Consider the following 56736-nt stretch of genomic DNA (forward strand, 5'->3'; position numbering starts at 1 on the left):
AGGTCATGTGAAATAAGCAGATAACTCAAACCATATTCTTCTTTAAGCTCCAGCATAAGCCTGAGCAGCTGGTAACGCAAAATAGTATCCAGCCCGCTTAAAGGTTCATCAGCAATTATTATTTCAGGTCTTACCAATATAGTTCTGGCCAGTGACACCCGCTGACGCTGCCCGCCGGATAGTTCTACCGGGTAGCGGCCAGAAAGCGAAGGCGGAATAAAAGTTTTCTCCATAACGGCTGAAACCGATTGCTGCATTTCAGCCTTGTTTAAGTGACGGTTTATCTTTAGAGGTTCTTCCAGAAGCCCTGTAACCCTCATGCGGGGGTCTAAAGTGGCGTCCGAGTCCTGCAGCATTAACTGGACTTCACGGCGGTACTTTTTGAACTCAGGGTCTTCCATCTTTTGCAGATCCTGCCCTTTATATTCAACCACACCGGCAGAAGGGCGAACCAATCCTGCCAAAGCTCTGGCCAGAGTAGTTTTACCGGAGCCGCTTTCACCTACCAGCCCCAGTATTTCACCCTTTTCCAGTGTGATACTCACATCTGAAACAGCCTTGATAGTATGGTCCGGGTGCTTAAGGCGTACCAAAGGGTTATGTCTGACTACAAAATTAACTGACAGGTTTTCAGCTTTTAACACGTTTGCACCCCATTTCGGGTATACAAATGACAAACCACCCTGCCGCTCTCCAGACAAACTTCCTGCGGTATTTCTTTTAAACAAATTGCGGTTGCCTGGGGACAGAACAGGGCAAAGCTGCAACCCTTGTCATCACCTAATAAATCCCGGCTTTCAAAACCTGTCAAAGGCATATTCAAAAAACCTGCGGACTGCTGATATTTCATAAGCATACGGCTATATGGGTGGCGGGGGTTTTCCATCAGACTTTCAGTATCACTGTACTCTACAACCCTGCCGGCATACATTACCGCTAGTTTCGGGCAAAGGGTTTTCAACGCAGGCAGGTCATGGCTGATAACAAGCAAACTGGTTTTACTTGAGGACTTTTTCAGTATATTCAAAGCGGTAGTACGGGTACTTGCGTCAAGGGCGGTAGTGGGTTCATCTGCCACCAGCAAGTCAGGCTCGGCAAGCAGAGCCATAGCAGTCAGCACCCTCTGGCGCATACCCCCGGACAACTGGTGGGGATAGCTTTTCAAGATATGTTCAACCGAATGTATATCCCCCAGTCCCAATTCAGCAAGCAGATGTTTTGCGTTGTCCAGCCCTGTGTCAGGAATTTTCAGGGCGGTTTCAATTTCACTAATCTGCTCACCCACCTTTAAAAGCGGGTTCAGGGCAGTAGACTGGTTTTGGGGAATAAGGGCAATCTGTCTGCCCCTTATATTGTTCAGCTCAGCTTCGGGCAGATTTACCAACTCCCTGCCTTTAAAAAGTATGCTGCCATTCATGATTTTGCCGGGTTGCTGCAGCCCCAGCAAGGTATAGACAAGCACCGTTTTGCCGCAGCCGCTCTCACCCATAATGCCCAGACTGCCACCCGCTTCAAGCTGCAGATCAAGCCCGTTATTAGCCCGCACCAGCCCGGCCGGAGTCTCAAAATATACGTGCAGGTTGGAAACTTCAAGCAGGTTTTTCATCTGTCCAGTATCCTCTGCAGCCGCGGGTCAGTACGGTCTTCAAAGCTCATATTAATAAATGTCAACCCCAGTATACACAGGGTAATGCACAGCCCGGGCGGCAGATACCACCAGTACAGGTTCTGGACAAAACCTCCCCGCGAAAAAGCGTAATGAAGCATCATGCCCCAGCTCTTTTGGGAGGGATCACCCAAACCCAAAAAGCTCATGGAAGCCTCAAGGAGCAAAGCCACCGCCACTGCCAGAATAAACTTGGCCGCCACCAATGGCAATACATTGGGAAGCACATGCCGCCACATCAGGCGGAATTCACTTGCCCCCATAATGCGGGCAGATTCCACATAACCGCTCTGGCGGATAGTAATTACCTGTGAGCGGATTACCCTTGCCGTCCCTGGCCAAAGCGTCAGCGCAATAACCAGAATAATATTCCAGATGCTGGGTCCCAGATATACCGAAAGGAGTATTACCAAAGGCAAAGCCGGTATAACCAGAAATATATCTGCCGTACCCATCAGCACATTATCCAGCCAGCCGCGGCGAAATCCGGCCCAGATACCTACCGCCACCCCCAGCAAAGTAGCCAGAGAGGCAGCGGCAAACCCCACCCAAAGGGACACTCTGGCGGAATAAACCAGCTCGGAAAATATGTCCTGCCCCACATCATTAGTCCCCAGCAGATGCTGGGCAGAAGGGTGCAGAAAAGCCTGCCCGTAAGTCCACGGGTCATACGGGGAAATCAGCGGTGCAAATACGGCCGAAAGCACGAATATGCCCAGCAGCACTGCCCCGGAAAAGAGCAGCTTGTTTGAGCGCAGACTGCTAATGATATTCATCTCAAGCAACCCTCGGGTCAAGACGTCTGTAAAGCAAATCTGCCGTCATATTTGCAAGCAGCACACAGACTGCAATAATCAAAAACGCACCCTGTATAAGAGGATAATCACGCGCCCCTATAGCTTCATAAATAAGTGTCCCCATGCCCGGCCAGGAAAAAACGGTTTCCACCAGCAGAACTCCCGAAAAAAGCATGCCGAACTGTATGGCGGTAACCGTTACCAGCGGGGCAAGTGAATTTCTGAGTATGTGTTTAAAAAGAATCCGCCCGCGGCTAAGCCCCTTGGCTCTGGCCATCAGTATATAATCTTCCCCGCAGATGGAGATAACCGTATTTCTCATAATCAAGAAATCATAAGCAGCCTTAAACAGGGTAACAACCAGCAGCGGCAAAGCCATATGCCAAAACAGGTCTGTAAAATAAGCCAAACCGCTCAGTCCGCCTGAGGTAACCTTGCCCATGGGAAACCAGCCCAGATTAAAACTAAAAAACATAAGCATCAGCATGGCAATCCAGTAATGGGGCATGGCGTAAATCAGCATAAAGCCGCTGGTAAGGCCTATGTCCAGCGGAGTCTTGCGGAAATAACCCGCTACTAGTCCGGCAAAACCGGCCAGCAATGCTCCCAGTATAATAGCCGGCAGGATAAGCACCAGTGTCCACAGCAAATGCCCGCCCACTGCCTCCAGAACCGGCTGCATATACAGGTATGAGTAACCCCAGTCTCCTCCAAACAGTCCGCCCAGATAATCACCAAACTGCTGATATATAGGTTTGTCCAGCCCCAGTTCAACTGAAAGAGCGGCCACATCCTCGGCGGTGTAGTAGGCCTGTTCACCAAGAATATTTTTAACCGGGTCACCCGGCATAACCCTGGGAATCAGAAAATTTAAGGCAATGATAACTAACAGTACGATGCCGTAACGCAGCGCCTTACCCAGAAAACCGGCCGCCGGATGATAATGTCTTTGCATATCTTTATAGAATGTATTATGGCTGACCGGAGTCTAGAAACCCCGGTCAGCCATAATACATTAGGGAGACCGAACACTCAAGAAGGAGAAGCCATTAAAAACTCCTCCGTAGATACTGTCTATCACCCAGCCTGACCAACCCTGCTGGTAGGGGTAAACACTCTCTGTCCAGGCCAGGGCAATACCCGGCAAATATTCGGCGGTAAGTTCCTGTATCCGCAGGTCCAGTATAGCCTGCTGGGCAGGATCAGCCGTAGCCAGTCTGGCATCACAGGCGGCCAGATATTCAGCCACATCCAGATTGTGCAAAACACCCTGACCGGTACGTCTGGAATCAAAGTAGCCCGAACCATGCCCGGCATGCATCAGGGTCCCCCAGGGAGTAGCCCCGAAGAGAACCATATCATAATCAAGGGCATCCTTCACCGAAGCCCAAGCCGAAAGGTCAAGTGCCCTTATTTCTACCCCAAGCCCAATCTCAGACAGGGCATCCCGCAGTATTTCAGCCAGACGCATATTGGTAGACTGATCAGATCTGGCCAGCAGCCTCAGGGAAATGTTCTGGCCGGATGCATCTTCACGAATGCCATCCCCGTCTGTATCCATCAACCCGGCCGCATCCAGCAGGGCATTTGCCTCTGCAGGATTATATGCCAAAGAAGGCAGATTTGCATTGTAGTTGGGGTGGGTGGGGGGAACAAAACCAGTGGTAGGCACACTGCCGTAACCCGCATAAAAGTATTCTATTATCTGCTGGTAGTTTATAGCCGCAGCAATAGCCTTGCGGACATTTATGTCACTGGCAGGGCCGTCTTCAAGGTTAAAACCCAATGCAGACGGAACACCCAGATAGGTGCTGGTCTCAAAATCCACTTTGCCTGACTTTATCAGGGCGGGTATGCTGGTATAGGGAAAAGTACCCGAATAATCCCACCAGGTATCTATATCACCATTAGCCAGTGATAAAACTAAAGCATCCATATTCTGGTAGATATCCACTTCAAGGCGGTCAACAGTTGGCTTGCCCTGAAAATAGTCTTCGTTAGCCTTGAAAATAAACTTGCCGGAAGCAAGGTCAAAACTTTCAAATACAAATGGGCCTGAACCGACTGTCATATCCGGCTGGTTATACTTAAGCGGGTCGTCCACATCCTGCCAGATATGTTTGGGTACAACCGAATAGGTCATAAACTCGGTCAAGAGGTTGCCGTAAGGACGAGACAAACTCAAAGTAACCGTATCCCCCGAAAAGCTTACATCTTCTATAACATCTTTCATCCAGCTGGCTGACGCAATGTAATCACGGTAGTACTCTACTGAAAAGGCCACATCCTCAGCCGTCAGTTTGGTACCGTCATGCCAGTAGGCATTGTCTACAATAGTAAAGACAAATGTCATGGCATCATCCGACACTGTCCATGACTTGGCCAGCCAAGGCTTGACGGACATGTCATCCCCCAGCCTTATCAGGCTGTCATGGGTAGTCAGATTGGTTAGTACCCCGTACCAGTAGTCACTGAAGCGGTTGACAGTCTTGAAAGGTTTGGTAGAACCAACCTTCAGGGTAACAATCTCGGTATTATCGGCATTCGGGGTTATCTGCTCACAGGCGGCAAACAGGCTCAGCGATATCACTGCCGCCAGACCCAGCAGCCACACTTTCTTAAATTTTTTCCAATTCCCAATCACCAGATTACTGTACCTCCTTTTTTATCCAGATAAGGGCATCCCGGTTTTGGCGTTTCAGCCAAACCTGTCCACCCTCAGTAAAAGTTTTACCGCTATCTGAAAGATGCTCTTTCAGCTTCGCAAGCTCATCCGGATTGAGCCCGGGATTGTAAGAAAACATTTCCAGCTGCACTTCCAGCGGTATCTTATAATCACGGCAAAACACCTCTACATCAGGGCTGAAACCCATCTGGTAGAGTATGTTGTAGATATAAATATAATCAGGTGACGCCTGCAGTCCGAAAAGGGTTTTCAAGGCAGGTCGCAGATCGTTGCCTGCAGTGTGTACAAGAAGCACATTTTTAGCAGCAACCGCTATCATTTTCTCCAGTGCCGGACGGATATTTTCCATCTCCAGCGAATATACCGCCATCACGTGATCATGCTTAGTTATTTCCTCTGGCAATAGGGCTTCCCACTCGTCATGCACTATTCTGATATTCGCCAGAGACTCTTTTTGAATTTCTTTTGCAAGCGCACCGGACTGTCTGGGTGAAGGCTCAACCGCAGTTACATTGACCCCGTGAAGAGCCAAAGGAATGGCAAACGAACCGGCACCCGCCCCTATATCCAGCAGACTTTCACCCTGGTGGGTAATATCTAAAATCCTATCAAGCAGTTTACCGGGGTAATCACGGTTGACATACAGGCTCATCCATGTCTGGTATTTCTGCCAGAAATCCTCGCGGCTGTGCCCCTGCCGCTCAAGGTTTGCCCTCAGCCCTCTTTGGGCGGTAGCATCATCCCAAGCTTTAGCCCAATCTATTTCAGAAGCGGGTCTGTTCATATTACCATCCATTATGCGATATTAAGCAATTGCAACTAGTTGCATTAGAATACAATAAACACCGCCTCCCGTCAAGACGCAGACACCCTCTTTAAAACTCAGGAAATAACCCCGCTAAACCCGTCCACCCAAGCAGAAGACTGCAAAGCCGGGAAACCAATGCATAGTGCTATACACATGTTACTTCAGTTATATATGCGTGTTTTTTTAAAGTACTTGCCCTGATATGTTATAATGACCCGCACGTTTTATTTAATGGGAGAAAGAAACAAAAAGCATAATGGTAGAAATGTTCGACAACCTGAATCACAGACTTTATCATCACTTTAGCTGCACTTATCTGGGTATTTTGCGTTATATGCAAAAGCGGATGGCTCACGATACCGAATATACCCTTGAGCAAATGTCTATCCTGAATATGCTCAGAAATCTGGGCAAGGCTGATGTGGATACCATGGCCCGTCTGATTATCAAAGAGCCAAACACCCTGCTGCAAATTATGAACCGCATGGTAGACAAAGGCTATTTGGAAAAACAGAAGATTGGCCGCAAGACTGTTTACCAGATAACCGAAGACCACCGCGCCAGGCATAACCCGGAGTTATTTAATGATTACGCAAAGGATATTTTTGACTGCTTCTCTCAGGAAGAAAAAGACAAATACCTTGAGCTTTCAGATAAGTTGTTCAATTCGGTAAATACCAAACTGACCAACTATTTCGTAGAATACGAATAATCTAAAACCCTGTTTATCAGCCACCGTTATTCCTCCGCTTTTGACAGTTGTTGTCTCCAGCCGGAGGGATGGCGGGAGCGGCAGTCCCTCAAAACCGCTTGATTTCAATTTATTTTATTCTTCTGCTAGAATACTTTATCTGATGTATACCGTCAGTTAACCACTGCCTGTTTTAACCGCAGTTATTACTGGGCAGATAACGCCCGTTTCCCGGTATATTATTCATCAGCATTTAAAAGAGGTGTTTTCTTGAGCGAGATACTGCTGCTGGCGGCAGGCGGAGCTTTGGGTGCAGTCAGCCGTTACGGATTAAATAATCTTTCTATCAAGCTTCTGGGAGAAAGCTTTCCCTACGGAACTCTTATTGTAAACTGCCTGGGCTGTTTTGTATTAGGCTTCCTGATGCAGTGGGGCTTCAGCTCCGGCAACCACAATACCCACCTGAAACTCATGCTTACAGCCGGTTTTCTGGGAGCTTTCACCACTTTTTCCACTTTCAGTTATGAAACTTTAGACTGTTTCAGAACTGGCAACTATGTAAGCGGATTATCCAATATTCTGGCCAACGTAGTGCTGGGTCTGCTGATGGTATTCATAGGAGCATATCTGGGCGGTCTCCTGAAACAAAACAGCGGTACCTAATAAAACAGCCTCCTAAAGGAGGCTGTTTTTGTTTATACCTAATTTACAACCTAAAGACTGGTTAGAGAATACTCGATATTGCGGTCTTTCAGGCTGGATACCAGAGCATACACATCCTCTTCAGTACACACCACTGCCGAAGACAGCCCATGCAAAGCGGCATCTATCACCACTCCGGAAACATCATAAAGGTAATTCGGCTCTATGCCGGCACGGTGAAGCGCCGCCACAGATTCAAGCCCTATCGCCCCCACATGGCCAACCCCTTTGAGTTTGGTTTTTATAAGTGCCAAATCAATATGACGTGAGCCGCCTTTGGCAATACCCGGCACAACCAGCACCGAAACAATCCCATAGCTGAATTCAATCAGACCCTGTATATTGCGTACACCCACATCCTCACCTGCCTTGGCGTCTGCTTCAGCAATTCCGGTGGATTTGGTCTGACAATCAGCGGTGGCAAAAAGCAGGCCGTTTATCATCTTTAACCCTACCTGCTCACCCTTTTTGATATCCTTTTCAGCAATAGCGGGGGATATCACTATCCCGTTTATGACGCTGTCTATCCCGTCAAAATAGGCTTTTACCTCACGGACGTTCTTGAGCACCCAGTTCACCCCTTCGCGGGTTATCTGATAACGGGAACGCCCCAGATAGGTAATCATGCTTTCGCCTTCCAGCTGGCTTATATAATCCGAGACTGCCTGCGGGGTAATAGACAACTCCTGAGCTATAGCCCTTTGCTGAATAGTAGGCCCGTGGGTGGCTATCTCTATAAGTATCTGGAAGCGGGTGGCAAAACTCTTGTTCCGAAGTATCTCTACCATATCAGGTTTATTATAACGGCTAAACCATCAGCTTACAATGTGCATATTTATGGCAAAGCAGTCTTAACCAAGGCAAAAAAGAGTGTTATACTTGCATTCAAATATCCCGTTTAAGGAGGTTTTTATGTCTCCGCGCAAACTGAAAACTGACCCGGTAATAATGGATATGCCCGCCCAAAAGATGGCGGCGGTTCGAGGAAAAGGTGCTCCGGACAAGGTTTTCTCCCAGATATTCCCTGCTCTTTTCGGCTCTGTATACACCATGAAATTTGACCTGCTTAAAAAGGGGCTGGAATCATTCAAAGTGAGCTGTCCGCGTGCCCGCTACCCCAATGCCAACCTATCCCCGAAGGAAGAATGGGTTATTATTGCCGGTATACCGGTACCTGAAAACACAACTTCATTACCCCAAAAAATGCCGGATACTGAAGTAAAGCTGGAAACATGGGAATACGGCACGGTAGCTCAAATACTTCATCTGGGCTCATATGACCAGGAAATGGAAACCGTAGAACGTCTGCACAAGTTTATTGCCGAAAACGGTTATGAAATAGCCGGTCCGCACGAAGAGGAATATCAATCCAAACCGGATGCCAAAGTACTAAAAACCCTTATCCGTTACCAGATTAAGAAAATCAAATAACAGGCCGCACCAAGAAGTCAGCATAAATTCCTTGGTCATATACGGCTTACTTTCTCTTTAGCAGTAAGTAGACTGCAAAGACTCAAAAGCCGTTTCCTGGAGGTGTGGCAGTCAAAGCCCGCTTAAGGTTTTCGGGTATTGCCTCTGGACAGAGACGCAAATATCCCGATAAAGCACAGGGTAGTAAAGAGTATCATGGCAGTACGCATACTAGTCAGCAGACCTTCATAATTTTCAGGGCTGATATTTACCGGCCCCAATATCAGGGAAAACAAGAACATAACCACTGCCAGACTTATCATTTGGCCGGAAAGACGCATAGTAGAGAGCGTGCCGGAAGCCACCCCGTAATGTTTTCTTTCAACCGAACTCATAACCGCGTTGGTATTCGGTGAGGAGAACAGGGCAAAGCCCATCCCCAGCAGTACCAGCGATATGATTATAAATACCAGCGGAGTGTCCATACTCAGAGTTGATAAGAGGGCCAGTCCGATAGTCGTCAAACCCATACCGGCGGTAGCCACAAAACGCGGCTGGATACGGTCTGACAGCCGCCCGGCAAAAGGAGACAGACCAGCCTGAATAATAGGCATAGCCACCAGCACCAGCCCGGCAGACTGGGGGCTGAAACCCCTTATATACTGCAAATACAGACTCATCAAGAAGCCCACCCCGAAAGTAGCACTGTAATTTATAAGGGCCGCCAGATTGGACAAAATAAACGGACGGTTTTTTGTGAACAAACGTACGTCAAAAATAGGACTGGTATAATTCAGCTCCCGCCAGATAAACATACTGAAAGCTATAATCCCAGCCAGTATATACCAGATTGCAGACGGATCAGGTAAAATAGTGGTACCGGCCATAGCAGCTACCACCCCAAGCCCGTATACCAACGAACCCATATAGTCAAATTTTTCGCCTCTGGATTCAGCCATATCCCAACCGCGCATCTTCCAGAAAATAAACCCGATAATCAGCAACCCCAGAGGCACATTTGACCAGAAAATACTCCTCCAGCCGAAGTGTTGGGTAAGAAAGCCCCCCAGAAAAGGCCCGGCAGACAATCCTATATAAACTGCCGCCACATTTATACCCAGCACCCGCCCCCGCATACTGAGGGGAAAAGCCGAAATAAGAATGGGAGCGGAAGTACCGAATATACCGGCACCGCCTATACCCTGAATAATACGGCTGAATATCAGCCAGGCCTCATTGGTGGAAAGCGCTGAAGAAATAGACGCCAGCGTGTAAATAATAATGCCGATAGTCAGTATGCGTTTACGTCCGTATATATCCGCCAGCCGTCCGAAAGGCACCAGACAGACTACCGCCGCCAAAATAAAGGCGGTGGCTATCCAGCTGAGGTGTACAGCATCAATACCGAACTCTTCACCCATGGAAGGCAACGCGATATTGATAGAAGAAGAAATAAAAGGAGTCAGGAACGCACTTAGGGTGGTTACCAACAGTACGGCTTCCTGGCTTATCTGTTTTTTAGGCAAGTTTATTTGAGCCATAATCTGTTTATTATAATCCAAATACCCCTTGCAGAAAAATCAAACCTGATTACAGGATAAGATTCATAAGTCCTCCCACCCCTATAGCCGCAACCAGCATAACCAGCACTGATTTCAAGGCATCTTTCCGCCCCAGCTCGCGGAAAAGTATCACCAGAGATGCTATACAGGGGAAGAGCATGGCCAGTACCAGACTGGCCACCACCAGCTGTTCAGGCCCCATATCCAAAGGACCTAAAAGAGCCATAGCCGCATCTTTGCGCAGGAAACCCACCACCAGAGGCACAGCCGCATCAGACGGCAACCCCAGAATACCGGTCACCACCGGCTCGGCCGCTTTGGCAATAACGTCAAATACCTTGGTAAAACTAAGAATATTTATAACTGCCACTACCCCCAGTATTATGGGTAAAGCTTCCTTGAGAAAACTTTTAATCCTGAAAGCCAGCTTTTTCAGCACAAGATTGACAGGGGGCAGGCGGTAGGGAGGCACTTCCAGTAATAGTTCCGGGCTGAAACCGGGAGTAATCTTGTTAAGAATCATACCCAGCCCCAGCCAGACTGCAAACAGGGTACCGAAAACCAGAAAAACATACCCTATCCCGAATCCCCCCAGCATACCTATTATCATAGCCTGCAGGGAAACACAGGGCACAGCTACCGAAACCAATGTAGCCGCAATAAAGCGCTCACGTCTGCTTTCCAGACTGCGGGTAGCCATAATAGCCGGCACGTTACAGCCTAATCCCAGCAGGGTAGGTATAAAGGCAAACCCGTGCAGCCCCAGCCGGTGCATTACATTGTCCAGCAGCACCGCCAGACGGGGCAGGTAGCCGGTATCTTCCAGTATGCCCAAGACCAGGTAAAAGGCTACTATGTAAGGCAGAACCATGGCAAACGGCACGTATAATCCGCTGGTAAGCAGCCCCAAAGACTCTTTAAAGTTTATTTCCCCGCCGCTTACATCACCCACCAGCAGCCCGTGCAGGAAACCGCTGCCGCCCAAAGCATCTGACAAAGAATGGACTACCGGCGCCCACAGATTATTAAAAATGGGGTCAAATACATACGCTATCAGTCCCTCACCCACAAACCGCACCACCAGAAAAACTGCCGCCATAATGAATACCGCCATCAGGACACCCAAAACCGGGCTGACACTGGCATCCGCCAGCCTCTCCCCAATGGTATGGTGACGGTGGGTTATCTGCTGAACCTCACGGATAATACCGCCGATACGCTGCCAGCGTTCATCCTGCCCCTGCTCGGTCAGCACCGGCACTTTGGGTGAAAGCAACTGGACCACCAGCTGTTTAATCCCCTCGCCGCTGGTGGCGGAAGTGGGGGCTATAGGCACTCCCAGTATTTCCGAAAGCTTATCCAAATCTATTTTTATGCCCTTGTGGCGGGTTTCATCCCACATATTCATAGCTATAACAGTAGGCAAACCCCTTTCCAGAAGCTGCTGGGTAAGATACAGGTTTCTTTCCAGATTAGTGGCATCTATCACATTCAGGATAATTACTTCTCCATCTTTGTCAGACGCCACTTCATCCAGCATTTTTCTGGCCACTGTCTCCGCTTCACAGGTGGGTTCAAGGGTATAAGAACCGGGTACGTCTATAACCTCGGCAATTTCATCACCCAGCTTCATCTGGCCGCGGCTGAAAGTTACAGTCGTACCGGGATAATTGGCAGACATGGTTTGGACGCCAGTCAAGCGGGTAAAGACCACACTTTTACCCACATTGGGATTACCGAAGAGCAAGACTTTTTTCATATACCGGCAACTTCCACCATTACTTTGGAAGCCATGCCATGCCCCATAGCCAGCTGGGTTCCGTCAACCTTTACTGTAACCGGCCCTTTAAATGACATGGCGCTGATTTTAGTTAATTCCTTGCCCGGCCTAAGCCCCAAAGCCGCCAGGCGGTTATTAACGGCGGCCCCGCCTTCAATGCTGCACACCCGGGCACGGCTACCGTTTTTCAAATTTGCCAGAGAAACTATTTGCTGAGCCATATGTATCCTTGTCTATATAAAATAATTTACTTGCCAGGTTTTAACGGGAATCTTCATTTTTGGAGCAGGCGGCACAATATCCGCTGAAACGCAAATCTGTATTTAAAACCCGAAAACCGCTGGCCTCAGGCACATTACTGAGCATATATTCCAGCGGATACTTAAACTCCACCACCTTGCCGCAACCCAAACACAGCAAATGGTAGTGCTCGCCGCCGGTCTTTATTTCATAGTAATGGGTATGCTCATCCAGATGAATTTCCTCAATAAGGCCGGCTTCTCTAAGGGTTTTCAGATTGCGGTAAATAGTCCCCAAACTCACCTTAGGGAACTTTTTCTGCACCTTCTGGTAAATATCTACGGCAGACATGTGCCCCTTAGCCTTAGACAAAACCTCCAGCACAGCCTGACGCTGACGGCTGGCACGGGTACCAATCTGAACATTGGCGGGTATGGTACTATTCATCTCCCTGCCCCCCTTATTATCAATAACGATTACTATTATTAGTATATGACAAGCAGACTTGCCCGTCAAGCATCTCCCGAGGATAATTGTAAGGGGCAAGCAGTCTGGGGTATGATATAATACATATGGCAGAATACGTAACCCTGACAACTAACCGCAAAGCATTTCATAACTATTTCCTGGAAGAAAAATACGAAGCAGGGATAGTACTACTGGGCACAGAGATAAAATCCCTCCGGGGCGGCAGAGTAAATATGGGAGATGCTTATGTTAAACCTCAGGGGGGAGAGCTCTGGCTGGTAAACGCCCACATATCAGCTTACCAGTGCAGCGGACATACCAGCCATGAACCTTTGCGGGAACGCAAACTGCTTATGCACCGCAAAGAAATAGCCCTGCTTATGTCAAAGGTCAAGGAAAAAGGGCTGACTCTCGTACCGGTGCGTATCTACCTTAAAAACGATGTTGCCAAGGTAGAGCTGTCACTGGGGCGGGGTAAAAAGCTATATGACAAACGGGATACCATTACTAAGCGGGATACCGAGCGTGAACTGAAGCGGGAAATAAAACACCGCAATTTCCGCCGTTAATACCAATATTATGGGGACGCGTGGTTTCGACAGGGAAGGTAGGCTACTGGATTGCAGGCTGAGGTGCCATCCACCTCATTAAACAGGTGGCAAAAAACAACTGGCGAACGTGAACTCGTTCTTGCTGGCTAGATAAAACCAGCACATCCTGCCTGGCCCCACCTCAACGGGCCGGGTTTGGGTGCCGATTAGTTGAGGTGCCGTTTCCCCAACGCCGATGAGGGGAACGAAAGAAATATCGGCTGGTTTGGCTAAATTAGGCCGGCAAAAGCTAGCCAGACAAGATTAAATAGACGGCTAATCCTGTAGTAGATCCTGGGTCATCTTTTCTGGACGGGGAGTTCGACCCTCCCCCGTCTCCACCAGAAACACGGACGAGCCGGCGGGTGAAGTACCCAAAGGCTCGTTTAAGATACGTATTCTGGATTCCTTCTTTGATACCGCCACCTGAAAAATGGGTTTAAAGGGCGGCTTCACCTTAACTGCAATCACCGAGCGGCTCTGTTTCACATCCACATACACCCCGTCCAGCATGGTCAGGAGTATCTTTCTCTGTTCAGTAAGGTTAGCTTTACCCCAGAGTACAGGCAGATTCTGGATGAGTTTCCCAGCCTGTTCAGAGGCATCATAGTCGGGTACTACCAGTGATTCCAGACTGAGTTCCAGAAGTCTCTTCTGCCTTAAGTATTCTTCCTCAGGAATAAGCCCGTCTATATAGGTTTTGGCCATACGGTGGAGTTTGCCGGTTACCTGCTCTTTTTCTTTCTTAACTCTTTCCACTTCATCCTTAAGGCTTATGATAGAGAGTACTTCCTCAAGCCAGCCAGGACCAAGCTCTATAGCGGAAACAAGTTCCTTTATCTGGTTATCTATTACATGGCAAGCTATGGTGCCGCCATGTCCGGGGCATTCCTGTATACTTCTTGAGGCTTTATGCTCCCGGTAGTAGCTGTTTCCACTTTTATAAGTCTGAGCCCACATTGGCATTCCGCAATAGGCACACCTGACCAGTCCTTTCAGCAGATACTCTCTATTAGGTGAGGTATTTAAGGTTTCAGATCTGCCCGAATTCTTTTTTAAGGCCAGTTGAACAGTATCAAACAGTTCCCGGCTGATTAAGGCTTCATGGGCACCGGCTAGGATTTCATCCCGGTGGTTTATCTGCCCGGTATAGAAGGGGTTATGCAGGATATTTCTGACCGAGGAACTGGTGAATAGTCTTGGCCCTGAAACCAATTCTCCGTTGGCATCAGGCAGATTCCTGGTATTACGGGTACGAAATCCCTGTTCATTTAGCCAGATAGCCAGCTGCGAAAGTGTTGTTGTACCGGAGGAGTATCGTCGGAATAGCTCGGCTGCGGCTGGCCCTTCCCTTGAATGGATGTGAAGTCCTCCGGGGTGTTCCTGCTCACAGCGCCTTTTCTTCTCTCCCTTTTCGCCTGTCTCCCAGCAGGATTCATAGCCGAATGGGATACAGCCATTGTGTTTGCCTTCCCTGGCTCTTTGGTCAAGTCCTTTTCTGACATGGGTACTTAAGGCTTCACTGAAATACTGGGCAAATGCCCCCAGCATCTGGGTGAAAAGGATACCGTCCGGTTTAGAATAATCCAGATTTTCAACAATAGAGACCAGCCCTATCCCGTACCTGCCCAGTAGTTTTAATGATTCCAGAGTAACGGTAAGATTCCTCGACCAGCGGTCAAGTGTATGTACAACTACAATCTCAAATTCATTTTTGGCTGCATCTTCAAGGAGTTTCCTGAAGACGGGTCGTTTATTAATACTGTCTACATGGGCGGATTTGCCTTCTTCCCGATATATATGCACAGCCTGCCAACCCCGGTTCTTGCAGAGCTCGGTAAATAGCCTTTCCTGAGCATCCAGAGAGTAACCCTCAACCTGTGAAGCCGAAGAGACCCGGACATAAGCAACCGCTCTCTTGCACTCAATCATTTTGATAATCCCCCCGGGATGCAACTGATAAGGCCACTTCGGCTAAGGCATTTAGAAATTCTTTTATCATTAACTGGTCCACCTCACTCTTGTCAGAATTGGCGGACAGTGTATAGGTACAGGGTATACCCGTCAACGAGTCTTTCTCCTGACAGGGTAATCTCTCTGGCATATCATGAACCCCTTAATCCTTGATATTTGGAATCAATAAGCCGTTTTAAGGTGGCGTAGCCAATGCCAAGTGCCCTGGCAGCCTGCCGTCTTGAGATCTGGCCAGCCCTCAGACGCTCTAAAATGTCTCCATAAGCCTGGTTGAAGTGCGGCCTTTGGGTTACCCTTGGCCGCCCTGTCTGGCAGCCCATTTTACGGGCATGGGCCAAACCAGACTTAAGCTTTCGATGCTGTCGATTCTTTTCAAGTGCTGCATAGGACAGGGTTAGGTGGTAAAGGACCCCACCAGAGACAGAAACCGTATCAAACCATGGTTCAGAATAAGACCGAAGGCCAGTTCCGGCTGACTTAAGCTCTTTTAAGATTTTGGCAGCCTCTGTTGCCGAGCGGAAGATTTGATCTAAACGACGGATAAGGATCAGTTCAAATTTGTGTTGTCTGGCATCTACCATTAGCTCAATCCAGCCAGTTCGCCGGGAGTTGCCAGAGGGAGAGACGTAATCCTGATAACAGTTATAAATCTCCCAACCTTGCGCAAGGGCAAACTCCCTTATATCCTGAGGGGAAATGGATTTCCCTCTTTCCGAACTTGGAACTTTATGGTAGATGGCCACCTTCATTACTCGCCCCGCACCTGCCTGATTTGTGCCCTGAGTTTACGCTCTTCTCCATCTAGTCTAAGGGCTTCTCGGAGCTGGTTTATCAGCCCATCAACCCTTCCAGCAATCTCCTGATATTCGGAGAGTGATTCCTCAAGTTTATCTGAGATTTCGGTGCATTCTTCTTTCCCTACTCTAAGAATCGGCTCAAGCTCGGTTGGGTTAAGTACATACTTTGCCTTTCCGCGTGATATAGTTGTGGCAATACTCATGGCACTAAAGGCTTGCCCCACATTAGAGGGACTTATCTTGAGCCCAAACTGGCTAGCAGCTCTTGCTGCTATCTCCCCGGCAGTTGCCCGTCTGTTTCCTTCTAGAGACATACTATAGGCCGTCTGGAAGAGGGTCATGCAGTTCTTCATTCCAATCAGGGCTACTCCGCTTTCAAAACATTCTTTTAAACTGGTCATGCTTTATTCCCCTTTCTGTATGTTTGTACATACATATATTCCGCCACATGGCGGCTACCCCTCCCTCATACCTTTAGTCTTCTCTTCAAGCACTTTATTGATATAGGTCTGGTCCGAGATAAACGCCCGGAAATGCCGGCCGTCTTTCGGACAAATGAGCATGATGAAGGGTTTATTAGAAGCCCTGCCTTTGGCCATCCTGATATTTAAGTGGCTTGTGCAAATCGGGCAGGCTATCTCATTCATTCCGGCTGCCTCCTTTCTATATAGAATTTACAAAGCAAAAAGATGGCTGTGCTTCTGGTATTGGGGTTATCTTCTTTGGAATCTTTGGCCACTGGCAGAATTAAACTGACTGCTTCCTGAACTGTCTCAAGCTGGGGTCTGGTAAATTGAAGCTGTAGGTGGCTGAGTTTGGCAGTTTGAGCCTGTTCCCAAGCTTTTAAGTGGTCAGCCAAATCTTCTTCATTTATCATGGAAAGGGTTTGGAGGCTGTTTCGGGTTTCAGGCAGCAGGGATAAGACTTCACTTTCGGGTATGACTGAGAGAATTTCCTTGAGTAAAGCCCCTTTGAGTGCCAAATCATCCTGCCCTTTAAGCCCGTTAAGTGCCTGAGTTAGCAGCATGGCTTCGGTATCATTAAGTTCTACTACCACGCAGGGGACAGCTTCTTGTTTGAGGTCTGTTAAAACTTTAAGCCTTTGGTTGCCGGACAGAACTTCAAAACCATCCTCACCACTCGGCCTGACTACCAGTGGCTCTACCAGCCCGTACCGGGAGAGGCTGTTTTTTAGCAGCTGTTTTACCCCTTCGTCCATCTGGTTGGGATTCCATGGGGCTTCACATAACTTGTTGACGGGTATTTCAATCACTTTCATATTGCCTCTTTCTTAGGGTAGGCTTGAGGGAGTACCTTGAGTTTGCCTTGAAAATCCGTATCCAGAAAGTAGAAATAGCGGTGTTTCCGGCTCTGGGGTACTACCCTTACCTTTACCCCACAGGATTCAAAGTGTTTGACTGAATGGCTACCGTAGGTGTGGCTTAAACTCCGGGAGTGCCTAGGTTTGCCGTCCCCGATATCAAACATGGGCATGGCTTCAGATAGTCCGGTATAGACCCAGCCGGTTGCCTGATAGATTGTGCCAATATGCCCTTGAGCAGGGTCGGCATAGCTGACTAAAAACCTTATCCGGGTGAAGCGCTTTAAAGCCCTGAGGGCTATCCCTAAGACGCGGGATTCCGAGTTGGAGGGGAGTTCGTCTGAAAGCCAAAGCCTTGAGAGTGTTAAGCAATCCGAGGGCTTTGCCCCCTCTACCATCCGGTAGACGTTGGCTGGTCCTGAACCAAAAGTAATCGCACCATAGAGCCTATCACCCAGAAAGACTCCAAAGGCAAGCTTGGTTCCACCGGGCATGGAGTGAAGATAGTGATATTTCTCAAGTATTGCCTTGGCTGCCACAAAGGGCAGGGGTTTGACCATGATAGACTGGAGCGCCGCCGTGGGAGTCGGACCCCGACCTTCACTCTGGATGAGTGGCGTGCTTACCATTACACTAGCGGCGCTCATGGCTGGACCTCCCGGTAGGCCGGGTCTTTTAAGACTTCCTGAAGCATCTTTCTTGCATATTCCTCGCGTTTTATATCCCCCTGACTGATACTTTCTTTTAAAACCCGTCTCCAAGCCGGAATAGCTGTCTTTCTCCATGAGTCTAAAACTTCGCAGGAAGTATCCGATTCGGACTCATCATCCAGCTCATTTTTGTCTTTTTCTCTGATAAACAGGGTCTTATCCGTAACATCCGTAACATTACGATTGGCGTAGCTTTGGGGATTATCCGTAACATTTTGCTCTTTCGGACCATTTGTTACGGATGAATTTGGCTCATATTTTACGATTGGCTCAAAGCTATCTGTTACGGATGTTACGGATTGAAGTCCATTCTTAGAAAGATAGCGGTTAAAAGCATCTTGAAAATCAGCGACTTGGTAACCTTTGAAAGTTCGGCTGCCTTGTCTGATTGTTTGGCTGTGGATACCATAAGTTTTAAGTAGAGCAGCCAGTCTTCTGGCATTAAGAGATCTGCCATTCAGGTCTGACCATGGAGATTCATCTACCTTGAGGAGAGCCTCGATTAAGTCAGCAGAAGATATATGCTCACTTTTATCTTTAGTTATTTCCCGTATATCAGTTAGAAGTTGGATCCCAAGTGAATCGTCTTGCCTAACTTCTCCAGTCATTAAAGCAATGGCTGCCTTGCGGGCTTTTTCAGGCCATGAATTGCCTGCTGTTTCTGCAATGATTAGGAGATGTTCCCAGCAATCAGCCGCCCGGTCATCAAGTTCAGAGGGTATGATAAGTTCAATCTCACTTAAACCAATGGAAGTACACTGAACTAATCTCTCTTTCAAGCTCTGAATTTCAGTTGGGATTTTTCGGGGATGGAATTTTGCAACTGTCTCATTAGCATTCCGGCGTTTAAGCTGGATAGGGATGCTCCGGTCAGCAAGAGTGCCCGGTAGCTTACCAATGCCGGCAATTGCTTTGGGGCAGAAGGTGGATAGGTCTTTATAGGAAATATCCGCCCCTTTGCCCACACAGACTGAGGATTTGCCGCCCCTTCGGTATCCGGTATTGAGTATCCCCCGCAAGGTTTCGGAGTATTCCTTTTCACCTTTGAAGGCAGCATCGGATTCATCCAGAAGGAGAGTAGGGCATTCAGCATCTACCTTGCGGGCAAGTACGGCTGAGGTTACCCGTCCGGTAAACCAGGGACGGGCAACCAGTACTTCCAATACCTCAAGAAGCCTAGTCTTGCCACTTCTTTTCTCGGCTGAATAGATATTCAAGTAGGGGGTAGTGACTGCACTTTCTATGGTATGGGTATGAATAACCCATAAGGTTATTGCCTGAAGCTGATAGTCAGACAGGACAACATAAGATCTAATAAAGCTAGCGATGTCATCAAGCAAAGCTGGAAGGTCAAGGTCTGATTGAGAAGGAATTAATTCGACTAATTCAAGGAGTTCTTCCGCGGTATGCCCTTGCGCAAACCAATCAAACACATCCTCTTTTTCCCTCAAACCTGGCAGGTGAAGTATTTGAATAGTGGGAGTTACTTTTGATAGGGAGTCAAACACCTGTTGGGCATGGTTTTCTCCCGGTTCATCATTATCCGGCAGGATGACTAAACTACGGTTGGTGAAGGCTGAATTGTATTCCTCTCTCCACTTTCCTGCCCCCATAGGAGAACAGGTGGCATTTAGGCCATGCTCAACCAGAGAATTAGCTCCCTTCTCCCCTTCGGCTATGAAAATCACATGGTCCTGAGGCGTAGCTAATAGTTCGGGTAGGCGATAGAGAACCGGAGTAATTCCCTTAAGGTTATAGATCCAGCCACCCCTGCCATCTGGTCTTCTTTGAGCAAAGGATTTAGGCTTGTATCTGACTACCTGATAGAGGAGATTTCCATCTCTGTCTTTGTAGGCGTATAGAGAATCTATACAACGCTTAAATTCAGTTGGCTGAGAGTCAGATTTAAGACCAAGTGCCTGACAGATCTGCTGATAACTATGATTTCGATTCGAAAAGCATGTTAGTAAGACCTTATCTCCAACATCCGTAATAGACAGGTGATTTTGAGGAGTAGAATGGCCTTCCACTGGACATGAGGCAACCCAGTGATTATCTCTCACTTTTCTGGCATCGGGTAATCGACTTAGGAAATCATCTATATTGAAAAGAATAATCGGCGTACTTTTCATACACCGATTATCGAATACTAATTTATTCTAATAAACCACTAAACAAGCAATAATTTTAGACCATTTTTTATGCTTATTTAGTTTCCCACACGACGATCATAAATACGCTTGCGGCCCTTGATCCAACCTTTTGCAAGTTTAATACCTAATAGCTTAGCAATCTTTTGATATTCCCGTTGAACATGAATGTAATCACTATTTTCCTCTTCAGCTATCTTGCCAGGTGAAATATACGGTGGGGTTACCCTCATGAATAACCAACTTACAGCTTTTACTAAATTATCTTGAATACTAGTTTCATAGCCTATTCTATTCCAATAGCTGCGGAGTTGTTTTCTTTTCCCCTCAGCCTCAACAGCTAATCCACTTATACGTTCTTTAAGATCCTTATTCGTCTCTAAACCATCAATTGCAAGCGTTATACTTACCTGCTTGCCTGGCACTTTATAAAGCATTGTAGGCAAAATGATACCAAGCCAAAGGCCTGATTTTGCAGCTTGAGCACATGTTAAGACAAACCCTTCTCCCCAAAAACATCTTAATCCCCATTTTTCAGTTACCTCATTAATCTTTTGTATCACTATTGTTGATAATTGCGATTTGCGCTTACCCCATAATTCAACCCATTGATTTGTTATTCCGAAGTAATCAGAATCGTCGTTAACCAAAAAAATCTTTTTAATGTCTGCTTTGGTGAGCCCATGAGACGCTGTTCTGTAATTTGGTAAATACCTAGCGAGTTGCTCTACATCCTTTTTGAATGTATTTGAGCTATAATATAATTCTACAAAGCTAGATAAAGCCACGGCATTACGAAAACCAAACATCTTCATAGAATATTATTCTAATCATGACTCTCAATTTAGACAATAACTCTGTTATTAACTGAATAAAGTTATTTAAATTGGAATTTAATCTATACCTTACTTAAGAACAAAGGAAATATTTTCAATTCTATTCTAAATATTTCTATCTAGTGACCACTGATTTTCTATGTATTCAATCTCTTGTTCAGTAATTAAATTCCATTCTGTCTGATTTTGCGCATTTATGAGCCTATCCAATATTTCTCTTCTAGCATCCAATGTGAATGGCCCCAATCCAATTGCGCCATTCCGACGTTTATTTAAACGGTAGGAAGGTTCGTATCGAATTTTGGATAACCAATTCCTAAACTCAAGCAAAGGTGATAAAGATTCTGTCCCATCAGTTATAAGACCTTCAACTGCTCTATCTCGCCTAACAACAGTGCAGACCCAACAACCGAATCTGCCCTTAGAATTGAATAAAGATGCTGAGGTCAATTCCTTTATATTTCCTGAATCCAAAACTCTATAGAACATCTGAAGCTTATCTACATCAATACTTATTGGCCCAGACGACTCTTTTAAAACAGACCAGATATCCTCGACAGCATATTCCAACATGGGGCTAAAAACTAAGGCTTGCATATTGTTTGATTGCCTAAAATAATGACTATCGTCTATTCTGTATTTCTTCAGAGCCCTATCTCTTTCTGAACTTTCACCATTCCGAATCCCCAATAGAACAATACTTTTACCATTAAAATTATTAGTATAATTTCTAATTGGTTTAATGCGAAGTACATCAGTACACCACCTGAACTGGTATGTAGGAGATGGATATCCTCTGCCTATGACCTTAGAGAAAAACTTATCCTCAATGCTAGGGGTAACTATCTTTGTTTTGATTGGAATTTCATTCTTTTCAGCCTCTATTTGCAAGCTATGGAGTGTTTCAATAACAAATGAACGAATAATTGGGATCTCTACACCAGTATCGCAATATACAACGGTTACAGGTTTAAGTTTTTTCCCGATATTTTGTAAAGCAACGTACACTAATTTGAGCAAAGCAGAAGAATCTTTCCCCCCACTGAAAGCTAATGACCATGGCAAATCATCTTTTAGATATTCCCGCTGGATCGTATTGATAGTATCATTTAGGAGTGCATTACCATTTCTCATATCAGAACACGTATCTTCTCACCTAAGTCTGATCGATGTAACTGAATAATTGCTTCAAGTTGCTCATTAGATAAAGCGATGTGTTTACGAGTTGTTAACTCTACAAGATACCAACAAAAAAGAGAGAGTACTACCAGAATTATACACATACATATAGCGTACCCATCCTTATTAACTATGAACCGAATAAGAAATATAAATGAACCAAACGCTGCAATAATAGTAGCATCTACTGAGCTAGTCCAAATCAGTCCATTAAATCTAACCCTATTTGCTTTTTCAGATAAAGACCTATCATTATCTATGAAACTATAAAAAATATTCATGAGCTTATTGCCACTTTTAATAATAGACTGTTGGTTATCATCAAATTCATTCATGAATGGTCTAAGTAATTCTTCTTTAATATTATCTTTCACTCGTTTATGGTACTGATTCCAAAGTAAATCTCTAAAACTACCTGCGTGATAAATTACCCCAAATAAAATTGTTAAACCTACGACTAGAATGTCTTGCACGTTGATACCATGGAGACTTTGTATTATTTTAAATAACCCACTGAAATCATCTTGAATAAAAATTATCACGAGAAAAAGTATTAAAACTCCAGGGATTAAAAGCCTACAATTTTTGAGAGTCGTAATGCTCATAATTTATTTACTCTAGATATAATATCGATCAATTTGTTTCTCGTGATATCTCAGTGATCGCGGCTGCATCTCTTCCTCCACAATTAGGGCAACCTAAATCATGATTAAGGCCTTGCTCACTATTACAATAAAGGCACCTAAATCCTATAATTCTCACCCGATTTTTTGATTTTTTACAACGTTCTTTAAGGCGTAGTGCAAACTTTATTAAAAGCCATATTATGATGTATAGAAGTAAAGGTGAAATGAAAATAAATTTAGATACACAATTTAGACATCCATTAATAATCATAACAAAAAGTACTGCCCAGAAAACTCCAAAGCCCAAAGGAATTAAATAAGTATGGGGTACCAATCCAGATTTGGAAGCTTTGCCAGGTCCGAAGAAAAAATCCCATGCCTCTTTAATCATATTAAGAATGAGCTTGAATTGCGAATGATTAAGTTCTTCTCCCCAAACCTTTTGTAAAACTATTTCTTCGCTTTTAGAATTGGGATTTATTCGATATATAACTTCAGGTGTATTTTCAGTGTCTCTTAAATACTTTCCTTTTTGCCAAATTATGCGAGTATTTAAATAATTAATTACGACGAAGAATAGTGATAAATAAAGCCCAACTGCATTTATCATAAAGGCCAGAACTAATTGCCCCCCATCTATGCATCCATTTGCAGCTACAAGAATAGTAGCAAATGCCGTTACTAAGAAAGAGGAGGCTACTAAAAAATAATTGAGCCTTTGGAATAATAAATTGATTTCTGAGTTCAATGAGTCACAAAATATCCTGAAGCCATCCCTATTGAAATCATCTCCGAGCATACTGAACACTCCATCAATAATCAGAACATCAAGCTTAGTTTATTGTTTCTTCATCACAACAATATATTCCTTAGACATGGTTTCCTCTAGCAAACCACTAACATTTGAAGGGCAATTTCTGAGAGGCATTCTCTTGTTAGGTATCGCCCGGTTGAAAGTATTAATATGATCAAAGCCTTGCTGCTCGAAAAACTGTCTAATCACAAGATCTGTAGGTAGCGTGTTGCCTTTAACCTTACGATTAGCAACAACATAACAAGCATATCCTCCAGAAATGATAGTTGCCGAAACATTCGCTATGGACCTATTCAAATCCTCATAAAACCCACAAACTTCACGAGCACGCCTAATATCTTTATTCTCTATTTCAGATATCACAGTATCTAACTGATCAAAATTAAACCTAATAAGAGCCTTAGGCAACTGGCCGCCCATCGCAATTCGGTCAACTGAGCGAGGGTTTTCTAAATCTAGCCATTCAGCAGAAAGTCTAGAATACTGTCCATAAGCTACGGTAGTATGCGAATCCCCATAGGGCGGTGATGTTATAACGATATCAACCGATTCAGGTTCAATTTCATATTTAGGAATACAATCTACCGTATTGAAGTTACAGACTCTTATTCGTGAGCTTTTGGCAGCAGAGGTTTTCCCTAACAGATCAATAAGACCCCTTTGATTACGACATAAAGTAGACAACATGATTTTAAATACATCCGGATTAAATTTAATTAAATCCGCCTGCGATCTCCTATACAGCTTAAACTCACCTTGTCTGGTATTAGATGACTTTCGTATTGTCTCGCTGGCTGCAACCTTAAAAAAATCCTTTATATCCTGATCGGATATGTCATTGATAAAACTCAGAATACTAGAAACCTTAGAAATTACTTCTGGTTTAAACCAAAAATTGAGGTTTTCAATACGATTCATATCGGATGGTTTTAAATCACATCCATCCATTTTAGAAGCAAACTTCTCGAACGCTGTAATTTGTGATTGCACAGATCTAATATCTAGCATCTTTGTTTTTGCCCGAGCAATCAAGCAAGCAAGTGGGTTAATATCAGTTCCAACTGCGTCTATACCATATGTCATAGCTTCAACCAATGAAGTCCCCGTACCACAATACGGATCAAAGAGTAACCCACCATTGCTATAAAGTTTAAGAAGCTGCTGAGCGATCTGAGGAATCATACGAGCAGGATAATCATGATAGCAATGAGTATCCTCTCTAACATTTGATTCTTTAAATGTCCAATCGAGTTGTGAATTCAGTAGGGGATTACTTACCATGGCTCTCCACCTTTGATAATTGCCTGTACTGAAGTAATTTTAATTTAACAAGACTAATAATTCAACGTACTTTAACTATTATAATCCACTAGTTCAGTGCACAATCAAATATACCAACAAATTAAAGCACTCGTTCATAATTATCAAACAATTGAAGAAAATGTTTTTTATTTATTCTGAATCCAGTACCATGATCATGATAGCGACCTGCATTCCTACCTGACCTGTAAACTCCAATGCGGATATCTACTTTTAGCATATCCTGCTCAATAGCATCTTTAAACTTTTCCTTGTTCAAATTTGACAATAAATAAGCTTCAATAAAGTGAAATTTCTCATTTATCGTCTTTCTCTCTCCACTTGTCTCGGCGAAAACCAGAAGTGTCTTATCCGATTTGGATGTGAGAACATCTTCCAGCAACATGGATAGTGGCCAATAGCATTCGATATTATCCCTATTTTTTAATACCAACTTATTATCGCTTAGCTCAACTTTAAAGCTCTGAGGATTGTATCGAGAACCATAGCAAGTAGAATGAAGATTATAAAGACCCTTATCATCATGATATTTATAATGATCAAAAAGCACGCGATTTATGCCTTTAGGCTCAGGAGACTTAGTTGCTAGAGTAAGCATGCTATTCGAATCAATTCTCTTAGCTTTTAATTCAATCACCCCAATATCCGGGATACGAAAATTGTTCTCTGGGATTTCTAATAAATCTTCTAGGGTTTTACCTATTCCCGTATCATTTGACCGATGAGTTAGTATATAACCCATATCTCGAATAATCCTCAGTTTTTCAATGATATCACTAAGATCTTGAATAAAACTCATTTAAAACTCCTTGATGTTTAAATCGCTTCATCTATTCACTATGAGAAATAGATAAGAATACTTAAATAATAGTGCAGTGAACAGATCTATACAAGAGGTGCTAGAATTACTCCAAATATTGTCAAAAGAATAAAGAAGGGTATAATACGCTATATTATCATATTGGTTTATTTGCATACATTCCCCAGCGAATTATAGTTAGTTTGTGAACAAGAATTCTGAATCATAGAGGTGGATAAATCATGGAAATTGATTTCAATAGACTTAATAATGAAACGGCAAATAATCAAATAATTCACCCGCGCGAGATATTTACGATTCTAACAAAAGATAAACGTTATCAGTATCTAAGAGATGTACAAAGTGAAGTACTTGATTCTTGGTTCGCTCAACGCATCAATAAAGATACTATCCTCAAGATGAACACAGGTAGCGGTAAAACTATTGTAGGGTTATTAATTGCCCTTAGCTGCCTTAAGGAAGGATTTGGTCCTGCAGTTTATGTTTCTCCCGATGATCATTTGGTTAATCAAGTTTTACAGGAAGCTACCTATCTAGGGATTGAAACAACTGAAGACCCAAATTCAATTTCATTTAGGAGAGGACAAGCTATTCTGGTCATTAATACTCATAAATTATTTAATGGCAAATCAGTATTTGGGCTTTCTGATAGTAGTTCTCCTATAAATATAAGTACTTTAATCATTGATGATGTCCATGCTTGTATTGAAAGTATCGAGCAACAATTTACTTTAACAATTGATTCTAAAAGTAACGGTTATAAAGAGTTATTTAATTTATTTGAGATAGGTTTACAAAAACAGTATCCAACATCTTTTCCTGATCTTGTAGAAGGGGATCCTAATAAAAACTTACAAGTCCCATATTGGTTATGGCAAAAACATACCACCGATATCATAAAAATATTAAATAAGATTAAGAATGATTCTTCCACACAGTTTAAGTGGCCACTTATCAAAGACAATATACGTTTAGCAGATTGTATATTCGGTGGCAATCAAGCTGAAATATCACTCAGATGTATACCCATAGACACTATACCGAGTTTTATCAATGCAAACCGTCGTGTTTTTATGAGTGCTACACTTTTAGATGATAGTATCTTGGTTTCTCATTTAGATGTTAAAAATGAGTCGATTTCAAATTTAATTACACCCAAAACTGCTAATGATATAGGCGATCGAATTATATTAATTCCACAAGAGATTAATCCTTGTATAAGCGATGAGGAATTAAAGACATTTTTTAAAAAATTATCAATCAGTTATAACGTAGTGGTAATTGTACCTTCACAGCATCGAGCAAATTATTGGCAGGATGTAGCAGATAAAACTTTATCTAGCGCCAATATTTATAATGGCATTATCTCTCTAAAAAACAGACATATTGGGCTTGTGGTTTTAATCAATAGATATGACGGAATAGATCTAGCAGATGATGCATGTAGGATTTTAGTTATTGATGGACTTCCAGATATACGTCGCCGGATAGATAAGATAGAACAAACCATTTTAGCAGGAAGCGATAAGGTAAACACTAAATTGATTCAGCGTATTGAACAAGGAATGGGACGTGGTATTAGATCAAGAGCTGATCAGTGCGCTGTATTTTTAATAGGCCATAAACTAACTGATCAATTATATAGCAAGGGTGCAATAAATAAATTCTCTCCAGCCACCCAAGCCCAATTAAACTTATCTGACCGAATTGCTGAACAATTACGCGGAAGTAGTTTAGACAAATTGGAGGACTTAATCAATTTATCTATTGAACATGATCCACGCTGGGTAAAAGCAAGCAAAGAAGCCATTGTTCATTTAAAATATGAGCAAGCCTGCAAAATGGACCCTATTATTCTTCAACAACGATACGCATTTAATGCCGCTACCATGGGAAACTATGGAAAAGCGATACAAGCAATTCAGAGAGCTATTGATAATGCTGATGAACCCAAAATTAAAGGGTGGTTATTACAACAGCTTGCGACCTACACTAATTTTTTGGATCCCGTACGATCACAAAGAATTCAAAAGTCTGCAATCGAATCGAATCCCCATGTAATTCATCCAATTGAAGGAGTAAATTATACAAGATTAGGTACTGTCCCTATTTCCCAATCAAAATCCTGTAGGGAATATGCTTTGAGGTTTGAGAATTGCGACAAATATCTACTAGGAATGCACGCAATAATTGAAGACCTTGTCTTTCTGCCAGAAACATCAGAGAAATTTGAAGAGGCTCTTAACAATGTGGCCCTCTCTCTTGGATTTATCGGTCAAAGGCCGGATGCAGAATATCATAAAGGGCCAGATAATCTATGGCAAATAAATAGCGAGAAGTTTTTAGTTATTGAGTGTAAAAATGGCTCAACAGACGATGAGATTATAAAACGATACTGTGATCAATTGAGTGGTCATATGAATTGGTTTGAGGAAGAATATAGGAGTAATGCCATTGCAACACCAATTATTATCCATCCAGTAAATGTTTTCTCTAAGGATTGTTCTCCTCATCCAAAAACACGTGTATTAAATCAAGGTAAATTATCTGAACTACGATGTGCTCTTGAAGCTTTTTCCAAAGCAATCTCTTCTAATGAGAATTTTGGCGATATTAAAACCATTGAAGAAGCATTAAAGCATTTTGATTTTACACATGGAAATTTTGTAAATAAATATACTTTGAGGTATGAAGTAAAGCAGGATAGATAATCTAAATTTTTTACACAAATATGACCTGACCCCAGAAAAGGATCCCAATTTCAAGCTAGACTGGAGAATGAAAAAGAGAAAAATGAGTGACAACTTTTTGCATAGTTATCGTATCCTTGAACATGAATTCAAGAATCAGGTACAAAAAGATAGTGCCGAACTGAAATCTATCTACTTACCTAACCCTATAATTCCTGAAGAACCGGTTGATTATGTTTTTGTCGGCATGGAACCTTCCTTAGGAAGCTGGACAGAAGGCAAAAGCGATGACGATCGTCTAAAGATAGCTCAGGATAAGATAGACAGAGGGTTTCGGAATTTTGAATGTTCAATAGAAGATTTCAGTATCCACTACTGCATACGAAACTATTTATGCCAAGATCCTGAGAAGTATTATATAACTGATTTGTCGAAAGGTGCTATGTCGACAAGCCTTGCAAAAAAGAAACGTAATAAGCGTTATGAATCATGGTATCCCTTGTTAATCAAAGAAATAACGCTTGTATCTAAACCAGAGGCTAAAGTTATTGCCATTGGTTATGGTTTGCACGGTTTTTTATTAAAGCATCAGTTTGAGGAAAAAGCAGGGCGCAAAATCTATCGCATCCCACACTACAGCAAACAAGCTGTAGGGTGTCATAACAAATACATAGCAGATAATGCTCAATACGAAGGTTTTTATCCTTTAATTAGTATAAATGATATTCTCAAAGTAGCCGAAGATATGCTAAGCAAACGAGAAACAGATGATAATATCAAAAAAGAAATCTATAATAAACTACCTAAAACATTGGCTGAGGCAAAGAAGAAACTGATTTTTTGTTATAAAAGTGAGTTTGAAAAAATAAAGAGTGGTTGTAGTTGACATTATTTGTGGTAGACGAGATTGACCTTACCCCACTGTTAATGCCATATAAATCTTAGAAATTCCCGGCTTTTGTCATAAATCCAAGTCGCAGTTCAGGCCACAGCCAATCCTCTGCGTTACCCCCAACTCCTCGTCTAATGTGTATATATGCCTCGATAGATACTTAGCATCGCTGAGCTATAATCGTGTGTACAGGGGCAAAAGAAAAAAGGGGAGTTTAACAACTCCCCTTTCAACATTGCGGATCAAAAGATTTTATTCCTTCCTGCCGCTATATGTGCGCCATACAATAAGGTTTAAGATGACAGCCAGTGTGCCAAAGACGCCAAGGTACATAAAGGCACTCTGATACTCCATCTCCACGCTCATAGAAGAATACATATGCTGGAAGATAGAGGATACCAAAAGCAGGCTTAGCGCCATAAGGGACCATTCCCACCATTTAAAACTTATATTCTTAAACTGGGTATAGGTAATAAACCATATTGCGGCACCGCCAATAAGCATACCGACTAAAAAGTAGTATAAAGCACCACCCATAATAATCTATTCCATCCTTTCTCTTAAAAAATATCTACGCTTGCGCCGCGTATTGGGTTTTCTGAGGCCCACCATTCATCCCTGCTTGGTGAGTAGCGCGGGCCATAGCCGAAGGCTCCTTCCATATTCTTAAAGAAACCGTTAAAAACGGGCGTAGTGGCAACAGTGGACTTGACCAAGTTGTGCACCCAGGAGTTATTGCTCATAGTGAAGAAGGGGCAGAAGGCCTCACAGTTGGTACAGTTAATGCACTTATGATAGTCAAGGTGCCAGCCCTCATAACCGCTTACGCAATCCCAGTAGGGTGAGTCATAGCGCGGCCCTTCATGCGAGATAGCTTGGGTAGGACAATGCTCGGCACAGATGCCGCAGGTCTTACAGAACTCACGGATACCGGCATCTATAGGCTTGGTGGGGGCAAGAGGCAGGTCGGTAAGCATCCTTAGGGAACCCTTGGTGTTAGAGCCGTAGCGGGGCTCAATAATGCTTGATACGCGTGATTGTTCCCCAAGGCCACTTAAGTTGCCGAAGGCACTGCCCGGACCCCAAGCTTCAACTCCGCCACCCATTGAGTTATAACCAAGGCCTGCAATGAAGTGCTGAATGCGTGCCTCAGCCTCTGAAAAGAGGGGATAGGCAATACAAGAGCATGGGTCCATAGGTACGCTATGTGCATACTTAAAGCGTTTCTCAGGGAGCATGATAGTATAGGTGAAGATATTCTCTAGAGCATTGGGCACCACTATCTTATCATCACCACCAAAGCGCTTGTAGCTGTAGTGTCCCTGGTCTGCAGGAACATCTTCAAACACAATGGGTATAGCATAATTATCTACTGGGACCGGATATTCAATGTATTCAGCCATATTTGTAATCGTATACCAAGGCCCGAGGCAAAAGGGCTGGGCTTTGGTATAGAAGATTTTCTTCACGTTATCCGTTATCTTAATGGCGCCAACGGAAGAAGCCCCGAAGTAGCGCGCGGCGGTGCGCATGATTAACAGGTTCTCTTCAGGCGTACCCTCCCACTTCGGGTAGTTGGTGGTTTTGATATCTGCGTGACCAAATTCATGCAAGCCGTTTATTCCATTCATGGTTCGCATAGAGAGATAAGGCCTAGAACCTTCATAGCGTCCATAAAGCGGGTTCTCCCAGCAATTATGTGAGCCATTCGTGGCGGCATATATTAGGGCATCTTCCCTGCGGTCGCCATAGCCCAGTTCACCAGGGTCATAATCTGGATCAATATTTTCCTTCATCCAGTCTATGCCTGATTTTATCCAGGCACTATCACGGTATTTTTTACCCTGTAATTTTATTTCTAGAGATGAATCAACAATAGTATGTCTTCTACCTGTATAGGTTGGAGACAGGTAATCCTCAGGTAAGAAGTATGCTCCCTGGTTGTTCCAACCGCTGTATCTTTTTATAAGGCTCCAATCTATATTACAGGTTGGATCCTCATGATCACGCGTGGTAACCCACCATGGCTCATTGTTTACTTTATTAGCGTGGTCACCCTCTAAAGCTTTACCTGCTGACAGCAGGTCATCAACATCTTTAAACTCATGCGGCAGGTTATTCTCTGCAAGTACTGCGGCACCCAGTGCCCCCGCACCGGCTCCTGCCAAACCTAATCTCTTCATGAAATCACGCCTTGTGACTGTAGAATGATATTTTTCACTCATACTTTTAAAATACCTCATTAAAAAAAACTTTTCGCACTTTGGCGTCTGTCATGCGGTAGTCCGCAAGCCAATACGCATAATCTGCCTCCTTGATGCTATCTTAAGGGAAGGGTTGTTAAGTAGAAGATAGCACTTTGGAAAGCGCACGTGCCACGAAAGAATGAAAAAAAAATATTAAAAGTTTACTAAAACTTTTATTGAAAATTTATTAAATTAGAATATAATAGTCACAAAGCGAGTTAGTTGGAGAATTAGATTGGGAGGGACGTGAGTAAAAAATGGGAAACGAGCGTGATATGGATTTAAATAACATTAAGCAGCAGGAAGATAGAATTAATACCTACGGGGAAGAGTATGTAAATCTCTCATTAATGAGTATAATAACACTTATTGGAATCATAGCAATGCGGAATTTCAAACATACTATGGGTGAGTATAGTGAAAACCTAACACCGAATGAGAGCAATTTACTTATGGAAGTATATTTTAGAGAAGAAATCGGAATCATTGACGCATGCAGGTCAACTGGTTTAAGCACTGAGAATGTCTTGCATTTATTCTCTAATATATATAACAAAGGCTACCTAAAGAAAGTAAAAAAGGGTAAGAAAACTTATTATAGTATCGCAGATAACCCACCGGGGGATTGGCAGGATGTTTTAGAAGGTTATCAAAAAGCAACAGATGCTTGTAACTATTTTTGTAAAGACTTAAGTGATGAAAAGAAGCAAGAAATTTGGGATATGCTTTTGGATATAAAGCATAATGTGAATGATTACCATGTTCGCATGTCAGGCATTAGCTTTCTCTAAACTGCAGCAAACCCCATCACCATTGCTTAAGGGAGAGACCAACTCTCCCCCGTCTCCACCAGAAACACGGACGAGCCGGCGGGTGAAGTACCCAACGGCTCGTTTAAGATACGTATTTTGGATTCCTTCTTTGATACCGCCACCTGAAAAATAGATTTAAAGGGCGGTTTTACCTTAACTGCAATCACCGAATGGCTTTGTTTCACATCCACATACACCCCGTCCAGCATGGTCAGGAGTATCTTTCTCTGTTCAGCAAGGTTTGCCTTGCTCCAGAGTACAGGCAGATTCTGGATGAGTTTCCCAGCCTGCTCAGAGGCATCATAATCAGGTACAACCAGTGATTCCAGACTGAGTTCCAGAAGTCTTTTCTGCCTTAAGTATTCTTCCTCAGGTATCAGACCGTCTATATAGGTCTTTGCCATGCGGTGGAGCTTACCTGTTACCTGCTCTTTTTCTTTTTTGACTCTTTCCACTTCATCCTTAAGGCTTATGATGGAAAGTACCTCTTCAAGCCAGCCCGGACCAAGCTCTATAGCCGAAACCAGTTCTCTTATCTGATTATCTATCACATGGCAGGCTATAGTACCGCCATGTCCAAGGCACTCCTGTATGCTCCTTGAGGCCTGATGCTCCCGGTAGTAGCTGTTTCCACTTTTATAAGTCTGAGCCCACATGGGCATTCCGCAATAGGCGCATCTGACCAATCCTTTAAGCAGGTATTCTCTATTAGGTGAGGTAGTCAGGGTTTCAGATCTGCCTGAGTTCTTCCGTAAGGCCAGTTGGACAGTATCAAACAGTTCCAGGCTGATCAAGGCTTCATGGGCACCGGCTAGGATTTCATCCCGGTGGTTTATCTGCCCGGTATAGAAGGGATTATGCAGGATATTTCTGACCGAGGAACTGGTAAATAGTCTTGGCCCCGAGACTAATTCTCCGTTGGCATCAGGTAGATTTTTGGTATTGCGGGTACGAAATCCCTGTTCATTTAGCCAGATAGCCAGTTGGGAGAGAGTGGTTGTACCGTAGGAATAGCGCCGGAATAATTCGGCTGTGGCTGGCCCTTCCCTTGAGTGGATATGAAGTCCTCCGGGGTGTTCCTTCTCGCAGCGCCTTTTCTTTTCTCCTTTTTCGCCTATCTCCCAACAGGATTCATAGCCGAAGGGGATACAGCCATTGTGTTTGCCTTCCCTGGCTCTTTGGTCAAGTCCTTTTCTGACATGGGTACTTAAGGCTTCACTGAAATACTGGGCAAATGCCCCCAGCATCTGGGTGAAAAGGATACCGTCTGGTTTAGAATAATCCAGATTTTCAACAATAGAGACCAGCCCTATCCCGTACCTGCCCAGTAGTTTTAATGATTCCAGAGTAACGGTAAGATTCCTCGACCAGCGGTCAAGTGTATGTACAACTACAATCTCAAATTCATTTTTGGCTGCATCTTCCAGGAGTTTCCTGAAGACGGGTCGTTTATGAATACTGTCTACATGGGCGGATTTGCCTTCTTCCCGATATATGCGCACAGCCTGCCAACCCCGGTTTTTACAGAGTTCGGTAAATAGCCTTTCCTGAGCATCCAGAGAGTAACCCTCAACCTGCGAAGCCGAAGAGACCCGGACATAGGCAACCGCCCGTTTAGTTTCGGCCATGGCTTTCACCTTCTCTAGAAGCCACTGACAAGGCTACCTCAGCTAAGACACTCATAAATTCTTTTATCATTAAACGGTCCACCTCACTCTCGATAGAATCGGCGGACAGTGTATAGCCAGAGGGTATACCCGTCAACGAGTCTTTCTCCTGACCGGGTATTCTCTCTGGCATATCAGGAATCCCTTAACCCCTGATATTTGGAATCAATAAGCCGTTTTAAGGTGGCGTAGCCAATGCCAAGTGCCCTGGCAGCCTGCCGTCTTGAGATCTGGCCAGCCCTCAGACGCTCTAAAATGTCTCCATAAGCCTGATTGAAGTGCGGCCTTTGGGTTACCCTTGGCCTGCCTACCTGGCAGCCCATTTTTCGGGCATAATCTAAGCCAGACTTAAGGTTTTGATACTTGCGATTCTCTTCAAGTGCAGCATAAAACAGGGTTAGGTGGAACAGGGCTTCACCAGAGATAGATGTAGTATCAAACCATAGTTCAGAATAAGACCGCAGTCCGGTTCCGGATTGTTTAAGCTCTTTTAGGATTTCAGCAGCCTCTGTTGCCAAGTAGAAGATTTGGTCTAGTCGACGGATAAGGATCAGTTCAAAGTTATGTTGTCTAGCATCTACCATTAGCTCAATCCAGCCAGTTCGCCGGGAGTTGCCAGAGGGAGAAATATAATCCTGATAACAGTTATAAATCTCCCAACCTTGCGCAAGGGCAAACTCTCTTATATCCTGAGGGGAAATGGCTTTCCCTCTTTCCGAACTTGGCACTTTCTGGTAGATGGCCACCTTCATTACTCACCCCGCACCTGCCGGAGTTGGGTTTTAAGCCTGCGTTCTTCTCCATCCAGCTTAAGTGTTTCACGAAGCTCATTTATGAGCCCATCAACCCTCCCTGCAATACCCTGATATTCGGTGAGCGATTCCTCAAGCCGAGTTGAGATCTCAAGGCATTCCTGTTTCCCAATTCTGAGAATCGGCTCAAGCTCGGTTGGGTTAAGTACATACTTTGCCTTTCCGCGTGATATAGTTGTGGCAATACTCATGGCACTAAAGGCCTGTCCCACATTAGAGGGACTTATCCTGAGCCCAAACTGGCTAGCAGCTCTTGCTGCTATCTCCCCGGCAGTTGCCCGTCTGTTTCCTTCTAGAGACATACTATAGGCCGTCTGGAAGAGGGTCATGCAGTTTTTCATCCCAACCAGTGCTACCCCGGTTTCAAAGCATTCTTTTAAACTGGTCATGCTTTATTCCCCTTTCTGTATGTTTGTACATACATATATTCCGCCACATAGCGGCTACCCATCCCTCATACCCCTTGTTTTCTCTTCGAGCACCCTTGCGATATAGGTCTGATCAGAGATAAAAGCCCGAAAGTGCCGCCCGTCTTTCGGGCAGATGAGCATAATAAAGGGCTTGTTAGAAATCCTGCCTTTGGCCATCCTGATATTTAAGCGGCTTGTGCAAATAGGGCAGAGTATTTCATTCATTCTGGTTATCTCCTTTCCAAATAGAATTTACACAAGAGAAATATGGCAGTACTCCGGGTATTAGGGTTGTCCTTAGTCGAATTTTTAGCTACCGGCATAATCAGGCTAACTGCCTCTTGAACCGTTTCCAGTTGCTGGCGGGTAAATTGAAGTTGTAGGTGATTTAGCTTGGCCGCCTGAGCCTGTTCCCAGGCTTTTAAGTGGTCAGCCAACTCTTCTTCATTGATGCAGGAAATAGTCTGGAGGCTGTTTTTGGTTTCAGGCAGGAGCGATAGAACTTCACTTTCAGGTACGACAGAGAGTACTTCTTTAAGGAGCGCCCCTTTTAAAACCAGATCGTCCTGTCCTTTAATTCCATTAAGGGTTTGAGTAAGCAGCATGGCTTCAGCATCAGGTAAGTCCACCACCACACAGGGTACAGTTTTCAGTTTTGCCTCAAACAGGGCTTTAAGCCTCTGATTACCGGAGAGGACTTCAAAGTAAGTCTCATTTATCTTTCTAACCACCAGAGGCTCAACCAGCCCATAGCGACTGAGGCTGTTTTTAAGGAGTGTCCTGACCCTCTCGTCCATCTGGTTTGGATTCCATGCAGCTTCACATAATCTGGTAGTGGGGATTTCAATTATCTTCATACGTGACCTCTTTCTTTGGGTAAGGTTCGGGAAGCACCTTAAGTTTTGACTGGTAGCTAAAATCCAGAAAATAGAAGTATCGGTGCTTTCGGCTCTGGGCTACTACCCTGACCCTTACCCCGAAATTTTCAAAGTGTTTCATTGAGTGACTGCCGAAGCTATGGCTTAAGCTTCTTGAGTGCCGGGGTTTACCATCCCCGATATCAAAGAGGGGCATGGCTTCAGATAGTCCGGTATAAATCCAGCCGGTTGCCTGATAGATTGTGCCTAGATGACCCTGAGCAGGATCGGCATAACTGACTAAGAATCTTATCTGGGTAAATCGCCTTAAAGCCCTGAGAGCTACTCCCAGAACACGGGATTCCGAGTTTGAGGGAAGTTCGTCTGAAAGCCAGAGCCGGGAGAGGGTAAGACAGTCTGAAGGTTTTGCTCCTTCTACCATCCGGTAGGCATTGGCTGGACCTGAACCGAAGGTCATTGCCCCCATTAGCCTGTTTTCCAGAAAAACCCCAAAGGCAAGCTTGGTTCCTCCGGGTAAGGAGTGGAGATAGTGGTGTTTCTCAAGTACTATCTTAGCTGCCACAAAGGGTATAGGCTTGACCAAAATCAACTGGAGCGCCGCCGTAGGACTCGAACCCCGGCTTTCACTCTGGATGAGTGGCGTGCTTACCCCTACACCAGCGGCGCTCATGTTTTAGCCTCCCGATATTCTGGGTCTTTTAATACTTCCTGAAGCATTTTCCGGGCGTATTCCTCGCGCTTTGTATCCCCTTGGCTGATGCTCTCAGCCAAAATACGTCTCCAAGCCGGAATGGCTGACCTTCGCCATTCATCCAGAACTACGCAGGGAGCAATCTCGTTCTGCTCGGAAAAACCTTCTTCAACTTCCACCTGTCTGATAGCCTGAGTTTTATCCGTCACAAGCGTAACATTACGATTGGCATAGCTTTGGGAATTATCCGTAACATTTTGCTCTTTTTGAATGTTTGTTTCGGATAATTCAGGTTCGGTTTTTACGATTGGCTCAAAGCTGTCTGTTACGGATGTTACGGATGAAGTGCCATCTTTGGGAAGGTAGCGGGAAAGTGCATCTTTAAAATCAACTGTCCGGTAACCTTTGAAAGTGCGACTGCCTTCCCTTACAGTTTGGCTATGGATGCCATATGCCTTAAGCAGAGAGGCAAGCTTTCTTGAATTAATTGACCTGCCACTGAGATCCAACCAAGGAGATTCTTCAAGCAAAAGCAAGGCTTCTATTAATTCAGCAGAGGATATATGCTCACTTTTGTCTTTAATTATTTCTCGTATATCAGTAAGGAGTTGAATCCCAAGTGAATCATCTTGCCGAGTTTCTCCGGTCATTAAAGCAACAGCAGCTTTGCGGGCCTTTTCTGCCCAATTTGCGCCTGCTGTTTCAGCAATAGCAAGCAGCGGTTCCCAACAGTCGGCTGCCCGGTCATCAAGCTCAGCTGGAATTTTGGGCTCAAGTTCGCTTAAATTAAGCTTAGAACACTGAGCTAAACGCTCTTTAAGACTTTGGACTTCGTTTCCAATTTTTCGGGGATAGAATTTGGCAACCACCTCACTGGAATTCCGGCGTTTGAGCTGGATCGGGATACTCCGGTCGGCAATTGTGCCCGGCAGCTTACCTATTCCAGCAATAGCTTTAGGACAAAAGGTGGATAGGTCTTTATACGAGATATCCACCCCTTTGCCCACACAGACTGAGGATTTGCCACCTCGCCGGAATCCGGTATTGAGTAACCCCCGCAAGGTTTCGGAATACTCCTTCTCTCCTTTGAAGGCGGCATCGGACTCGTCCAAAAGCAGGGTAGGGCATTCGGCATCTACCTTGCGGGCAAGTACGGCTGAGGTTACCCTGCCGGTAAACCAGGGGCGGGCAACCAGCACTTCCAGTACTTCAAGAAGCCGGGTCTTGCCGCTTCGCTTCTCGGCAGAGTAGATATTCAAGTAAGGAGTGGTGAGGGCATTTTCTAAAGTATAGGTGTGGATAACCCACAGAGAAATAGCCTGAAGCTGATATTCGGACAAAACGACATAAGACCGGATAAAACTGGCTATGTCATCAAGTAAAACAGCTAGGTCAAGGTCTGGTTGAAAAGGAATTGGTTTGACTAATTCAAGGAGTTCTTCCGCGATATGCCCTTGTGCAAACCAATCAAACACGTCCTCTTTTTCCCTCAAACCCGGTAGGTGGAGTATCTGAACAGTGGGAGTTACTTTTGATAGGAAGTTAAACACCTGTTTGGCATGGTTTTCTCCCGGTTCATCATTATCTGGCAGGATGACTACACTACGGTTGGTGAAGGCTGAATTGTATTCCTCTCTCCACTTTCCTGCACCCATAGGAGAACAGGTGGCATTTAGGCCATGCTCAACCAGAGAATGAACTCCCTTCTCGCCTTCAGCTATGAAGATTATCTGGTCTTGAGGTATAGCTAAGAGTTCAGGTAAACGATAGAGAACCGGGGTAATTCCCTTAAGGTTATAGATCCAGCCACCCTTACCATCTGGTCTTCTTTGAGCAAAGGATTTAGGCTTGTATCGGACTACCTGATAAAGGAGATTTCCGTTCTTATCTCTGTAGTCGTATAGAGTGTCTATACAACGCTTGAATTCAATTGGCCGAGAGTCAGAATTAAGACCAAGTGCCTGACAAATCTGCTGATAGCTATGATTACGGTTTGAAAAGCATGTTAATAGGACTTTATCTCCGGCATCTGTAATAGACAGGTGATTTTGAGGAGTAGAATGGCCTTCCACTGGACATGATGCAACCCAGTGATTATCTCTCACTTTTTTAGCATCGGGTAATCGATCCAGAAAATCATTCTTATTGAAAAGAATAATCGGTGTACTTTTCATACACCGATTATCGGATACTAATTTATTCTAATAAACCACTAAACAAGCAACAATTTTAGACCATTTTTTATGCTTATTTAGTTTCCCACACGACGGTCATAGGTACGCTTGCGGCCCTTGATCCAACCTTTTGTGAGTTTGATACCCAATAGCTTAGCAATCTTTTGATATTCCCGTTGAACATGAACGTAATCACTATTTTCCTCTTCAGCTATCTTACCGGGTGAAAGATACGGCGGGGTTACCCTCATGAATAACCAACTTACAGCTTTTGCTAAATTATCTTGAACACTAGTCTCATAACCTATTCTATCCCAATAGCTGCGGAGTTGTTTTCTTTTCCTCTCAGCCTCAACAGCTAATCCACTTATACGCTCTTTAAGGTCCTTATTCGTCTCTAAACCATCGATTGCAAGCGTTAAATTTACCGGCTTGCCTGGCACTTTATAAAGCATCGTAGGCAAAATGATACCAAGCCAAAGGCCTGATTTTGCAGCTTGAGCACATGTTAAGACAAACCCTTCTCCCCAAAAACATCTTAATCCCCATTTTTCAGTTACCTCATTAATCTTTTGTATCACTATTGTTGATAATTGAGATTTGCGCTTACCCCATAATTCAACCCATTGATTTGTTATTCTGAAGTAATCGGAATCGTCGTTAACCAAAAAAATCTTTTTGATGTCTGCTTTGGTGAGCCCATGAGACGCTGTTCTGTAATTTGGTAAATACCTAGCGAGTTGCTCTACATCTTTTTTGAATGTATTTGAGTTATAATAGAACTCTACCAAACTAGATAGAGCTAAAGCATTACGAAAACCAAACATCTTCATAGGGTATTATTCTAATCATTAATCTCGATCTAGACAATAGCCCTGTCACTAGCTTATGAAGACGTTCGATCAAATGTTTAGTCTATACCAGACTCATTTAAGAACAAAGACACTGGTTTAAAATTCAATTCTAAATATTTCTGTCCAGTGACCACTGATTTTCTATATATTCAATCTCCTGCTCAGTAATCAAATTCCATTCTGTCTGATTTTGCGCATCTATGAGCCTATCCAATATTTCTCTTCTAGCGTCTAATGTGAATGGCCCCAATCCAATTGTGCCATTCCGACGTTTATTTAAACGATAGGAAGGTTCGTATCGAATCTCGGATAACCAATTCCTAAACTCAAGCAAAGGTGATAAAGATTCTGTCCCATCAGTTATAAGGCCTTCAACTGCTCTATCTCGTCTAACAACAGTGCAGACCCAACAACCGAATCTACCCTTAGAGTTGAATAAAGATGCTGAGGTCAATCCCTTTGTATTTTCTGAATCCAAAACCCTATAGAACATCTGAAGCTTATCTATATCAATACTTATTGGCCCAGACGACTCTTTTAAAACAGACCAGATATCTTCGACAGCATATTCTAACATGGGGCTAAAAACTAAAGCTTTTATATTGTTTGATTGCCTAAAATAATGACTATCGTCTATTCTGTATTTCTTCAGAACCCTATCTCTTTCTGAACTTTCCCCATTCCGAATCCCCAATAGAACAATACTTTTACCATTAAAATTATTAGTATAATTTCTAATTGGTTTAATGCGAAGTACATCAGTACACCACCTGAACTGGTATGTAGGAGATGGATATCCTCTGCCTATGACCTTAGAAAAAAACTTATCCTCAATGCTAGGGGTAACTATCTTTGTTTTGATTGGAATTCCGTTCTTTTCAGCCTCTATTTGCAAGCTATGGAGTGTTTTAATAACAAATGAACGAATAATTGGGATCTCTACACCAGTATCGCAATATACAACGGTTACAGGTTTAAGTTTTGTCCCGATATTTTGTAAAGCAACGTACACTAATTTTAGCAAAGCAGAAGAATCTTTCCCCCCACTGAAAGCTAATGACCATGGCAAATCATCTTTTAGATATTCCCGCTGGATCACATTGATAGTATCATTTAGGAGTGCATTACCATTTCTCATATCAGAACACGTATCTTTTCGCCTAAGTCTGATCGATGTAACTGAATAATCGCGTCAAGTTGCTCATTAGATAAAGCGATATGTTTACGCGTTGTTAACTCTACAAGATACCGACAAAAAAGAGAGAGTACTACCAGAATTATACACATACATATAGCGTACCCATCCTTATTAACTATGAACCGAATAAGAAATATAAATGAACCAAACGCTGCAATAATAGTAGCATCTACTGAGCTAGTCCAAATCAGTCCATTAAATCTAACCCTATTTGCTTTTTCAGATAAAGACCTATCATTATCTATGAAACTATAAAAAATATTCATGAGCTTATTGCCACTTTTAATAATAGATTGTTGGTTATCATCAAATTCATTCATAAATGGTCTAAGTAATTCTTCTTTAATATTATCTTTCACTCGTTTGTGGTACTGATTCCAAAGTAAATCTCTGATATCGAAAACATAATAAAGTGAACCAGCTAACAATACCACAATACTTAACAAAATATCCTGAGTAGTAATATCATTAAAAATCGATATTGTATTAGTTAACCCAATAAAGTCATCTTGACAAACAAACAAAATTATTATAAATATGAAAACCCCCGGCATTATAAGCCTAAAATTTTTGAGGGTCGTAATGCTCATCATTCATTCACTCTAGAATTAATATCGGTCAATTTCCCTCTTGTGATATCTCAGTGATCGCGGCTGCATCTCTTCCTCCACAATTAGGGCAACCTAAATCATGATTAAGGCCTTGCTCACTATTACAATAAAGGCACCTAAATCCTATAATTCTCACCCGATTTTTTGGTTTTTTACAACATTCTTTGGGGCGTAATACCAACTTTATTAAAAGCCATATGAGGAAAGGTGAAAGGAATATAATAGTAGATACCCAATTTATACAACCATAAATAATCATTACAAAAAGTACAGCCCAGAAAACTCCAAAACCCAAAGGTATTAAATAAGTATGGGGCACTAGTCCCGATTTGGAAGCCTTGCTAGGTCCGAAGAAAAAATCCCATGCCTCTTTAACCATATTAAGAATGAGCTTGAATTGCGAATGATTAAGTTCTTCTCCCCAAACCTTTTGTAAAACTATTTCTTCGCTTTTAGAATTGGGGTTTATGCGAGATATAACTTCAGATGTATTTTCAGTGTCTCTTAAATACTTTCCTTTTTGCCAAATTATGCGAGTATTCAAATAATTAATTACAGCGAAGAATAGTGATAAATAAAGCCCAACTGCATTTATCATAAAGGCCAAAACTAATTGCCCACCATCTATACATCCATTTGCAGAGACAAGAATAGTGGCAAATGCCGTTACCAAGAAAGATGACGCTACTAAAAAATAATTGAGCCTTTGGAATAATAAATTGATTTCTGAGTTCAATGAGTCACAAAATATCCTGAAGCCATCCCTATTGAAATCATCTCCGAGCATACTGAACACTCCATCAATAATCAGAACATCAAGCTTAGTTTATTGTTTCTTCATCACAACAATATATTCCTTAGACATGGTTTCTTCTAACAAACCACTAATATTTGAAGGGCAATTTCTGAGAGGCATTCTCTTGTTAGGTATCGACCGGTTGAAAGTATTAATATGATCAAAGCCTTGCTGCTCGAAAAATTGTCTAATCACAAGATCTGTAGGTAGCGTGTTGCCTTTAACCTTACGATTAGCAACAACATAACAAGCATATCCTCCAGAAATGATAGTTGCCGAAACATTAGCTATGGACTTATTCAAATCATCATAAAAACCACAAACTTCACGTGCACGCCTAATATCTTTATTCTCTATTTCGGATATCACAGTGTCTAACTGATCAAAATTGAACTTAATAATAGTCTTAGGCAATTGTCCGCCCATCGCAATTCGGTCAACTGAGCGAGGGTTCTCTAAATCTAACCATTCCGCAGAGAGTCTAGAATACTGTCCGTAAGCTACGGTAGTATGCGAATCCCCATAGGGCGGTGATGTTATAACAATATCAACCGATTCAGGTTCAATTTCATATTTAGGAATGCAATCTACTGTATTAAAGTTACTGACTCTTATTCGTAGGCTCTTGTCAGCATAGGTTTTCGCGAACAGATCAATAAGACCTCTTTGGTTGCGATATAAAGTATCCAACATGATTTTAAATACATCCGGATTAAATTTAATTAAATCCGACTGTGATCTCCTGTATAGCTTAAACTCTCCTTGTCTAGTATTAGATGATTTTCGTATTGTCTCGCTAGCGGCAACCTTAAAAAAATCCTTTATATCTACATCAGACATGTCATTGATAAAACTCAAAATCCAAGTAATCTTAGAAATTACTTCTGGTTTAAACCAAAAATTGAGGTTTTCAATACGGTTCACATCGAATTGTTTCAAATCACATCCATCCATTTTAGAAGCGAACTTCTCGAACGCTGTAATTTGTAATTGTACAGATTTAATATCTAACATCTTTGTTTTTGTCCGAGCAATCAAGCACGCAAGTGGGTTAATATCAGTTCCGACTGCGTTTATACCATATCTCATAGCTTCAACTAATGAAGTCCCCGTACCGCAATACGGATCAAAGAGTAACCCACCATTGCTATAAAGTTTAAGAAGCTGCTGAGCGATCTGAGGAATCATACGAGCAGGATAATCATGATAGCAATGAGTATCCTCTCTAACATTTGATTCTTTAAATGTCCAATCAAGCTGTGCGTCAAGTAAGGGATTACTTACCATTGCTCTCCACCTTTGAGAATTGCCTATACTCAAGTAATTTTAATTTAATAAGGCGGATAATTCAACGCAATTAAACTGTTACATACCACTGGTTTAATTTGCATCAGATGAAACAATTAACTAAAGCACTTGGTCATAATTATCAAACAATTGGAGAAAATGCCTTTTATTTATTCTGAATCCAGTCCCATGATCATGATAGCGACCAGCATTCCTACCTGATCTGTAAACTCCAATTCGGATATCCACTTTTAACATATCCTGCTCAATAGCATTTTTAAACTTCTCCTTGTTCAAATTAGACAATAGATAAGCTTCAATAAAGTGAAATTTCTCGTTTATTGTCTTTCTCTCTCCGCTTGTTTCAGCGAAAACAAGTAGTGTCTTATCTGATTTGGATGTGAGAACATCTTCCAACAACATAGATAGTGGCCAATAGCATTCGATATTATCCCTGTTTTTTAATATTAACTTATTATCGTTTAATTCAACTTTGAAGCTCTGAGGATTGTATCGAGAACCATAGCAAGTAGAATGAAGGTTATAGAGACCTTTATCATCAAGATACTTATAACGATCAAACAGCATGCGATTGATGCCTTTAGGCTCGGGAGACTTAGTTGCTAGAGTGAGCATACTATCCGATTCCATCCTCTTAGCTTTTAATTCAATCACCCCAAGATCCGGGATACGGAAATTGTTCTCAGGGATTTCTAATAAATCTTCTAGGGTTTTACCTATTCCCGTATCATTTGATCGATGAGTTGGTATGTAACCCAGATCCCTAATAACCGTCAGTTTTTCAACGATATCGCTAAGATCTTGAATAAAGCTCATTTAAAACTCCTTGATGTTTAAGCCGCTTTATCTATTTATTATGAGAAATAGATAAGAGCTTTTAAATAATAAGGCAGCGAGCAGATCTATACAATAATGTTTATTTAGTTATCTAAAAATTTGAGACATTGATAAAAGGGCTGCAAGGGGTATAATGTTCTACTAAATATATGGTAAATATCTAAAGTATCTCATGGAATTTTTATTAATCCAATGCCCCACATTGATTATTGAACAAGTCGGAAATCAATATTAGATTTAGAGGTCTATCAAATGAAACAAATCATAGGCAACAAAACAAATGAAGCAGCAATAAATGCACTACTAAAGAATCTTAATACCACGATTGAAGATGATAGTGCCATTATTTACATAGGATATCCAATCATCTCAACAGCTATAGACACATACACGGTACCAGCCACTCTTGTATCCAAAAAGTATGGCTTGGTCATCTTCGATATTGGTGAAAGTGTATTACCAATAACGGATAGTCAGTCAGCAACAAATGTTTTTGGGGTACAACGGGATCTATTATACTCAGCTTTTCAAGCGAAGCTCATGACATATCAAAATCTTATTGCAGGACGTAAATTAGATATACCCATCAATATTCTCACTTATGTATCTGATAAACCCAGACATATGAGTAATTCAGATGAAGAGTTAATTACCGATGCAAACTTTAGTATAAAAATCACTAAACTTGAGAAATTCGATCAAAAATACTACGAAACTCTTAACGCAGCTATTCAAAGGGTATCTAGCATAATGCCTAAGGAGCGCAGAGACAACGCGAAAACAGATGGTAGTCGTGGATCGATATTAAAAACCATTGAAAAAAACATAGCAAACTTGGACTCATGGCAAAATAAGGCTGCAATAGAAACTCCCAATGGACCTCAGCGAATTCGTGGACTAGCAGGATCAGGCAAAACTATAGTTCTAGCACTGAAGGCTGCGTATCTCCACTCTCAATACCCCGAATGGAAAATCGCAGTATCCTTCTATAGCCAATCACTTTACGGTCAATTTGAAAAGTTAATTCAAAGATTTTATTTTGAAGATCGCAGAATGGATCCTAACTGGGAGCAAATAAAACTTTTACATGCATATGGATCCCCGAACAAACATGGCTTGTATTCGGAGATTTGTCAAGAGTACGGAATGATTCCGAAAGATTTTAGCTACGCAAAACGAACATATGGCCCTGATTTTGCATTCCAAGGTATCTGTAAAGAACTTCTAGCAATTGTCAAAAAGGACCCACGAGAATTATTTGATGCTGTTCTTATAGATGAAGCTCAAGATCTACCCGATGAATTCTTAAATTTGGCGTACCACTGCACAAAAAATCACAGAGTTATTTTTGCTTATGATGACTTACAAAATCTCGGTGCTTATGAAATGTCCTCTGTAAATAAGTTATTTGATGGAAGCGTAGATTTTAGTGGTAAAAGTAATGAACCCGCAAAAGATATAATTCTGCCAGTATGTTATCGCAACACACCATGGGCACTCGCTACAGCACACGCACTAGGTATAGGAATATATCGCCAAACTTCTAATTCTGATCCATATCCACTGATCCAGCATCCAGATGATCCCAAATTATGGACAGATATTGGATATAAGGTAGTAGCTGGTAAATTAAACTTTGGAGAAAACGTAACCCTTAGTAGAGACGTTGATTCAACTCCTAAATTCTTTACTGAATTGCTAAACTCAAAGGACGCCATACAATTTATCAATTTCAAAGATGAACATGATCAGATAGTATCAGTATCAAACATGATAATGAAAAATTTGGAAGAAGACGAAATTTATCCACAAGACATACTAGTCATTTTCCCTGAAGCTATCACAGCAGCAAAAAAGGGGGCTATGCTTGTTCAATTTCTAAGAGATCGTAATATCACAGCTCACATTGCAGGAATAGATTTTTCAAGAGATGTGTTCTTTGTCCCTAATTCCATAGCGATATCTGGCCCACACAGAGCCAAGGGAAATGAGGCTCCTATTGTCTATCTAATGGATAGCCAATACTGCGCAAGTGGTGAATCATTAATTAAAAAGAGAAACACATTATTTACCGCAATTACACGATCGAGAGCATGGGTTAGGATATGTGGTTACGGAGATAAAATGAGTGAATTGGAAACTGAATTCTTTAAGATACAGCAAAACAATTTTCAATTGAAATTTAAAATACCCACTAAAGAGGAATTAAATAAGATACGGATACAGCATAGAGATATGACAAAAGAAGAGGAAAAAGACCTAAATAATCTCAAAAGAGTAACAACGTCCCTTATGAATAAAGGTGTCGAACCCTCGCTAATTATTGAGCAATTACCTGATAAAATAAAAAAAGAACTGATTAAGTCATTACAAGAAGAATGCTGGGGGGATAATGACTTATAGTTCAAGATTAGCTAGCGATATTAAAACTAATATAGATGCCGCAATGGATTATTTTCTAGATAATGAATTGACGATAAGTTCTAATCCCACAGTCGTAAACCAAAATGGGGCCAACTGCTATTCTATTAGCTGGAAAAGTAATCCTGAGCTTGGTTATCTGTTGAAAAACACAATGAATATTGATGGTGCAACATCGATAGAATGTTATAGAGCTATTTTAGACAGGCGAGATTATAATGTGCTGATTTCGGACGGTTCATTAATTCAAATCGCTTATAAAATTAAAGACGAAGAAGTCGTTTGGCATAGGTTATGCTTCTTCCCTTGCCCAATTGTGTTCGATAAAACAGACACTATAGAGAATAATATCTCAACTATGTTTGATTATTTTGACCCCAAATATTATCTTAAAAATATCAAAATGGTAACTCCCATACGATTTGATTATGATATAAACCTATCTAACAAGGTACATCCTACAAGTCACATGACTATTTTAAAAGATTCTTGCAGATTACCAGTATTTGGACCTATGAGTATTGGGCATTTTATAAAATTCATAATACAGAATTTTTATTCCGATAATATTAGCTTCGAAAAATCTGAATTTGAGATACCAATCCTATTATGGAAAAGGTCCTTCACTCCATCTTATCGCAATCAATTATTTCTCGAATCCTCAACAAAATGTTAACCTTTAAAATTTTTGGTCCCAACACATTTGAGAAAATCCAACGAACAATCATTTATTCGTTCATGTGAAGAGCCACATATCCAGTCGAGTAGACAGATGCGTCAATACATGGAATTATCCTGAATAAATATTCATGCCGACATTATCAGATATTAATTATGGCTATACAAACACACATATGCCTAAACTAATTAAGTAGAATGAATGCCTCAGATAATTAATTAGCAGCCTAAATTGGAACAAACCCCAGACGCTGTTCAGACCACAGCCAACCCTCCCCCGTCTCCACCAGAAACAAAGACGAGCCGTTTGGTTTATTACTGAATGGCTCATTTACAATACGTATCTTAGATTCCTTCTTAGATACCGCTACCTGAAAGATAGGTTTAAAAGGTGGTTTCGGTTTCACTGCAATAATAGATTTGCTCTTCTTAAAGTCGATATATACAGCATCAAGCATGTTAACAAGTAGCTTCCTCTGTTCAGATAAAGTAGCCTTATTCCATAGAGACGGCAGATTCATAATGAGCTTACCTGCTTCCTCAGAGGCGTTATAATCAGGTACTACCAGCGATTCTAGATTTAGTTCTAGAAGCTTCTTCTGGCGTGAGTATTCACTATCGGGAAGTAGACCATCTATGTAAGCTCTAGCCATACGCTTAAGTTTGACAGTTACCTGCTCCCTCTCTTTCGCTACCCTATTCACTTCATCCTTTAGACTAATAATAGATAGTACCTCTTCAAGCCATGTTCCTTTTAGCTCTATAGCACTAACCAGTTCTATCATTTGCTTATCTACTATCTCACAAGGGATGGTACCCCCATGGGCGATACATTGGTCTATGCTTCTTGAGCCTTTATGTTCTCTATAATACTTCCTACCGTTATGGTAAGTCTGAGCCCACATCGGCATACCGCAATAGGCACATCTGGCAAGTCCTTTAAGCAGGTATTCCCTTTGGGGTTTAGATTGAAGTGTTTCTGATCTTCCTGAGTTCTTCTTCATGGTATCTTGAACCATATTAAAGAGCTTCTTAGTAACTAGCGGTTTATGTAGTCCGGGAAGCAGTTTGTCTCTATGCTTTATCTTGCCCGTATAGAAGGGATTATGCAGAATACCCCTTACTGAAGCCCCTGTAAAGAGCTTTGGTCCTGAAGTGAGGTTACCACAAGCATCCTCTATCTTCTTGGTATTGCGGGTCTTAAAACCACTATCGTTAAGATATTTAGCCAATTGCGACAAGGTAACAGTTCCTATGGCATAACGCTTGAATAATTCTTTGACTGCCTTGCCTTCCTTTCGGTGGATATGGATACCTCCCGGGTGTTCGGGATTACAACGGCGTCTCTTCTCACCATTTTCACTCTTTTCCCAACATGACTCATAACCAAAGGGGATAGTGCCGTTATGTTTGCCTTCCACTGCCCTTTGTTCTATGCCTTTCTTAACGTGGACACTAAGTGATTCACTGCCGTATTGAGCAAAGGCTCCCATCATCTGCATTTGAAACATTCCCTGGGGTGTAGAGTAATCGATGTTGCTTTCGCTAACAGATACCAACCCTACCCCAAATTCCCCTAGTATCCCCAATGATTCAAGGGCTATCCTCAAGTTACGTGACCAACGATCCAAGGTATGAACGACAACCAGATCGAACTGCCCTTTCTTTACATCATCAAGCAGCTTCCTAAATACAGGACGCTTATTGATGCTGTCTACATGGGCTGATCTTCCTTCTTCTCGGTAGATATTTATTATCTGCCACCCTCTGTTCTTGCAGAGTTCTTTGAATAAACGTTCTTGAGCATCAAGCGAGTACCCATCTATCTGTGATACTGAAGATACCCTAAGATATGCAACTACCCTCTTTGCCTCATTCATCAGCACGCCCCTTCCTCACGTCCCTTGAGGCAACAGCTATTGATACCTCGGCTAGATTCTTAATAAATTCGCGTGTCATTAGTTTGTCAACCTCACCCTCGGAAGAATTGGCAGGCATTGTATACTTCTGTTGTATACCCGTCAACGAGTTTTCTTCCTGCTTGAGGTTTTCGTTTTCCATGTTATAGAGACTCCGCCAGTACTTTTTCAGCGTCTAAAAGTCTTTTCAAAGTTGCATAACCAATGCCGAGTTTCTTGGCAGCTTGACTCCTTGAAAGGTTTCCTTTGCTAAGCCCCTCCAAAATGTCTCCATAAGCCTGAGAGAAGCCTTCCCTATCGATTACCTTAGGTCTGCCTGTTTTACTGCCTAATTTTCGAGATCTCTCCATGCCCAGCATGAGACGCTCATGTATCATTTCTTTTTCTAACCGGGCATAAGAAGCAGCGATTTCATAAGGGGTCTCTTTGGAAGTTACAGTATCAAGCCACGCATCAGAAACTGACTTTACTCCAACTCCCCATTCTCTAAACTTCTCCAAAGAGATGGAGACATGGGTAACTGAATAAAAGGCTCTGTCCATGCTCTGAATAATCAGTACATCAAAACGTTTGTTAATTGCGTCTTCCAGCAACCTCTGCCAGTCTTTTCTTTGTCTTAAGTTATCTGCTTGTGCCTGATCAGAGTATTCCTTATAGACCTTCCAACGCCTTTCTTTGACAAAGCGCCTTAATAACTCTAACTGATCATTAAGCTTTTCAACTTTGTCTGTTATCGATACCCTGGCGTAGATTACGGCTCTCACTATTCTTCCTCAAAACCCCTTAATTTCATTTCAAGTCTCTCTTCTTCATCAGTTAAATCAAAGACTTCCTTAAGGCGGTCAAGAAGCGTAAGTACCCTGGTATTCAAATCTTCATAAGTTTCAAGGGAGTCCTCAAGTCTATCTGCCATTTCTTCACATTCGGCTTCAGCTGCCTTGCAGATTCTCTCCAGTTCACTTACGTTAAGTACGTATCTAACCTTGCCGTGTGAAACTACTGATTTGATGCCGATAGCGCAAAAAGCCTGCCCTACATTGGAGGGTGTTATATCCATATCAAATTCCTTTTTCTCTCTTGCCGATATCTCTCCGGCAGAAGCCCTGGTTGTCCCTTCAAGCGCCATAACATAGGCAGTTTGAAAAACTGCTAAGATATTCCTTGCTCTCATCATTTCTCTTGCTTTTTCCAGTGTCTCCCTCATATCATCTTTCATTTTCCAGTTCCTCCTTTCCCCTGTTGTACAACAACATACATATGTTTTTCCGATTTAAGAGCCCTCACCACCCTCGCTACCCTTTCTAAGCTAAACCCTTCTCTGCTATCACCTTGGCGATATAGTCCTGGTCCGATATAAAGGCTCTAAAATGCCTGCCATCCTCAGGGCAAACCAGCAGTATAAAAGGCTTGTTGGACCTTCTTCCCCTTGCCATGCGTACAGATAATGGTTTGGAACATATCGGGCACTTTACGTCATTCATTCTTCATCCCTCCTATCAAGATAGAACTTACACAGTAAAAAGATGGCGGTGCTCCTGGTATTGGGGTTATCCTGCTTGGACCCTTTAGCTACCGGCATGATAGAACTTAACGCTTCCCTTACCAGATCAAGCTGGGGGCGGGTAAACTGAAGCTGCATATGGTTTAACTTGGCGCTTTGTGCCTCTTCCCAAGCCCTTAGGTGGCTTGCCAGATCACCTTCATCTATTTGGGATAAAGAGTTTAAACTGCCTGCGGTCTCCGGGAGTATCGAAAGCACTTCACTTTCTGATACCTCGGATAGCACCTTCTTTAAGAGTGCTCCTTTCAGCGCCTGGTCATCTTCACCCTTTAAGTCATTAAGTGCTTGTGCCAGTAGCATCGCCTCGGTATCGTTAAGATTAAGGACAATGCAGGGTACGCTCCCCCAACCCGTTTCCTTAAGTACCTTAAGCCTTTGGTTGCCGGACAGTACCTCGTGGTAGGATTTATCTATAGGTCTTACCACCAGAGGTCCTACCAACCCGTACCTCTCAAGGCTGTTCTTGAGCCTCTCGATGCCCTTTTCATCCATACGGTTGGGGTTCCATGGTGCTTCCTTAAGCCTTTCTAGTTCAATGTCTACAGTCTTCATTTAGTCGTTCTCCTTAATCTTCTTTGGGTATGGCTTGGGTTCTATCCTAAGCCTCCCCTTATATTCCTTATCCAGAAAGTAAAAGTAGCGATGTTTACGGGATTGAGGTATTACCCGTACCCTTACTCCATGGGAGTTAAAGTGTTTAATCGAGTGGCTTCCGAAGTTATGGCTTAAGCTTCTTGAGTGCCTCGCCACCCCGTCACCTATATCAAACATTGGCATAGCTAGGGATACGCCTGTATATACCCAACCCGTTGCCTGATAGATTGTGCCAAGGTGTCCTTGAGTCGGATCAGCATAACTGACCACAAACTTGGTTTTGGTAAAACGCTTCAGGGCTCTTAACGCTATCCCTATTGTTCTTGACTCCGAGTTGGAGGGTAGAGAGTCCGAAAGCCATAGCCTTGATAGAGTCAGGCAATCAGAAGGTGAAGCATTACTAACCATCTTATAGACATTAGCCGGACCTGAACCGAAGGTGATGGCGCCTTCTAATCTCTCCCCGAGGAATACTCCAAAGGCAAGCTTAGTACCGCCTGGCATAGAGTGCAGATAATGATGCTTCTCTAAGATCTTCTTGGCAGCTGTAAAGGGAATGGGTTTGACTATTAGAGATTGGAGCGCCGCCGTCGGGTTTAAACCGCGTCTTGCACTCTGGTCAAGTGCCGTGCTTTCTGTTACACCAGCGGCGCATGTGTTACTTATCCCTTTACGTTCTAGTTTGCACATCTTTGGTCCTCTTCTGTTTCAGTACCCCAAATTACCTTCACTTTTTCTAAGCCGAAAGCTTCTCTCCACTCTTTAGAAAGGGAGTAAGGAAGAAGCGGAAAAACAGTTCTTTTCCTCTTGTTTCGACTTTTATCCGTCACATCCGTCACATTACGATTGGCGTAGCTTTGGAGATTATCCGTCACATTTACCGTTTTTGGAGTGTTTGTGACGGATAAAATGGGGCTTTCTTCTACGTTTGGCTCAAAGCTAGGTGTGACGGATGTGACGTTTAAATCCCTGGAAGTAGGCAGGTAACGGCTAAAAGCGTCATTAAAATCGTCTTTCTGATACCCTTTGTAAGTATCTGCACCGGAGCGGATTGATCTGCTTTTTATGCCATAGGGTTTGAGCATCCTGGAGAGCTTTCTTTGAGAAAGGTTAATACCTCCATGTTCGCTCCAGGGGGATTCCTCTTGGGACTTGAGAGAGTCAGTTAAAGCAGAGGAGGATATCCTATCCAACCCTTCACTTTCCAGTATCTCCCTTATATCTGATAACAGTTGCACGTTAAGCGAATCATCTTGTCTTTCTTCACCTGTCATCAGGTTAATAAGTGACTCCGTTGCTTTAGCAAACCATTCTTCCCCTGCAGAGTAGGCGATAACGAGCAGTGGCTCACAGCAGTCAGCAGCCCTGTCATCAAGGTTTTCAGGAATGGCTACCTCTTCGTCTGTAAGTTTTAAGTTAAGACATAGCTCCAGGCGTTCTCTTAAAGACCCTGCTTCTTTCCACGTCTTTCTCAAGCGGAACTTTTCTGTCTTCTCCTCTTCTATCTTGCGCTTTAGAAGCACGGGTATGCTCCTGTCTGCAATGGTAGAAGGAAGCTTGCCGATACCGGCAATGGCCTTAGGACAGAAAGTTGAAAGGTCTTTGTACCCGATATCGGCACCCTTCCCTACACATATAGAAGACTTGCCTCCCCTGCGATAACCGCTGTTTAGTATCCCCCGGAGTGTTTCTGAGTATTCCTTCTCGCCTTTAAAGGCGGCATCTGACTCATCAAGTAGCAGTGTCGGACATTCTGCATCAATTTTACGAGCCAGGACCGCTGAGGTTGCTCTTCCGGTGGGCCAAGGGTTGGATACAAGCGTCTCAAGCACCTCCAAGAGTCGTGTCTTGCCTGATCTTTTCTCAGCTGAATGGATATTAAGATAAGGAGTAGTATCAGCATGGCCTATCAGGTAGGTATGCGCCACCCATAAGACAATGGCAACTAGTTGTTCAGACGTGAGTACAACATATCTCTTAATAAAGGCAGATATATCATCAAGAAGAGAAGAAAGATCGACTCGGTCAGGTGGCGTATAGGGAAGTGTATTGAGTACAAGTTCTAAGAGCTCCTCTTTGGTTCCACTACCTTCAAACCAGTCATAGATATCTTCTTTTTCAGAGAGGTTAGGTAGATTTACTATCTTCACTTCTTTAGCAATCGAATAAAGAGAAGAGGCAATTTGCTTTGCATGGTGTCTGCCCGGTTCATCATTATCTGGAAGAATGGCAACTTTTCGGGAGGTGAAGTAGTAAGAATACTCATCTCTCCATTTACCCGCCCCCATAGGTGAACAGGTAGCTGTCAGACCGTGTTCTGCAAGTGACTCAACTCCCTTTTCCCCTTCAGCAATAAAGACCAGTTCATCAAGTAGAGCCTTAAGCAGTTCAGGAAGTCGGTAAAGAACAGGACTGATACCTTTGAGATTATAGATCCAACTACCATTTCCATCAGGTCTTCTCTGTTTGAAGGCTTTGGGAGTATAGCGAACTACTTGGAAGATGAGCTTTCCGCTCTCATCTCTATAGTCGTAGACTACTTCTATACTTTTCTTAATAGTAGATCTGGTGTTTGATTCGATACCCAATTTGTCAGCTAGTTTATGAGTATCTCCCTTTTCTCCACAAGCCAGGCAATAGAACCCCTTCTCAGTAAATCTCAGGTTAGGGGTATGCTGATCATTGTGGAATGGACAGAGTGAAGTGTACCAGCCGTTTTTGTCCGGTCCTGATACTTTGCGTAGATGTTTTTTTATTTCGTTTAGTTGTTCAATCATAAGATCCACTCTGGGTGCATGCCGGTGATAATTGGTATACTAAATATAAGCACGGCACTTCAGATGCCGTCATCATGCCGAAAGGGCATTTTCAAACGTAAAAAGGATGCCTTTTCATGCCTTTTAGGCACTTTGGAGGTTTTATATGGAAAGAAGGAATCACCGAGATGAGAAAATTGTACAGTTCGTTATCAATTGTGCAAACAGGAAGCCCAAACCAATAAGACGTGCGATTGCTCTGGAGGTGGAGAAGGAATTTGGGGTTACCATCTCTGAGCGTACAATTGGAAGATATTGTAACAAAGCCAATGAATCTACTGATATCGATCAAACAGTTAGCTCGAATGTGGATATATGCAAGGCATCTCCAGAGGGTCTTGATACTCTAATGCTTATTAAATGGGGTGTTCCAAAAGAAGCGGCGCCAGACATCTTAGGTGATTGGAGGAAGCATCATGAGAGAGGAGAGCATGAAATTTGCAATGCCTACGGGAAACTGAAAAGAAACCTTATGGATAGAGAAATCCCGTATGAACAAGCTAATGCCCTTCTGGAATATGAGAAGGGAGCCATAGAATTTGATGATAGTGAAACCCATACGAGTATTGAAATCATAGAAGCGTTACGTCCTTGGGAGGATTCTAAGAATACAAAATTAGCATTTAAGGAGATACGCAGGAAAAATAAAAGTACGTGGGAAGATATGGAGAACTCGTATGAATGTGGATTCTGTGAGAAATGTTATAGCCCCATGAGTGGTGACCCTTCACATGGGATAGAGCCGAATACCCCTTTTGAGGATCTGCCTGAAAGTTGGACTTGTCCTGCTTGTGGGCGAAGGAAAGAACAGTTTAAAAAGATGGGTGAATAATCAGCCTGTCGTAATAGTGTGTGCTTATCAAATGGTTTAAGCGTATTTAAAGCTTGGAGCGCCTTCCGAAACCCTACCCCCTAAATCAGGCAAAATCTACGAACAAAAATCTTATAAAATGAGTCTTCCGAAACCATATGGTTTGTAAAGGTGAAAAGGCAGTGAAATTTAGATAATAAATAGAATGTTTTGAATATCTTCATCTTATTTTGCAAAAAGGAAAGATAATTCACTGTAGTCACTTGTTTTCATAACAAACAACAAAATGGTCAAAATACTTTGAGGGTGATTGTAGTAATACTAAGAATGAATACTATAAATACTGCAATTACTATAAAGATATCTTTTTTGCTAAAACTATTTTTGTTTTGCATTAATCTTTTTACTCCAAGTTCTAAGAAATAACTTGCGCGCTTTCAAAGTGAGATCCATTACCGCCCCAACCGGACACAAATAGGAACACCAAAAGTTATAGATAAGGGCACTGAATAAAAGCGTGGCAATTAAAAGAACCCAATCTACGGCAGGACCAGACATTGCGAATAGTGTTGCCCATGGTTCAAAAACAGATACTGAAGGGTCACCGGTTGCTAGTACCATAAATACTGCAAACAATAAAACAATATATCTTACTGGTTTTAGACGTTTACTTAGTTTTGAGCTTGGCTTGATACCGCCACGCCCAACTGAATAGGCAACTTCTTGAACGGCTGCAAATGGACAAAGCCAGAAGCAATATATATTTTTACCAAAAAAGATAGCGATGCCTAATATGCTAAAAACCAGTATATATATAAATAAAGTAGTCTGTAGATGTGGGGCTATTCCCACGATCCAAGTTGTGAAGTTGGTAAGGCTAAGTGGGCGAGAAAGAATAATGCCTAAGAATACCAGTCCGTAACCAAGTGTTATGTAACGACGCCATTTAATGCGTTTTAATATAGGTACATTTCTTAGCGCAATGGTACCTAAAAGTCCAATTATAAGTAAGATTTCTCCGAATCCGAAGTTGATGCTTTCTTTTTCCTGCGGATAAGGGTTCCCCAAGTATTCTGATAATACCTGTCTGCCGTTTTGCACACCGACAGCAAC

General features: G+C 42.9%; 59 protein-coding genes, 2 tRNA genes, 1 other RNA gene and 1 pseudogene (2 of these 63 cut by a window edge). 11 read left to right on the forward strand and 52 right to left on the reverse strand.

Features of this window, described 5'->3' with window-relative positions:
• The 6 genes in view from UCH007_RS06360 to UCH007_RS06385 are tightly spaced (at most 60 nt apart) and all read right to left on the reverse strand, a layout consistent with a single transcriptional unit that may run on beyond the window.
• A protein-coding gene (locus tag UCH007_RS06360; protein ID WP_046961360.1) for an ABC transporter ATP-binding protein crosses the window boundary here: on the reverse strand, nucleotides 1-644 show its 5' portion. 292 nt of this gene lie to the left of the window's left edge; 644 of the gene's 936 nt are visible here — the first part of the coding sequence; it begins with the start codon at nucleotides 642-644; its stop codon lies beyond the left edge, outside the window.
• Nucleotides 638-1606 (reverse strand): ABC transporter ATP-binding protein, encoded by a 969-nt coding sequence (locus UCH007_RS06365; RefSeq protein ID WP_046961361.1) that lies wholly within the window; start codon nucleotides 1604-1606, stop codon nucleotides 638-640. Before UCH007_RS06365 ends, UCH007_RS06360 begins: the two co-directional genes overlap by 7 nt.
• Nucleotides 1603-2442 carry an ABC transporter permease gene (locus tag UCH007_RS06370; protein WP_023652772.1) on the reverse strand — a complete coding sequence of 280 codons (840 nt, stop codon included), beginning with the start codon at nucleotides 2440-2442 and terminating at the stop codon, nucleotides 1603-1605. Before UCH007_RS06370 ends, UCH007_RS06365 begins: the two co-directional genes overlap by 4 nt.
• A 1-nt stretch (nucleotide 2443) precedes the next feature.
• Nucleotides 2444-3418, reverse strand: coding sequence for an ABC transporter permease (locus UCH007_RS06375; RefSeq protein ID WP_023652773.1), 975 nt, complete (start codon nucleotides 3416-3418; stop codon nucleotides 2444-2446).
• Nucleotides 3419-3478: 60 nt separating this feature from the next.
• Entirely contained in the window at nucleotides 3479-5107 is a 1629-nt protein-coding gene (locus tag UCH007_RS06380) for an ABC transporter substrate-binding protein (RefSeq protein ID WP_046961362.1), read from the reverse strand.
• Nucleotides 5108-5111: 4 nt separating this feature from the next.
• Entirely contained in the window at nucleotides 5112-5933 is an 822-nt protein-coding gene (locus UCH007_RS06385) for a class I SAM-dependent methyltransferase (RefSeq protein WP_046961363.1), read from the reverse strand.
• 280 nt (nucleotides 5934-6213) lie between these two features.
• On the opposite strand from UCH007_RS06385, the gene UCH007_RS06390 reads away from it, so the two are divergent.
• The gene (locus UCH007_RS06390) at nucleotides 6214-6669 is read left to right on the forward strand and encodes a BlaI/MecI/CopY family transcriptional regulator (protein ID WP_012882517.1); all 456 of its coding nucleotides are present in this window, start codon (nucleotides 6214-6216) and stop codon (nucleotides 6667-6669) included.
• Nucleotides 6670-6918: 249 nt separating this feature from the next.
• Nucleotides 6919-7311 (forward strand): fluoride efflux transporter CrcB, encoded by a 393-nt coding sequence (gene crcB, locus UCH007_RS06395; RefSeq protein ID WP_012882518.1) that lies wholly within the window; start codon nucleotides 6919-6921, stop codon nucleotides 7309-7311.
• Between the two features lie 50 nt (nucleotides 7312-7361).
• Here crcB and UCH007_RS06400 read toward each other — a convergent pair whose 3' ends face one another.
• Nucleotides 7362-8138 (reverse strand): DUF7839 domain-containing protein, encoded by a 777-nt coding sequence (locus tag UCH007_RS06400; RefSeq protein ID WP_023652777.1) that lies wholly within the window; start codon nucleotides 8136-8138, stop codon nucleotides 7362-7364.
• Between the two features lie 124 nt (nucleotides 8139-8262).
• On the opposite strand from UCH007_RS06400, the gene UCH007_RS06405 reads away from it, so the two are divergent.
• Nucleotides 8263-8781, forward strand: coding sequence for a GyrI-like domain-containing protein (locus UCH007_RS06405; protein ID WP_023652778.1), 519 nt, complete (start codon nucleotides 8263-8265; stop codon nucleotides 8779-8781).
• Nucleotides 8782-8903: 122 nt separating this feature from the next.
• On the opposite strand, the gene UCH007_RS06410 is transcribed toward UCH007_RS06405, so the two are convergent.
• Genes UCH007_RS06410 through UCH007_RS06425 form a run of 4 tightly spaced genes read right to left on the reverse strand, consistent with a single transcriptional unit; the run spans nucleotide 8904 to nucleotide 12789 of the window.
• Nucleotides 8904-10301 carry an MFS transporter gene (locus UCH007_RS06410; protein WP_046961569.1) on the reverse strand — a complete coding sequence of 466 codons (1398 nt, stop codon included), beginning with the start codon at nucleotides 10299-10301 and terminating at the stop codon, nucleotides 8904-8906.
• Between the two features lie 49 nt (nucleotides 10302-10350).
• On the reverse strand, nucleotides 10351-12081 hold the full coding sequence (locus UCH007_RS06415) for a ferrous iron transporter B (RefSeq protein ID WP_046961364.1): 1731 nt from the start codon (nucleotides 12079-12081) through the stop codon (nucleotides 10351-10353).
• The gene (locus tag UCH007_RS06420) at nucleotides 12078-12323 is read right to left on the reverse strand and encodes a FeoA family protein (RefSeq protein WP_023652781.1); all 246 of its coding nucleotides are present in this window, start codon (nucleotides 12321-12323) and stop codon (nucleotides 12078-12080) included. Before UCH007_RS06420 ends, UCH007_RS06415 begins: the two co-directional genes overlap by 4 nt.
• A gap of 40 nt (nucleotides 12324-12363) precedes the next feature.
• The gene (locus UCH007_RS06425; RefSeq protein WP_012882524.1) at nucleotides 12364-12789 is read right to left on the reverse strand and encodes a Fur family transcriptional regulator; all 426 of its coding nucleotides are present in this window, start codon (nucleotides 12787-12789) and stop codon (nucleotides 12364-12366) included.
• Between the two features lie 125 nt (nucleotides 12790-12914).
• Here UCH007_RS06425 and smpB point away from each other — a divergent pair, with 125 nt between their 5' ends.
• Together smpB and ssrA are read left to right on the forward strand one after the other, a co-directional pair.
• A complete protein-coding gene (gene smpB, locus UCH007_RS06430) occupies nucleotides 12915-13379 on the forward strand; it encodes an SsrA-binding protein SmpB (protein ID WP_046961365.1) in 465 nt (154 codons plus the stop codon).
• 12 nt (nucleotides 13380-13391) lie between these two features.
• Nucleotides 13392-13744, forward strand: a transfer-messenger RNA (tmRNA) gene (gene ssrA, locus UCH007_RS06435).
• A 493-nt stretch (nucleotides 13745-14237) separates the two neighbouring features.
• Here the strand turns inward: ssrA and UCH007_RS06440 are convergent.
• The 15 genes and pseudogenes from UCH007_RS06440 to UCH007_RS06510 form a co-directional block, all read right to left on the reverse strand.
• Nucleotides 14238-15332 (reverse strand): annotated as a pseudogene (locus UCH007_RS06440) (recombinase family protein); the annotation flags it as partial.
• Nucleotides 15325-15504 (reverse strand): hypothetical protein, encoded by a 180-nt coding sequence (locus UCH007_RS06445; RefSeq protein WP_012984501.1) that lies wholly within the window; start codon nucleotides 15502-15504, stop codon nucleotides 15325-15327. The pseudogene UCH007_RS06440 and the gene UCH007_RS06445, both read right to left, overlap by 8 nt.
• A 1-nt stretch (nucleotide 15505) precedes the next feature.
• Nucleotides 15506-16123, reverse strand: a complete 618-nt coding sequence (locus UCH007_RS06450) for a recombinase family protein (protein WP_012984502.1) — start codon at nucleotides 16121-16123, stop codon at nucleotides 15506-15508.
• Nucleotides 16123-16572 carry a hypothetical protein gene (locus UCH007_RS06455; RefSeq protein ID WP_046961367.1) on the reverse strand — a complete coding sequence of 150 codons (450 nt, stop codon included), beginning with the start codon at nucleotides 16570-16572 and terminating at the stop codon, nucleotides 16123-16125. The genes UCH007_RS06450 and UCH007_RS06455 overlap by 1 nt, the downstream gene beginning before the upstream one ends.
• Before the next feature lie 54 nt (nucleotides 16573-16626).
• Nucleotides 16627-16818 (reverse strand): hypothetical protein, encoded by a 192-nt coding sequence (locus UCH007_RS06460; RefSeq protein ID WP_012984504.1) that lies wholly within the window; start codon nucleotides 16816-16818, stop codon nucleotides 16627-16629.
• Nucleotides 16815-17450: a ParB/RepB/Spo0J family partition protein gene (locus UCH007_RS06465; RefSeq protein ID WP_012882539.1), complete on the reverse strand. Its 636-nt coding sequence runs from the start codon at nucleotides 17448-17450 to the stop codon at nucleotides 16815-16817. Before UCH007_RS06465 ends, UCH007_RS06460 begins: the two co-directional genes overlap by 4 nt.
• The gene (locus tag UCH007_RS06470; RefSeq protein WP_226988234.1) at nucleotides 17447-18052 is read right to left on the reverse strand and encodes a Mom family adenine methylcarbamoylation protein; all 606 of its coding nucleotides are present in this window, start codon (nucleotides 18050-18052) and stop codon (nucleotides 17447-17449) included. The genes UCH007_RS06465 and UCH007_RS06470 overlap by 4 nt, the downstream gene beginning before the upstream one ends.
• A gap of 7 nt (nucleotides 18053-18059) precedes the next feature.
• Nucleotides 18060-18135 (reverse strand) — tRNA-Gly (locus UCH007_RS06475).
• On the reverse strand, nucleotides 18136-20334 hold the full coding sequence (locus tag UCH007_RS06480) for a DUF3631 domain-containing protein (RefSeq protein WP_046961368.1): 2199 nt from the start codon (nucleotides 20332-20334) through the stop codon (nucleotides 18136-18138). It lies immediately after the preceding tRNA gene.
• A gap of 77 nt (nucleotides 20335-20411) precedes the next feature.
• The gene (locus UCH007_RS06485) at nucleotides 20412-21167 is read right to left on the reverse strand and encodes a hypothetical protein (RefSeq protein ID WP_012882542.1); all 756 of its coding nucleotides are present in this window, start codon (nucleotides 21165-21167) and stop codon (nucleotides 20412-20414) included.
• A gap of 126 nt (nucleotides 21168-21293) precedes the next feature.
• The gene (locus tag UCH007_RS06490) at nucleotides 21294-22322 is read right to left on the reverse strand and encodes a phosphoadenosine phosphosulfate reductase domain-containing protein (protein WP_012882543.1); all 1029 of its coding nucleotides are present in this window, start codon (nucleotides 22320-22322) and stop codon (nucleotides 21294-21296) included.
• On the reverse strand, nucleotides 22319-22972 hold the full coding sequence (locus tag UCH007_RS06495; RefSeq protein WP_012882544.1) for a hypothetical protein: 654 nt from the start codon (nucleotides 22970-22972) through the stop codon (nucleotides 22319-22321). The genes UCH007_RS06490 and UCH007_RS06495 overlap by 4 nt, the downstream gene beginning before the upstream one ends.
• A gap of 28 nt (nucleotides 22973-23000) precedes the next feature.
• Nucleotides 23001-23792, reverse strand: a complete 792-nt coding sequence (locus UCH007_RS06500) for a hypothetical protein (RefSeq protein WP_012984506.1) — start codon at nucleotides 23790-23792, stop codon at nucleotides 23001-23003.
• Between the two features lie 39 nt (nucleotides 23793-23831).
• Nucleotides 23832-25088: a DNA methyltransferase gene (locus UCH007_RS06505; RefSeq protein ID WP_012882546.1), complete on the reverse strand. Its 1257-nt coding sequence runs from the start codon at nucleotides 25086-25088 to the stop codon at nucleotides 23832-23834.
• 121 nt (nucleotides 25089-25209) lie between these two features.
• Complete coding sequence (locus UCH007_RS06510) at nucleotides 25210-25926, reverse strand: MvaI/BcnI family restriction endonuclease (protein ID WP_012882547.1); 717 nt, start codon at nucleotides 25924-25926, stop codon at nucleotides 25210-25212.
• 242 nt (nucleotides 25927-26168) lie between these two features.
• On the opposite strand from UCH007_RS06510, the gene UCH007_RS06515 reads away from it, so the two are divergent.
• Both UCH007_RS06515 and UCH007_RS06520 read left to right on the forward strand, forming a co-directional pair.
• Nucleotides 26169-28658 carry a DEAD/DEAH box helicase gene (locus tag UCH007_RS06515; protein ID WP_046961369.1) on the forward strand — a complete coding sequence of 830 codons (2490 nt, stop codon included), beginning with the start codon at nucleotides 26169-26171 and terminating at the stop codon, nucleotides 28656-28658.
• A gap of 67 nt (nucleotides 28659-28725) precedes the next feature.
• Complete coding sequence (locus UCH007_RS06520; RefSeq protein WP_012882549.1) at nucleotides 28726-29523, forward strand: hypothetical protein; 798 nt, start codon at nucleotides 28726-28728, stop codon at nucleotides 29521-29523.
• A 258-nt stretch (nucleotides 29524-29781) separates the two neighbouring features.
• On the opposite strand, the gene rdhB is transcribed toward UCH007_RS06520, so the two are convergent.
• Entirely contained in the window at nucleotides 29782-30066 is a 285-nt protein-coding gene (gene rdhB, locus UCH007_RS06525; RefSeq protein ID WP_010935885.1) for a reductive dehalogenase membrane-anchoring subunit RdhB, read from the reverse strand.
• A 23-nt stretch (nucleotides 30067-30089) separates the two neighbouring features.
• Complete coding sequence (gene rdhA, locus UCH007_RS06530; RefSeq protein WP_046961370.1) at nucleotides 30090-31754, reverse strand: reductive dehalogenase catalytic subunit RdhA; 1665 nt, start codon at nucleotides 31752-31754, stop codon at nucleotides 30090-30092.
• Nucleotides 31755-32032: 278 nt separating this feature from the next.
• On the opposite strand from rdhA, the gene UCH007_RS06535 reads away from it, so the two are divergent.
• Nucleotides 32033-32566, forward strand: coding sequence for a hypothetical protein (locus tag UCH007_RS06535; protein ID WP_015407436.1), 534 nt, complete (start codon nucleotides 32033-32035; stop codon nucleotides 32564-32566).
• A gap of 26 nt (nucleotides 32567-32592) precedes the next feature.
• Here UCH007_RS06535 and UCH007_RS06540 read toward each other — a convergent pair whose 3' ends face one another.
• The 15 genes from UCH007_RS06540 to UCH007_RS06610 all read right to left on the reverse strand — a co-directional run bounded on the left by UCH007_RS06540 (nucleotide 32593) and on the right by UCH007_RS06610 (nucleotide 44802).
• Nucleotides 32593-34215, reverse strand: coding sequence for a recombinase family protein (locus UCH007_RS06540; protein ID WP_046961371.1), 1623 nt, complete (start codon nucleotides 34213-34215; stop codon nucleotides 32593-32595).
• On the reverse strand, nucleotides 34202-34387 hold the full coding sequence (locus tag UCH007_RS06545; protein ID WP_046961372.1) for a hypothetical protein: 186 nt from the start codon (nucleotides 34385-34387) through the stop codon (nucleotides 34202-34204). The genes UCH007_RS06540 and UCH007_RS06545 overlap by 14 nt, the downstream gene beginning before the upstream one ends.
• A gap of 1 nt (nucleotide 34388) precedes the next feature.
• Nucleotides 34389-35006, reverse strand: coding sequence for a recombinase family protein (locus UCH007_RS06550; RefSeq protein ID WP_046961373.1), 618 nt, complete (start codon nucleotides 35004-35006; stop codon nucleotides 34389-34391).
• The gene (locus tag UCH007_RS06555; RefSeq protein WP_046961374.1) at nucleotides 35006-35455 is read right to left on the reverse strand and encodes a hypothetical protein; all 450 of its coding nucleotides are present in this window, start codon (nucleotides 35453-35455) and stop codon (nucleotides 35006-35008) included. Before UCH007_RS06555 ends, UCH007_RS06550 begins: the two co-directional genes overlap by 1 nt.
• Nucleotides 35456-35509: 54 nt before the next feature.
• On the reverse strand, nucleotides 35510-35701 hold the full coding sequence (locus UCH007_RS06560; protein WP_046961375.1) for a hypothetical protein: 192 nt from the start codon (nucleotides 35699-35701) through the stop codon (nucleotides 35510-35512).
• A 5-nt stretch (nucleotides 35702-35706) separates the two neighbouring features.
• Nucleotides 35707-36333, reverse strand: coding sequence for a ParB/RepB/Spo0J family partition protein (locus UCH007_RS06565; RefSeq protein WP_046961376.1), 627 nt, complete (start codon nucleotides 36331-36333; stop codon nucleotides 35707-35709).
• Nucleotides 36320-36943 (reverse strand): Mom family adenine methylcarbamoylation protein, encoded by a 624-nt coding sequence (locus tag UCH007_RS06570; RefSeq protein WP_228384439.1) that lies wholly within the window; start codon nucleotides 36941-36943, stop codon nucleotides 36320-36322. Before UCH007_RS06570 ends, UCH007_RS06565 begins: the two co-directional genes overlap by 14 nt.
• A 1-nt stretch (nucleotide 36944) precedes the next feature.
• Nucleotides 36945-37020, reverse strand: a tRNA-Gly gene (locus tag UCH007_RS06575).
• Entirely contained in the window at nucleotides 37021-39219 is a 2199-nt protein-coding gene (locus UCH007_RS06580; protein ID WP_046961378.1) for a DUF3631 domain-containing protein, read from the reverse strand.
• A 77-nt stretch (nucleotides 39220-39296) separates the two neighbouring features.
• The gene (locus UCH007_RS06585; protein WP_046961379.1) at nucleotides 39297-40052 is read right to left on the reverse strand and encodes a hypothetical protein; all 756 of its coding nucleotides are present in this window, start codon (nucleotides 40050-40052) and stop codon (nucleotides 39297-39299) included.
• A 130-nt stretch (nucleotides 40053-40182) separates the two neighbouring features.
• Entirely contained in the window at nucleotides 40183-41211 is a 1029-nt protein-coding gene (locus UCH007_RS06590; protein ID WP_046961380.1) for a phosphoadenosine phosphosulfate reductase domain-containing protein, read from the reverse strand.
• The gene (locus UCH007_RS06595; RefSeq protein WP_231854692.1) at nucleotides 41208-41864 is read right to left on the reverse strand and encodes a hypothetical protein; all 657 of its coding nucleotides are present in this window, start codon (nucleotides 41862-41864) and stop codon (nucleotides 41208-41210) included. Before UCH007_RS06595 ends, UCH007_RS06590 begins: the two co-directional genes overlap by 4 nt.
• A gap of 25 nt (nucleotides 41865-41889) precedes the next feature.
• A complete protein-coding gene (locus UCH007_RS06600) occupies nucleotides 41890-42669 on the reverse strand; it encodes a hypothetical protein (RefSeq protein WP_046961381.1) in 780 nt (259 codons plus the stop codon).
• Between the two features lie 39 nt (nucleotides 42670-42708).
• A complete protein-coding gene (locus UCH007_RS06605; protein ID WP_046961382.1) occupies nucleotides 42709-43965 on the reverse strand; it encodes a TRM11 family SAM-dependent methyltransferase in 1257 nt (418 codons plus the stop codon).
• Nucleotides 43966-44085: 120 nt separating this feature from the next.
• Nucleotides 44086-44802: an MvaI/BcnI family restriction endonuclease gene (locus UCH007_RS06610; protein ID WP_046961383.1), complete on the reverse strand. Its 717-nt coding sequence runs from the start codon at nucleotides 44800-44802 to the stop codon at nucleotides 44086-44088.
• Between the two features lie 273 nt (nucleotides 44803-45075).
• Between UCH007_RS06610 and UCH007_RS06615 the strand changes: the two genes are divergently transcribed.
• Nucleotides 45076-47226: a DEAD/DEAH box helicase gene (locus tag UCH007_RS06615; RefSeq protein ID WP_046961384.1), complete on the forward strand. Its 2151-nt coding sequence runs from the start codon at nucleotides 45076-45078 to the stop codon at nucleotides 47224-47226.
• The gene (locus UCH007_RS06620) at nucleotides 47216-47920 is read left to right on the forward strand and encodes a DUF2290 domain-containing protein (RefSeq protein WP_046961385.1); all 705 of its coding nucleotides are present in this window, start codon (nucleotides 47216-47218) and stop codon (nucleotides 47918-47920) included. Before UCH007_RS06615 ends, UCH007_RS06620 begins: the two co-directional genes overlap by 11 nt.
• Nucleotides 47921-48149: 229 nt before the next feature.
• Here the strand turns inward: UCH007_RS06620 and UCH007_RS06625 are convergent, their stop codons facing one another.
• The 8 genes from UCH007_RS06625 to UCH007_RS06660 form a co-directional block, all read right to left on the reverse strand.
• A complete protein-coding gene (locus UCH007_RS06625) occupies nucleotides 48150-49802 on the reverse strand; it encodes a recombinase family protein (RefSeq protein WP_046961386.1) in 1653 nt (550 codons plus the stop codon).
• The gene (locus UCH007_RS06630; protein WP_015407958.1) at nucleotides 49795-49983 is read right to left on the reverse strand and encodes a hypothetical protein; all 189 of its coding nucleotides are present in this window, start codon (nucleotides 49981-49983) and stop codon (nucleotides 49795-49797) included. Before UCH007_RS06630 ends, UCH007_RS06625 begins: the two co-directional genes overlap by 8 nt.
• Nucleotide 49984: 1 nt before the next feature.
• Nucleotides 49985-50605 carry a recombinase family protein gene (locus UCH007_RS06635; RefSeq protein WP_015407959.1) on the reverse strand — a complete coding sequence of 207 codons (621 nt, stop codon included), beginning with the start codon at nucleotides 50603-50605 and terminating at the stop codon, nucleotides 49985-49987.
• The gene (locus UCH007_RS06640; RefSeq protein WP_015407960.1) at nucleotides 50605-51057 is read right to left on the reverse strand and encodes a hypothetical protein; all 453 of its coding nucleotides are present in this window, start codon (nucleotides 51055-51057) and stop codon (nucleotides 50605-50607) included. The genes UCH007_RS06635 and UCH007_RS06640 overlap by 1 nt, the downstream gene beginning before the upstream one ends.
• Before the next feature lie 85 nt (nucleotides 51058-51142).
• Entirely contained in the window at nucleotides 51143-51322 is a 180-nt protein-coding gene (locus UCH007_RS06645) for a hypothetical protein (protein ID WP_015407961.1), read from the reverse strand.
• Entirely contained in the window at nucleotides 51319-51954 is a 636-nt protein-coding gene (locus UCH007_RS06650) for a ParB/RepB/Spo0J family partition protein (RefSeq protein ID WP_015407962.1), read from the reverse strand. Before UCH007_RS06650 ends, UCH007_RS06645 begins: the two co-directional genes overlap by 4 nt.
• Entirely contained in the window at nucleotides 51955-52686 is a 732-nt protein-coding gene (locus UCH007_RS06655) for a Mom family adenine methylcarbamoylation protein (protein ID WP_015407963.1), read from the reverse strand.
• Entirely contained in the window at nucleotides 52674-54773 is a 2100-nt protein-coding gene (locus tag UCH007_RS06660; protein WP_015407964.1) for a DUF3631 domain-containing protein, read from the reverse strand. The genes UCH007_RS06655 and UCH007_RS06660 overlap by 13 nt, the downstream gene beginning before the upstream one ends.
• A gap of 145 nt (nucleotides 54774-54918) precedes the next feature.
• Between UCH007_RS06660 and UCH007_RS06665 the strand changes: the two genes are divergently transcribed.
• Nucleotides 54919-55644, forward strand: coding sequence for a rubredoxin (locus tag UCH007_RS06665; protein ID WP_015407965.1), 726 nt, complete (start codon nucleotides 54919-54921; stop codon nucleotides 55642-55644).
• Nucleotides 55645-56001: 357 nt separating this feature from the next.
• Here UCH007_RS06665 and UCH007_RS06670 read toward each other — a convergent pair whose 3' ends face one another.
• A protein-coding gene (locus UCH007_RS06670; RefSeq protein WP_012882533.1) for a 4Fe-4S binding protein crosses the window boundary here: on the reverse strand, nucleotides 56002-56736 show its 3' portion. The gene runs 435 nt beyond the window's last position; only the last 735 of its 1170 coding nucleotides appear in the window; its start codon lies off the right edge, out of view — the gene reads right to left on this strand; its stop codon occupies nucleotides 56002-56004.

This window comes from Dehalococcoides sp. UCH007, assembly GCF_001010485.1.
GTDB classification, from domain to species: domain Bacteria; phylum Chloroflexota; class Dehalococcoidia; order Dehalococcoidales; family Dehalococcoidaceae; genus Dehalococcoides; species Dehalococcoides mccartyi_A.

What these genes read in the sequence shown, in the direction of transcription:
- UCH007_RS06365 (WP_046961361.1), bottom strand. Translation starts at nt 1,606, where the DNA reads ATGAAAAACCTGCTTGAAGTTTCCAACCTGCACGTATATTTTGAGACT.
- UCH007_RS06370 (WP_023652772.1), bottom strand. Translation starts at nt 2,442, where the DNA reads ATGAATATCATTAGCAGTCTGCGCTCAAACAAGCTGCTCTTTTCCGGG.
- UCH007_RS06375 (WP_023652773.1), bottom strand. Translation starts at nt 3,418, where the DNA reads ATGCAAAGACATTATCATCCGGCGGCCGGTTTTCTGGGTAAGGCGCTG.
- UCH007_RS06385 (WP_046961363.1), bottom strand. Translation starts at nt 5,933, where the DNA reads ATGAACAGACCCGCTTCTGAAATAGATTGGGCTAAAGCTTGGGATGAT.
- UCH007_RS06390 (WP_012882517.1), top strand. Translation starts at nt 6,214, where the DNA reads ATGGTAGAAATGTTCGACAACCTGAATCACAGACTTTATCATCACTTT.
- UCH007_RS06400 (WP_023652777.1), bottom strand. Translation starts at nt 8,138, where the DNA reads ATGGTAGAGATACTTCGGAACAAGAGTTTTGCCACCCGCTTCCAGATA.
- UCH007_RS06405 (WP_023652778.1), top strand. Translation starts at nt 8,263, where the DNA reads ATGTCTCCGCGCAAACTGAAAACTGACCCGGTAATAATGGATATGCCC.
- UCH007_RS06410 (WP_046961569.1), bottom strand. Translation starts at nt 10,301, where the DNA reads ATGGCTCAAATAAACTTGCCTAAAAAACAGATAAGCCAGGAAGCCGTA.
- UCH007_RS06415 (WP_046961364.1), bottom strand. Translation starts at nt 12,081, where the DNA reads ATGAAAAAAGTCTTGCTCTTCGGTAATCCCAATGTGGGTAAAAGTGTG.
- UCH007_RS06420 (WP_023652781.1), bottom strand. Translation starts at nt 12,323, where the DNA reads ATGGCTCAGCAAATAGTTTCTCTGGCAAATTTGAAAAACGGTAGCCGT.
- UCH007_RS06425 (WP_012882524.1), bottom strand. Translation starts at nt 12,789, where the DNA reads ATGAATAGTACCATACCCGCCAATGTTCAGATTGGTACCCGTGCCAGC.
- smpB (WP_046961365.1), top strand. Translation starts at nt 12,915, where the DNA reads ATGGCAGAATACGTAACCCTGACAACTAACCGCAAAGCATTTCATAAC.
- UCH007_RS06445 (WP_012984501.1), bottom strand. Translation starts at nt 15,504, where the DNA reads ATGCCAGAGAGATTACCCTGTCAGGAGAAAGACTCGTTGACGGGTATA.
- UCH007_RS06450 (WP_012984502.1), bottom strand. Translation starts at nt 16,123, where the DNA reads ATGAAGGTGGCCATCTACCATAAAGTTCCAAGTTCGGAAAGAGGGAAA.
- UCH007_RS06455 (WP_046961367.1), bottom strand. Translation starts at nt 16,572, where the DNA reads ATGACCAGTTTAAAAGAATGTTTTGAAAGCGGAGTAGCCCTGATTGGA.
- UCH007_RS06460 (WP_012984504.1), bottom strand. Translation starts at nt 16,818, where the DNA reads ATGAATGAGATAGCCTGCCCGATTTGCACAAGCCACTTAAATATCAGG.
- UCH007_RS06465 (WP_012882539.1), bottom strand. Translation starts at nt 17,450, where the DNA reads ATGAAAGTGATTGAAATACCCGTCAACAAGTTATGTGAAGCCCCATGG.
- UCH007_RS06470 (WP_226988234.1), bottom strand. Translation starts at nt 18,052, where the DNA reads ATGGTCAAACCCCTGCCCTTTGTGGCAGCCAAGGCAATACTTGAGAAA.
- UCH007_RS06480 (WP_046961368.1), bottom strand. Translation starts at nt 20,334, where the DNA reads ATGAAAAGTACGCCGATTATTCTTTTCAATATAGATGATTTCCTAAGT.
- UCH007_RS06485 (WP_012882542.1), bottom strand. Translation starts at nt 21,167, where the DNA reads ATGAAGATGTTTGGTTTTCGTAATGCCGTGGCTTTATCTAGCTTTGTA.
- UCH007_RS06490 (WP_012882543.1), bottom strand. Translation starts at nt 22,322, where the DNA reads ATGAGAAATGGTAATGCACTCCTAAATGATACTATCAATACGATCCAG.
- UCH007_RS06495 (WP_012882544.1), bottom strand. Translation starts at nt 22,972, where the DNA reads ATGAGCATTACGACTCTCAAAAATTGTAGGCTTTTAATCCCTGGAGTT.
- UCH007_RS06500 (WP_012984506.1), bottom strand. Translation starts at nt 23,792, where the DNA reads ATGCTCGGAGATGATTTCAATAGGGATGGCTTCAGGATATTTTGTGAC.
- UCH007_RS06505 (WP_012882546.1), bottom strand. Translation starts at nt 25,088, where the DNA reads ATGGTAAGTAATCCCCTACTGAATTCACAACTCGATTGGACATTTAAA.
- UCH007_RS06510 (WP_012882547.1), bottom strand. Translation starts at nt 25,926, where the DNA reads ATGAGTTTTATTCAAGATCTTAGTGATATCATTGAAAAACTGAGGATT.
- UCH007_RS06515 (WP_046961369.1), top strand. Translation starts at nt 26,169, where the DNA reads ATGGAAATTGATTTCAATAGACTTAATAATGAAACGGCAAATAATCAA.
- UCH007_RS06520 (WP_012882549.1), top strand. Translation starts at nt 28,726, where the DNA reads ATGAAAAAGAGAAAAATGAGTGACAACTTTTTGCATAGTTATCGTATC.
- rdhB (WP_010935885.1), bottom strand. Translation starts at nt 30,066, where the DNA reads ATGGGTGGTGCTTTATACTACTTTTTAGTCGGTATGCTTATTGGCGGT.
- rdhA (WP_046961370.1), bottom strand. Translation starts at nt 31,754, where the DNA reads ATGAGTGAAAAATATCATTCTACAGTCACAAGGCGTGATTTCATGAAG.
- UCH007_RS06535 (WP_015407436.1), top strand. Translation starts at nt 32,033, where the DNA reads ATGGGAAACGAGCGTGATATGGATTTAAATAACATTAAGCAGCAGGAA.
- UCH007_RS06540 (WP_046961371.1), bottom strand. Translation starts at nt 34,215, where the DNA reads ATGGCCGAAACTAAACGGGCGGTTGCCTATGTCCGGGTCTCTTCGGCT.
- UCH007_RS06545 (WP_046961372.1), bottom strand. Translation starts at nt 34,387, where the DNA reads ATGCCAGAGAGAATACCCGGTCAGGAGAAAGACTCGTTGACGGGTATA.
- UCH007_RS06550 (WP_046961373.1), bottom strand. Translation starts at nt 35,006, where the DNA reads ATGAAGGTGGCCATCTACCAGAAAGTGCCAAGTTCGGAAAGAGGGAAA.
- UCH007_RS06555 (WP_046961374.1), bottom strand. Translation starts at nt 35,455, where the DNA reads ATGACCAGTTTAAAAGAATGCTTTGAAACCGGGGTAGCACTGGTTGGG.
- UCH007_RS06560 (WP_046961375.1), bottom strand. Translation starts at nt 35,701, where the DNA reads ATGAATGAAATACTCTGCCCTATTTGCACAAGCCGCTTAAATATCAGG.
- UCH007_RS06565 (WP_046961376.1), bottom strand. Translation starts at nt 36,333, where the DNA reads ATGAAGATAATTGAAATCCCCACTACCAGATTATGTGAAGCTGCATGG.
- UCH007_RS06580 (WP_046961378.1), bottom strand. Translation starts at nt 39,219, where the DNA reads ATGAAAAGTACACCGATTATTCTTTTCAATAAGAATGATTTTCTGGAT.
- UCH007_RS06585 (WP_046961379.1), bottom strand. Translation starts at nt 40,052, where the DNA reads ATGAAGATGTTTGGTTTTCGTAATGCTTTAGCTCTATCTAGTTTGGTA.
- UCH007_RS06590 (WP_046961380.1), bottom strand. Translation starts at nt 41,211, where the DNA reads ATGAGAAATGGTAATGCACTCCTAAATGATACTATCAATGTGATCCAG.
- UCH007_RS06595 (WP_231854692.1), bottom strand. Translation starts at nt 41,864, where the DNA reads ATGATGAGCATTACGACCCTCAAAAATTTTAGGCTTATAATGCCGGGG.
- UCH007_RS06600 (WP_046961381.1), bottom strand. Translation starts at nt 42,669, where the DNA reads ATGCTCGGAGATGATTTCAATAGGGATGGCTTCAGGATATTTTGTGAC.
- UCH007_RS06605 (WP_046961382.1), bottom strand. Translation starts at nt 43,965, where the DNA reads ATGGTAAGTAATCCCTTACTTGACGCACAGCTTGATTGGACATTTAAA.
- UCH007_RS06610 (WP_046961383.1), bottom strand. Translation starts at nt 44,802, where the DNA reads ATGAGCTTTATTCAAGATCTTAGCGATATCGTTGAAAAACTGACGGTT.
- UCH007_RS06615 (WP_046961384.1), top strand. Translation starts at nt 45,076, where the DNA reads ATGAAACAAATCATAGGCAACAAAACAAATGAAGCAGCAATAAATGCA.
- UCH007_RS06620 (WP_046961385.1), top strand. Translation starts at nt 47,216, where the DNA reads ATGACTTATAGTTCAAGATTAGCTAGCGATATTAAAACTAATATAGAT.
- UCH007_RS06625 (WP_046961386.1), bottom strand. Translation starts at nt 49,802, where the DNA reads ATGAATGAGGCAAAGAGGGTAGTTGCATATCTTAGGGTATCTTCAGTA.
- UCH007_RS06630 (WP_015407958.1), bottom strand. Translation starts at nt 49,983, where the DNA reads ATGGAAAACGAAAACCTCAAGCAGGAAGAAAACTCGTTGACGGGTATA.
- UCH007_RS06640 (WP_015407960.1), bottom strand. Translation starts at nt 51,057, where the DNA reads ATGAAAGATGATATGAGGGAGACACTGGAAAAAGCAAGAGAAATGATG.
- UCH007_RS06645 (WP_015407961.1), bottom strand. Translation starts at nt 51,322, where the DNA reads ATGAATGACGTAAAGTGCCCGATATGTTCCAAACCATTATCTGTACGC.
- UCH007_RS06650 (WP_015407962.1), bottom strand. Translation starts at nt 51,954, where the DNA reads ATGAAGACTGTAGACATTGAACTAGAAAGGCTTAAGGAAGCACCATGG.
- UCH007_RS06655 (WP_015407963.1), bottom strand. Translation starts at nt 52,686, where the DNA reads ATGTGCAAACTAGAACGTAAAGGGATAAGTAACACATGCGCCGCTGGT.
- UCH007_RS06660 (WP_015407964.1), bottom strand. Translation starts at nt 54,773, where the DNA reads ATGATTGAACAACTAAACGAAATAAAAAAACATCTACGCAAAGTATCA.
- UCH007_RS06665 (WP_015407965.1), top strand. Translation starts at nt 54,919, where the DNA reads ATGGAAAGAAGGAATCACCGAGATGAGAAAATTGTACAGTTCGTTATC.